The 56766-nt window shown below is 62.0% G+C and carries 49 protein-coding genes and 2 pseudogenes (2 of these 51 only partly in view); 30 read left to right on the top strand and 21 right to left on the bottom strand.

All coding sequences use genetic code 11. The annotated features are described in order from the left end of the window. On the bottom strand, positions 1-66 hold the 5' end (the start) of the coding sequence (locus tag RHIBR816_RS0106815) for a prepilin peptidase (protein ID WP_018235789.1). 450 nt of this gene lie to the left of the window's left edge; only the first 66 of its 516 coding nucleotides appear in the window; its start codon is at positions 64-66; its stop codon lies off the left edge, out of view. Between the two features lie 319 nt (positions 67-385). On the opposite strand from RHIBR816_RS0106815, the gene RHIBR816_RS0106810 reads away from it, so the two are divergent. The 14 genes from RHIBR816_RS0106810 (at position 386) to RHIBR816_RS0106745 (ending at position 13629) form a co-directional block, all read left to right on the top strand. Beyond that, positions 386-577 (top strand): Flp family type IVb pilin, encoded by a 192-nt coding sequence (locus RHIBR816_RS0106810; protein ID WP_018235788.1) that lies wholly within the window; start codon positions 386-388, stop codon positions 575-577. A gap of 95 nt (positions 578-672) precedes the next feature. Further along, the gene (cpaB, locus tag RHIBR816_RS0106805) at positions 673-1680 is read left to right on the top strand and encodes a Flp pilus assembly protein CpaB (protein ID WP_018235787.1); all 1008 of its coding nucleotides are present in this window, start codon (positions 673-675) and stop codon (positions 1678-1680) included. A gap of 64 nt (positions 1681-1744) precedes the next feature. Then, complete coding sequence (locus tag RHIBR816_RS0106800; RefSeq protein WP_026186720.1) at positions 1745-3235, top strand: type II and III secretion system protein family protein; 1491 nt, start codon at positions 1745-1747, stop codon at positions 3233-3235. Further along, the gene (locus RHIBR816_RS0106795; protein WP_198294133.1) at positions 3180-3524 is read left to right on the top strand and encodes a pilus assembly protein; all 345 of its coding nucleotides are present in this window, start codon (positions 3180-3182) and stop codon (positions 3522-3524) included. The genes RHIBR816_RS0106800 and RHIBR816_RS0106795 overlap by 56 nt, the downstream gene beginning before the upstream one ends. A gap of 281 nt (positions 3525-3805) precedes the next feature. Beyond that, complete coding sequence (locus RHIBR816_RS0106790; RefSeq protein WP_018235784.1) at positions 3806-5407, top strand: TadE/TadG family type IV pilus assembly protein; 1602 nt, start codon at positions 3806-3808, stop codon at positions 5405-5407. Continuing rightward, a complete protein-coding gene (locus RHIBR816_RS0106785) occupies positions 5404-5886 on the top strand; it encodes a TadE/TadG family type IV pilus assembly protein (RefSeq protein ID WP_026186717.1) in 483 nt (160 codons plus the stop codon). Before RHIBR816_RS0106790 ends, RHIBR816_RS0106785 begins: the two co-directional genes overlap by 4 nt. Beyond that, positions 5880-6503, top strand: a complete 624-nt coding sequence (locus RHIBR816_RS0106780; protein WP_018235782.1) for a TadE/TadG family type IV pilus assembly protein — start codon at positions 5880-5882, stop codon at positions 6501-6503. Before RHIBR816_RS0106785 ends, RHIBR816_RS0106780 begins: the two co-directional genes overlap by 7 nt. A gap of 27 nt (positions 6504-6530) precedes the next feature. Next, complete coding sequence (locus tag RHIBR816_RS0106775; protein ID WP_026186716.1) at positions 6531-7673, top strand: MinD/ParA family protein; 1143 nt, start codon at positions 6531-6533, stop codon at positions 7671-7673. Positions 7674-7732: 59 nt separating this feature from the next. Then, positions 7733-8263 carry a L,D-transpeptidase family protein gene (locus RHIBR816_RS0106770; RefSeq protein ID WP_018235780.1) on the top strand — a complete coding sequence of 177 codons (531 nt, stop codon included), beginning with the start codon at positions 7733-7735 and terminating at the stop codon, positions 8261-8263. A gap of 18 nt (positions 8264-8281) precedes the next feature. Continuing rightward, complete coding sequence (locus tag RHIBR816_RS0106765; RefSeq protein WP_018235779.1) at positions 8282-9733, top strand: CpaF family protein; 1452 nt, start codon at positions 8282-8284, stop codon at positions 9731-9733. Further along, complete coding sequence (locus RHIBR816_RS0106760) at positions 9730-10683, top strand: type II secretion system F family protein (protein ID WP_018235778.1); 954 nt, start codon at positions 9730-9732, stop codon at positions 10681-10683. Before RHIBR816_RS0106765 ends, RHIBR816_RS0106760 begins: the two co-directional genes overlap by 4 nt. 9 nt (positions 10684-10692) lie before the next feature. Further along, positions 10693-11634, top strand: a complete 942-nt coding sequence (locus RHIBR816_RS0106755) for a type II secretion system F family protein (protein ID WP_018235777.1) — start codon at positions 10693-10695, stop codon at positions 11632-11634. A 17-nt stretch (positions 11635-11651) separates the two neighbouring features. Then, positions 11652-12944, top strand: coding sequence for an ATPase AAA (locus RHIBR816_RS0106750; protein ID WP_018235776.1), 1293 nt, complete (start codon positions 11652-11654; stop codon positions 12942-12944). Positions 12945-13077: 133 nt separating this feature from the next. Beyond that, complete coding sequence (locus RHIBR816_RS0106745) at positions 13078-13629, top strand: hypothetical protein (protein ID WP_052522722.1); 552 nt, start codon at positions 13078-13080, stop codon at positions 13627-13629. A gap of 210 nt (positions 13630-13839) precedes the next feature. Here RHIBR816_RS0106745 and RHIBR816_RS0106740 read toward each other — a convergent pair whose 3' ends face one another. Beyond that, positions 13840-14322: a tetratricopeptide repeat protein gene (locus RHIBR816_RS0106740; protein ID WP_018235774.1), complete on the bottom strand. Its 483-nt coding sequence runs from the start codon at positions 14320-14322 to the stop codon at positions 13840-13842. Between the two features lie 731 nt (positions 14323-15053). Here RHIBR816_RS0106740 and RHIBR816_RS0106735 point away from each other — a divergent pair. Then, the gene (locus RHIBR816_RS0106735; protein WP_018235773.1) at positions 15054-15833 is read left to right on the top strand and encodes a response regulator transcription factor; all 780 of its coding nucleotides are present in this window, start codon (positions 15054-15056) and stop codon (positions 15831-15833) included. 266 nt (positions 15834-16099) lie between these two features. On the opposite strand, the pseudogene RHIBR816_RS0106730 reads toward RHIBR816_RS0106735, so the two are convergent. From RHIBR816_RS0106730 to RHIBR816_RS0106720, 4 genes and pseudogenes are all read right to left on the bottom strand, one after another. Further along, a pseudogene (locus RHIBR816_RS0106730) lies at positions 16100-16433 on the bottom strand (AhpC/TSA family protein); the annotation flags it as partial. A 316-nt stretch (positions 16434-16749) separates the two neighbouring features. Beyond that, on the bottom strand, positions 16750-17538 hold the full coding sequence (locus RHIBR816_RS33770) for a phosphotransferase family protein (protein ID WP_245262562.1): 789 nt from the start codon (positions 17536-17538) through the stop codon (positions 16750-16752). Beyond that, positions 17499-17750: a hypothetical protein gene (locus tag RHIBR816_RS38285; RefSeq protein WP_245262560.1), complete on the bottom strand. Its 252-nt coding sequence runs from the start codon at positions 17748-17750 to the stop codon at positions 17499-17501. The genes RHIBR816_RS33770 and RHIBR816_RS38285 overlap by 40 nt, the downstream gene beginning before the upstream one ends. A 139-nt stretch (positions 17751-17889) precedes the next feature. After that, positions 17890-18852, bottom strand: a complete 963-nt coding sequence (locus RHIBR816_RS0106720; protein WP_018235771.1) for a C-terminal binding protein — start codon at positions 18850-18852, stop codon at positions 17890-17892. A gap of 222 nt (positions 18853-19074) precedes the next feature. Here RHIBR816_RS0106720 and RHIBR816_RS0106715 point away from each other — a divergent pair, with 222 nt between their 5' ends. Continuing rightward, positions 19075-20082 (top strand): LacI family DNA-binding transcriptional regulator, encoded by a 1008-nt coding sequence (locus RHIBR816_RS0106715; protein WP_018235770.1) that lies wholly within the window; start codon positions 19075-19077, stop codon positions 20080-20082. A gap of 34 nt (positions 20083-20116) precedes the next feature. On the opposite strand, the gene ppc is transcribed toward RHIBR816_RS0106715, so the two are convergent. Both ppc and RHIBR816_RS0106705 read right to left on the bottom strand, forming a co-directional pair. After that, a complete protein-coding gene (gene ppc / locus RHIBR816_RS0106710) occupies positions 20117-22870 on the bottom strand; it encodes a phosphoenolpyruvate carboxylase (RefSeq protein ID WP_018235769.1) in 2754 nt (917 codons plus the stop codon). A gap of 223 nt (positions 22871-23093) precedes the next feature. Then, positions 23094-23309 (bottom strand): hypothetical protein, encoded by a 216-nt coding sequence (locus RHIBR816_RS0106705; protein WP_026186713.1) that lies wholly within the window; start codon positions 23307-23309, stop codon positions 23094-23096. Between the two features lie 452 nt (positions 23310-23761). Between RHIBR816_RS0106705 and RHIBR816_RS0106700 the strand changes: the two genes are divergently transcribed. Beyond that, a complete protein-coding gene (locus RHIBR816_RS0106700; protein ID WP_018235767.1) occupies positions 23762-23953 on the top strand; it encodes a DUF6494 family protein in 192 nt (63 codons plus the stop codon). A 93-nt stretch (positions 23954-24046) separates the two neighbouring features. Here RHIBR816_RS0106700 and RHIBR816_RS33765 read toward each other — a convergent pair whose 3' ends face one another. Next, on the bottom strand, positions 24047-24370 hold the full coding sequence (locus RHIBR816_RS33765; protein ID WP_245262558.1) for a LysR substrate-binding domain-containing protein: 324 nt from the start codon (positions 24368-24370) through the stop codon (positions 24047-24049). Between RHIBR816_RS33765 and RHIBR816_RS33760 the strand changes: the two genes are divergently transcribed. After that, a complete protein-coding gene (locus tag RHIBR816_RS33760) occupies positions 24297-24827 on the top strand; it encodes an ABC transporter substrate-binding protein (RefSeq protein WP_018235765.1) in 531 nt (176 codons plus the stop codon). The genes RHIBR816_RS33765 and RHIBR816_RS33760 overlap by 74 nt on opposite strands. Before the next feature lie 82 nt (positions 24828-24909). Continuing rightward, positions 24910-26021, top strand: a pseudogene (locus RHIBR816_RS33755) (alcohol dehydrogenase catalytic domain-containing protein). A gap of 50 nt (positions 26022-26071) precedes the next feature. Here the strand turns inward: RHIBR816_RS33755 and RHIBR816_RS0106680 are convergent. Continuing rightward, positions 26072-28069, bottom strand: coding sequence for a bifunctional diguanylate cyclase/phosphodiesterase (locus RHIBR816_RS0106680; RefSeq protein WP_026186712.1), 1998 nt, complete (start codon positions 28067-28069; stop codon positions 26072-26074). Positions 28070-28380: 311 nt separating this feature from the next. Between RHIBR816_RS0106680 and RHIBR816_RS0106675 the strand changes: the two genes are divergently transcribed. Further along, positions 28381-29424 (top strand): class I SAM-dependent methyltransferase, encoded by a 1044-nt coding sequence (locus RHIBR816_RS0106675; RefSeq protein WP_018235763.1) that lies wholly within the window; start codon positions 28381-28383, stop codon positions 29422-29424. Positions 29425-29635: 211 nt separating this feature from the next. Here RHIBR816_RS0106675 and RHIBR816_RS0106670 read toward each other — a convergent pair whose 3' ends face one another. The 5 genes from RHIBR816_RS0106670 to RHIBR816_RS0106650 form a co-directional block, all read right to left on the bottom strand. After that, complete coding sequence (locus RHIBR816_RS0106670) at positions 29636-30880, bottom strand: tetratricopeptide repeat protein (RefSeq protein ID WP_018235762.1); 1245 nt, start codon at positions 30878-30880, stop codon at positions 29636-29638. A 315-nt stretch (positions 30881-31195) separates the two neighbouring features. Then, positions 31196-32533, bottom strand: a complete 1338-nt coding sequence (locus RHIBR816_RS0106665; RefSeq protein ID WP_018235761.1) for an HlyD family type I secretion periplasmic adaptor subunit — start codon at positions 32531-32533, stop codon at positions 31196-31198. A 6-nt stretch (positions 32534-32539) separates the two neighbouring features. After that, positions 32540-34867 carry a type I secretion system permease/ATPase gene (locus RHIBR816_RS0106660; RefSeq protein ID WP_018235760.1) on the bottom strand — a complete coding sequence of 776 codons (2328 nt, stop codon included), beginning with the start codon at positions 34865-34867 and terminating at the stop codon, positions 32540-32542. Positions 34868-34887: 20 nt separating this feature from the next. Further along, positions 34888-36897, bottom strand: a complete 2010-nt coding sequence (locus tag RHIBR816_RS0106655) for a hypothetical protein (RefSeq protein ID WP_018235759.1) — start codon at positions 36895-36897, stop codon at positions 34888-34890. A 107-nt stretch (positions 36898-37004) separates the two neighbouring features. Next, on the bottom strand, positions 37005-38738 hold the full coding sequence (locus RHIBR816_RS0106650; protein ID WP_018235758.1) for a hypothetical protein: 1734 nt from the start codon (positions 38736-38738) through the stop codon (positions 37005-37007). A gap of 506 nt (positions 38739-39244) precedes the next feature. Between RHIBR816_RS0106650 and RHIBR816_RS0106640 the strand changes: the two genes are divergently transcribed. Both RHIBR816_RS0106640 and RHIBR816_RS0106635 read left to right on the top strand, forming a co-directional pair. Next, positions 39245-39769: a hypothetical protein gene (locus RHIBR816_RS0106640; protein ID WP_034816011.1), complete on the top strand. Its 525-nt coding sequence runs from the start codon at positions 39245-39247 to the stop codon at positions 39767-39769. Positions 39770-40945: 1176 nt separating this feature from the next. After that, a complete protein-coding gene (locus RHIBR816_RS0106635; protein WP_026186711.1) occupies positions 40946-41722 on the top strand; it encodes a response regulator transcription factor in 777 nt (258 codons plus the stop codon). Between the two features lie 71 nt (positions 41723-41793). Here the strand turns inward: RHIBR816_RS0106635 and hppD are convergent, their stop codons facing one another. Then, a complete protein-coding gene (gene hppD, locus RHIBR816_RS0106630; protein WP_018235754.1) occupies positions 41794-42912 on the bottom strand; it encodes a 4-hydroxyphenylpyruvate dioxygenase in 1119 nt (372 codons plus the stop codon). A gap of 131 nt (positions 42913-43043) precedes the next feature. Between hppD and RHIBR816_RS0106625 the strand changes: the two genes are divergently transcribed. After that, complete coding sequence (locus RHIBR816_RS0106625) at positions 43044-43535, top strand: Lrp/AsnC family transcriptional regulator (protein WP_018235753.1); 492 nt, start codon at positions 43044-43046, stop codon at positions 43533-43535. Positions 43536-43612: 77 nt separating this feature from the next. On the opposite strand, the gene RHIBR816_RS0106620 is transcribed toward RHIBR816_RS0106625, so the two are convergent. After that, entirely contained in the window at positions 43613-44074 is a 462-nt protein-coding gene (locus tag RHIBR816_RS0106620; protein WP_018235752.1) for a MarR family winged helix-turn-helix transcriptional regulator, read from the bottom strand. A gap of 82 nt (positions 44075-44156) precedes the next feature. Here RHIBR816_RS0106620 and hmgA point away from each other — a divergent pair, with 82 nt between their 5' ends. From hmgA to RHIBR816_RS0106590, 6 genes are all read left to right on the top strand, one after another. Further along, positions 44157-45524, top strand: a complete 1368-nt coding sequence (hmgA, locus tag RHIBR816_RS0106615) for a homogentisate 1,2-dioxygenase (protein ID WP_018235751.1) — start codon at positions 44157-44159, stop codon at positions 45522-45524. Continuing rightward, on the top strand, positions 45521-46390 hold the full coding sequence (locus RHIBR816_RS0106610) for an MBL fold metallo-hydrolase (protein WP_034815031.1): 870 nt from the start codon (positions 45521-45523) through the stop codon (positions 46388-46390). The genes hmgA and RHIBR816_RS0106610 overlap by 4 nt, the downstream gene beginning before the upstream one ends. Positions 46391-46402: 12 nt before the next feature. Then, entirely contained in the window at positions 46403-47419 is a 1017-nt protein-coding gene (locus RHIBR816_RS0106605) for a fumarylacetoacetate hydrolase family protein (protein WP_018235749.1), read from the top strand. 41 nt (positions 47420-47460) lie between these two features. Next, positions 47461-48102, top strand: coding sequence for a maleylacetoacetate isomerase (maiA, locus tag RHIBR816_RS0106600; protein WP_026186710.1), 642 nt, complete (start codon positions 47461-47463; stop codon positions 48100-48102). Between the two features lie 154 nt (positions 48103-48256). Continuing rightward, on the top strand, positions 48257-49141 hold the full coding sequence (gene purU / locus RHIBR816_RS0106595) for a formyltetrahydrofolate deformylase (protein ID WP_018235747.1): 885 nt from the start codon (positions 48257-48259) through the stop codon (positions 49139-49141). A gap of 104 nt (positions 49142-49245) precedes the next feature. Next, the gene (locus RHIBR816_RS0106590; protein WP_018235746.1) at positions 49246-50427 is read left to right on the top strand and encodes an acetyl-CoA C-acyltransferase; all 1182 of its coding nucleotides are present in this window, start codon (positions 49246-49248) and stop codon (positions 50425-50427) included. A 292-nt stretch (positions 50428-50719) separates the two neighbouring features. Here the strand turns inward: RHIBR816_RS0106590 and lpdA are convergent, their stop codons facing one another. The 4 genes from lpdA to RHIBR816_RS0106570 are packed head-to-tail and all read right to left on the bottom strand — an operon-like array spanning position 50720 to position 55651. After that, complete coding sequence (gene lpdA / locus RHIBR816_RS0106585; RefSeq protein ID WP_018235745.1) at positions 50720-52114, bottom strand: dihydrolipoyl dehydrogenase; 1395 nt, start codon at positions 52112-52114, stop codon at positions 50720-50722. Positions 52115-52121: 7 nt separating this feature from the next. Continuing rightward, complete coding sequence (locus RHIBR816_RS0106580) at positions 52122-53399, bottom strand: dihydrolipoamide acetyltransferase family protein (RefSeq protein ID WP_018235744.1); 1278 nt, start codon at positions 53397-53399, stop codon at positions 52122-52124. A gap of 4 nt (positions 53400-53403) precedes the next feature. Then, positions 53404-54417, bottom strand: coding sequence for an alpha-ketoacid dehydrogenase subunit beta (locus tag RHIBR816_RS0106575; protein WP_018235743.1), 1014 nt, complete (start codon positions 54415-54417; stop codon positions 53404-53406). Position 54418: 1 nt separating this feature from the next. Then, a complete protein-coding gene (locus RHIBR816_RS0106570) occupies positions 54419-55651 on the bottom strand; it encodes a 3-methyl-2-oxobutanoate dehydrogenase (2-methylpropanoyl-transferring) subunit alpha (RefSeq protein WP_018235742.1) in 1233 nt (410 codons plus the stop codon). A gap of 635 nt (positions 55652-56286) precedes the next feature. On the opposite strand from RHIBR816_RS0106570, the gene RHIBR816_RS0106565 reads away from it, so the two are divergent. Next, positions 56287-56766, top strand: the 5' portion of a protein-coding gene (locus RHIBR816_RS0106565) for an SDR family oxidoreductase (protein ID WP_018235741.1). It continues 258 nt past the right edge of the window; only the first 480 of its 738 coding nucleotides appear in the window; it begins with the start codon at positions 56287-56289; its stop codon lies beyond the right edge, outside the window.

The raw sequence follows: 56766 nt of genomic DNA, 5'->3' as shown, positions 1-56766 counted from the left end.
GCTCCAGGCGGCATAAAGTAAAAGTAATATTTTTGTCACAATTAAGATGTTGATTGCGGCAATCATCTTTATGGTACTCCATACGCAGCCAAAATTGATTATTTTTAAGAAATTACCGAAGGGTTTCTAATCCCTATGAGCTAATAACACCGAGTATATAATTCAGGCAACGTCAATTCGATATCACTTTTCACGCTTAAAATCCAGAGATATTCGTTTATTATCTTAACCATAAGCAACTTCCGCCGGAAACTGCTAAATATAATGATTGACGATCCGGAGATTAACGGTTTATTAATCAAACCAGTCGGAGAGATGGTCTCAACGGCGGCGCGGCCCGGGGAATTTTGCGGCACGCGGAGTATATTTTGAAAGGATTTTCTCGATGAAAGCTTTCGTAGCTAAGGTATCCGCTTTCGCGCGGGAAGAAGACGGGGTTGCGCTGACTGAATATCTTATTCTCCTGGCCCTGCTGGTCGGCGGCGTGATCACGGCAGTGACCACGGCAGGTGGCAACCTGAGTGCGGCTTGGACGAGCTGGGGTACTTGGTGGACGACTTCAGTATCGGCGCCGTAACGTTTTGTTTCAAACTCTGGAGGGGTTTTTTTAGCCCCTCCTGACAATTTTTATTTTTTTCCAGAGTATTTTCATTACGTGTGGAGTTGTGGGCGATGCGTTCTTCGACGGTCACCAGTCTTGCTGTCGCCGTTTTACTTGCTTCTGCGGCGGTATTCGGGACGCGCACTTATCTCGCGGAGCAGCAGGCCAGGCTTGCTGCCGCCAATTCCAAAAAGGCGCCCGAGAAGACGCTCGTGGTTGCCGCCAAGCCGATGCGCTTCGGCGATCGCGTTTTTCCGGAAAGCCTGAAAACGATCCCTTGGCCGACCGGCGAACAGCCGGAAGGTTCGTTTCAGACGATCGAGACTGTCATCGGTGACAAGGACGAGCCCCGCTATGCCATGGAGGCGATCGATCCCGGCGAGCCGGTGCTCTCTTCCAAGATTACCGGGACCGGCGAGCGCGCCACTTTGTCGGCAGCGCTCGACCAGGGCATGAAGGCCGTTTCCATTCGCGTCAACGACGTGCTGGGTGTTGCCGGTTTCGTAAGACCCGCAGATCGCGTTGATGTGCTACTGACCCGTGTTGTCCGGCGACAGAACAACAGTGAACAGACTTACGTCGACGTGCTGCTCCAGGGCGTAAAAGTGCTGGCGGTCGACCAGACCGCGGATGAGCGGAAGGACGAGCCGTCCGTCGTCAAGACCGTCACCTTCGAGGTGACGACCGACGAGGCGCAGCGCCTCACGCTTGGGGCGAGCATCGGCACGCTTTCATTGGCTTTGCGCAATATCGCCTCATCGAATGTCGAACAGACGCGGCCGATCACCGTTGCCGATCTTGGGGGTGGCCTGATCTCCGCAGACCTCAGCGCGGATCTCGCGAAGAATGAAGACGGGCGATTCGAGACGATCGAGAACCTGGTGCGCAAGGTCGGCGACGAGCTTGGAAACCGGATCGACTCCGTCGAAGACAAAATGAAACAACCTGTTAAAGAAAAACAGGTACAGATTGCAGAGCGAAAAGCAGAACCACTCTTGCCCGTAGAGCCAAAATGGGCCACGGTCGGCGTCTGGAACTCGACGAAGCGCGAAGAGCACCGAGTCGGCATGGTCCAGTGAAGCGAGGGGAGCGGCTTTGCCCGCAGGCGCTGTGGCTGAACGAGGAGCGGAGGCTGAAGCGGGAATGTCCAGGGGACTCATGAAGGGGGCGGCAAGAGCCGGAACCCTCGCGGCGGTAGCCGCAGCAATAATTGCCTATGGTGGCTGGGGGCCTGGTCTGGTGGGCCCCGCCGATGCGCAGGAAAAATTCATAAGCCTCACCGGCTCGGTCCAGCAGGTGACGCTGGCGCCAAACGACACGGTGACGGTCAGGACTGGCAAGCCCTTCGGCGACCTGGTCATCGGCAGCGCCGAGATGATCGACGTGGTGCCCCTTTCCGACCAGTCGCTGTTCATACGCGGCAAGCAGACGGGTGCTACTAATATCTCCGTCTATGACGACAATAAGGCGCTTGTCGGCGTTATCGATGTGCGTATTGCCGCCGATTTCACCGAAGTGGCATCGGCGATCCGCTCCACTGCGCCCTCGGCGCAGGTCCGGGTCTTCAATTCCAATGATCGCATTCGCCTGACGGGGACGGTTCGTGATGCGGTCGAGCTCCAGCGGGTGATTGAAATTGCTCAATCCTATTCCGCGGAACCGGTTCTGAACCAGCTGCGCGTCGCCGAATCACAACAGGTGATGCTCGAGGTCCGGGTGATCGAAGCCTCGCGCCAGACCGGCCGCGATCTTGGCATCGGCTGGTCCGGCCAGGGTAGGAACGGCATCGGCAAGGCGACGACCAGCCAGGGCATCGCGGTCAATGACGACGGCGCGCTTGTCCGAACGTTGGGAGACGCCGCGGGTGCGGCGACCGGTATGCAGCCCTTCGGCCAGCTGATTGCCAAGGTGCTCGAAATTTCCGGCGGCCAGATCGACATCGTCATCAACGCGCTCGAGCAAAAAGGCCTGGTGCGCCGGCTGGCACAGCCGAACCTGATCGCCATGAGCGGCGAAACCGCAAGCTTCCACGCCGGCGGCGAAGTCCCGATCCAATCGACTGTCGCCAACGGTGCGACGCTTGCGACCGAGACCGACTACCGGCCGTTCGGCGTGCGGCTCACCTTCTCGCCGGTGGTGCTCGATGGCGGGTTGATCAGTCTCAAGATCGAGCCCGAAGTCTCCGAAATCGACCCTTCGATCAGCGTCAACGGCAATCCCGGCTTCATCTCGCGCGCTGCGAGCACGACGGTCGCGCTGCGTGACGGCCAGAGCTTTGCGATGGCCGGCCTGCTGCAATCGGTCAATGCCAAGGACGTTCAGCAGTTGCCGTGGCTCGGGCAGGTTCCGGTGATCGGCGCACTGTTCCGCTCGACGAGCTTCCTGAAAAGGGAGTCGGACCTGGTCATCGTTGTCACCCCGCATATCGTGCGGCCGTCGAAGCCTGGCGAAGACCTCTATAGCCCGCTCGAACAGACGCGTTCGTCCAACGACGTCGAGCTTTTCGCGCTCGGCATTCTCGAGGTGGACAAGGACATGCTGCGGCGCTTCCGCAATGGCGAAGGCGTGAAAGGGCCCTATGGCCATCGTCTCGATCTGGATGTGGGAGGCGCAGTTGTCCTTTCCAAGAAGTAAACGCGTACTCATGGTCATTGCAGCCGCCGGCTTTCTCTCCAGCTGCGCCGATTATCTGAACCACCGCGACTCGATCACCTTCGGGCTCGGCAATGCGGTGGAGGCCAACAAGGGCATCCACACGCAAGATCCTTTCCCGCGGGCGGCGTACAACACGCAGATCTCCAGCGATGGCAAAGTCATCCACCGTGCCATCCGCACCTATCAAGGCGGGGCGCAGACAAGCGCGCCGCCGCCATCAGCGGTGATCCTGCCGGTGGCCACGCCGCCGAACGGGGCAACAAGGTAGACTGCGTAGTATTGAAGGAACGGCACTGAGCCGGAAGGGAATAAGAATAGAAATACCAAATTGACCGTAATACTGGGTCTTCGCCAGTCCCAAGTTTATAAAGACGATACGAAATTTAACGGATTTTATTAGCTGAGACGCGGGATGCGAGCGAATTGCCGCTCATGATTTTTCAAAGTCCCGTTCTCGTTTTTTAAGCATGTCGTTGCCCCGAAGGCTTTGATGCCTCGGCAACGAATCAGAGTCTCGGCGGAAACCGCCGTGATCCGAGGAGCATGCCAATGTTGTTGCGTAAGGCTATTAAACGCTTCCTGGATGACAATCGTGGCTATGTCATCGCCTTGACGCTGATTTCCATGCCACTCCTGCTCGGTTTTTCGCTGCTCATCATCGATGTCGGCCGCACCGGCAATCTTCACACCGACTTGCAGAATGCGGTGGATGCCATGGCCCTTGCCGGCGCCCGCGAGCTCGATGGACGCGACGATGCGATTACCCGCGCCGATGCCGCAATCGAGGCGCTCGCCAACAGTGCCGCCTTCGGCGGCGGCGGGACCGGCATGCAGCTCGGCTCGCACATCACCGTCACCTATGATGCGGGGAACGATGCCGGAAGCACGGTCACGGTCATCTACCTCAAGGAAATCCCGGCCGACGACGACAATCCGATCGAGAGTTCGATGATCACCGCGGATCCGAACGAGGCCTCTTATGCCTGGGTCATCGCGAAGGAACAGGCGATGACGACGATCTTCCCGATGCCGGTCGGTCTCAACCGCGATACGATCAATGTGTCCGCCGACGCCGTTGCGGTCTATCGCTCCAGCGCCTGCGACGTCACGCCGATTTACATCTGCAATCCGTTCGAGCCAGCCGGCAACACAAGCGCGACCGCCAACGAGGCGGCGGCGGAGGCACTGCATACCAACTTTGCCGCCGGTAATCTGTATGGCCGCCAGATCGAGCTTCACAGCACCTCCTCGTCGGCGCCGGGGCCGGGCAATTTCGGCTTCCTGGCGACCTATGGCAACGGCGCGAACGTGCTCGCTGAGGCGCTCGCCACCGGTTCGCCGGGCGTCTGCTACAAGCAGGACGCCTTGGAAACGAAGACCGGCGCGATGGCGGGACCGGTCGAGGCCGGGCTCAACACGCGTTTTGGGATGTATTCCGGGTCATTCGGTAGCGCACGCAGTGACGGACGTTACCGACCCGCCCGCAACGTGCGCTCTGCACAGAACCAGACGGGCGGGGCCAACAAGATATGCGGCGAATACAATCCTCTCATGAGCGGCAGCACCGTCGGCGACGTAACCAAGGCCGTGCCGCTCGGCTACGGCGCGTCGATGACCTCGCTGGCCGGCGGCAAGATCAGCAGCGGCAACGACTGGCAGTACAACAGCTACTGGAACGTTGCCCAAGGGAGCGGCGCTCCTTCCGTCAGCACGATCCTCAGCAACCATTCAAGCTATCCGTCACCGACCGGCTCTCCGTCACAGCCCTCGGCCTATGATGTCTACCGCTACGAGCTGAATAATTCCGCGATGATCAACCATGCCTCGGCCAGCGGAGAGACGGGCGCACCTCGGACCGGCGGTCAATGCTACACAGGCCCCGATCTTTCAAACTATACGAGCGGCGACTATGGCGACCGGCGCGAGATCTTTGCCGCCATCGTGAACTGCGGCTACGAAAATGCCGTTGGCCATCTGAACGGTCACAAGGAGACGGAGGCTGTCGCCTTCGCCCGCATGTTCCTGACCAAGCCGGCGATCAAGGCCGGCAGCGAGCGCTACCTTTCGCTCGAAATGATCGACATCACCGGCAAGGGCGGCCGCGGCACGCTCGACGAGTTCCTTCGCGAAGAAGCGGAGTTGGTCCGATGAACGCATTTAGAAAAATCCTTCGCCGTCGGTTGCGGTTCCATTTCTGGTTGAGCGAAGATGCGGCTGTTCTTACTGAGACCATCATCGTGGTGCCATTCGTCACCGTGTTTGCAGCGGGCATCCTGGAGTTCGGCAACCTCTTTTGGGAGCGGATGCAGATCGATGCCGGATTGCGCGACGCCGGACGCTATCTGGCCCGGTGCCGACCGACGTCGCCGACCTACACGTCGACCTGTTCGGAGGGGACGGCGAAACTGATCGCCTTCTATGGAACGCAGAGCCCGGCAGACGGCGCTGTCCTGCGCGTCCCCGGCTGGGGGCCCACCCTTGCCGACATCACCGTCAACGCAGTCGGTGCCGACGGAACGTTCACGATCGAAACCGCACACCTCTACGAGGCCTCTCCGCTGTTCGCCTGGCTCGGCATCGACGAAATCACCATAAGCGCCTCGCATGAAGAGAGGTACATGGGATGGTAATCTCTCGATTCCTCAGGCCTTTCCGGCAGGACGAAAGCGGCGTTGCCCTTACCGAGGCGCTGATCACTTTCCCGATCGTGATGCTGATGTTCGCAACCTTCATCGAATTCGGCTACGCGATGTCGCAATGGAACCAGACCGTCAAGGCGCTGCAATATGGTGCAAGGCTCGCGGCCGTCTCCGATCCGCTCACCAGTGACTTTGACGATGTCTTTCCGACAGAGGCCGACGACCCGCTCAACAACGGCGATGCAACGCCAAATGACGCGACGATTACTTCGACCTGCGGCCCGGATCTTGACAATTGCAGCGATGAGCTGAGCCGCATCGTGCTCGGCAGCGACGGCGCCTGCGGGACGGCGGGCGATCCGCGCCCGGGAATCTGCGACATCAACTGGCGTATCCAGCCGGAGAACCTGGTGGTCACCTATCAGCGCTCCGGACTTGGCTACTGGGGGCGACCCGAGGGTCCAGTGCTGACCATGCGGCTCGAAGTCCGCGATGTTACCCTCGAAATGCTCTTTCTGGGTCCCTTGCTCGGGCTCGATGAAATCGCGGTTCCGGCCCATCCGGTGACGATCACGACCGAAGACCTGCAAACATGCTCGACGTGCTAAACCCTTGATATAGCGTGGGGATGCGAAATGACAGCGCATATGAACTTCGTAGCGACCACAAAGATCCTCGTTCTCTCCGACGACGCGGCGGCCGCAAGCTTCATGCTCGACACCTTCGGCTCGCTTTCGCGCTACGACGTACGGCACATGGCGCTGAAGGCCCTCCGCGAAAAGGGCCGGATCGACCCGACGCAGTTCGACATGATCGTCCTCGATGTCGACAACGGCGATGTCCTGCAACGGCCGGAGCTTATCGCTTTCCGAACCAACAACCGCAACATCCCGCTCGTGGTCGTCTCCGAAGAGCTGCGCGACGACAGGCTGCGGCTTCTCTTCCGCCTGAACGGCAACGACTGGCTGAAAAAGCCCTTGGACCGCCGTGCGCTGATCGACATGATCTCCCTGCATGCGCCGACAGCGGGCGCAAGCGACAGCCGCGTCCATGCCGTCGTCTCGGCGGTCGGCGGGGCAGGGGCCAGCGTGATCGCCTCCTCGCTCGCCCATATTCTGGCGCAGCCGACGAAGAATTCCGCGCCGCGGGTCAATCTTTTCGACCTCGACTTTTCGTCCGGCTCGCTCGGGCAGTATCTCAACCTCGTCAATGACTACGACCTGGTGCCGGTCATTGCCAATCCGTCGCGGGTCGACGTCGAATTCGTCGATCTGGTGCGCAAGCGCCATTCGGGCGGCTTTTCCCTGCTGTCCTTCAAGCAGCCGTCCGTTCTCCTCTCGCCAAAGGGGGCTGAACTGGTGCTGCGCATGCTCGATGTCGTCGCCTTCGAGAGCGACCAGACCGTCCTGGACGTGCCCTACTACCAGACGCCATGGAAGGATGACGTGCTCGGATCGGTCAACAGTGTGACGATCGTTACGGAAATGACGATTCCGGCGCTTCACCAGGCAAAGGATCTGTTCCTCAATCTCACGCGGCTGCGCGGCAGTTCCGATTCCATTTTCGTCGTCATCAACAAGCACCGCAGCAGCCTGTTCAGCCTGGGGCTGCGCCGGCAACAGGCCGACAAGGTGTTCAAGGACACTCCGGCGCATCTCATCGACTATGACTGGGAGACGCTGAGCGAGGCACTCAACCGCGGTGTGCTGCCATTCGAGGTCAATGCCCGTTCCCATTTCTGCCGCGGTGTCGGCAAACTCGGAGCGCTCGTACGATGAAGGCGCGCCCAATGGAAAACAGGATGCCAGAGCGACCCGCCAGATGGCGGAGCTGGATGATGTGCGCAGTGCTCGTCCTTGGCCTGTCTGACCTTGCTGACGAAGCCGTGGCCAACCAACAGGTGCCGCGAACCCTTGGCCCGAGCACGGCAACCATTGTGGCCGCAGAGCAGAGCCATCCGCCGGGCACCATTGTCGTTCTCAGCGACAAGCGCACGCTCGATCTCGTTCTCTCCCGCGATCGTGCTCTCCGCTACCGGATCGGAGTCGGCCGCGACGGCTTCCGTTGGAGCGGCGTGGTGAAGGTCGGAAGAAAGGCCGAATGGCCCGACTGGCGACCGCCCGCCGAAATGAAAACGCGGGTGCCGGGACTTCCCGAACTCGTGCCCGCAGGGCCGTTCAACCCTATGGGGGCGCGAGGGATCTATCTCTACCGAGGCAATGCGGACACGCTTTACCGCATCCACGGCACGAACGAGCAGTCGACGGTCGGTGAATTTGCCTCCTCCGGCTGTTTCCGCATGAGCAACGCCGACGTCATCGATCTCTACAAGCGCGTGAAGGTCGGGGCCACGGTGGTCGTCAAGTAGGTGTAAGGAGTAGGGCTGATGGCGAACGGGTTCATAGGACGCTTTTACAAGCAGCCGCCGCAGGAGAGTGCAGGGCTCAGGCAGATCGCCGAGATTGCCGCCAATGGTGCATCCGCGGTCGCTGCCGTGCCGAAGGAAGCGGTTACCGAAGCGACCGCGGAAGAGCAGGGGCCGCTCGGCCTCGACATGGTGTCGGAAAGGGTCAACCTGCACCGCCACCTGTTGGACCAGATCAATCTTGGCATCCTTGACACACTCGACGAGGAAGAGATTGCCGCCGAGATCCGGCCGCTGGTCAAGGAATATATCCGCCGTAACAACTCGCCGTTGAATGCCAAGGAAATCAATGACCTCGTCCGCGACATCACCGACGAGATGCTCGGGCTTGGGCCGATCGAACCGCTGCTGGCCGACGAAACCGTCGCCGATATTCTGATCAACGGCCACAAAAGCGTCTATGTGGAGCGCCGCGGTCAGCTCGAGAGCACCGCGGTCCGCTTCAAGGACGAGGATCACCTGCTTCGGGTGATCAACAAGATCGTCTCTGCGGTCGGGCGACGGGTCGACGAGTCGACACCAATGGTCGACGCTCGCCTCAAGGACGGTTCGCGCGTCAACGTCGCAATCCGGCCAATCTCCGTCGACGGGCCGCTCGTTTCCATCCGTAAATTCACCCGCAAGCCGCTGACGCTCGAGCGCCTCGTCGAATACGGCGCCATGGCGGATCAGATGCGCATTCTGCTCAGCGCCGCGGTCAAGGGCAGGGTGTCGATGATCATCTCGGGCGGTACCGGCTCGGGCAAGACCACTCTGCTCAATGCGCTTTCCTCGCAGATTTCTGAGAAGGAACGGCTGATCACCATCGAGGATGCCGCGGAACTGCAGCTCCAGCAACCGCATGTCGGCCGCATGGAAACCAGGCCGCCGACACTCGACGGCCGCAACGAGATCCGCCAGCGCGAACTCCTGAAGAACGCGCTGCGCATGCGGCCCGACCGCATCATCGTCGGCGAAGTGCGTGGCGAGGAGGCCTTTGACATGCTGCAGGCGATGAATACCGGCCACGAAGGATCGATGACCACCATTCACGCCAATACGCCGCGCGATGCGGTGAGCCGCCTCGAGCAGATGGTCGGCATGGCCGGCATGCCGATGTCGCAGCTGAGCGTCCGCTCGCAGATCGCCTCGGCGATCACGATTATCGTCCAGGTACAGCGGCTGAGCGACGGCAGCCGCAAGGTCGTTTCGGTCTCCGAGATCACCGGCATGGAAGGCGAGGTCGTGCAGATGCAGGAGATCATGCGCTTCAAGAAGACCGGCACCGACGAAAATGGCCGCATTCAGGGTGAGTTCCGCGCCACCGGCCTACGACCGCGTTTCATCGAGGAATTCGCCGAAGTGGGAGTCATCATTTCCCCGACGATCTTCGAACCCGGTAAACCACTCCACACGGGACCCGGCAAGCCATGACCCTCATCCTCCTCTATGCCGCCGTATTCGTCGCCGCGCTGGTCGCTGCAGAAGCGCTGCTGCGCAGCTATTTCCGAAGCTCGGAGCGTCACAAGGCGGTGAACCATCGCCTGAGCCTCATCGAGGGGAGCGAGGACCATCGCGAGACCTACCATCAGATGCTGAAGGCACGCGGCGTCGACGCGGACTCTCGGTGGCAGCCCCTGACGCAGCGGCTACGGCGGTACTATGTGCAATCCGGCATCAAGTTCGATGCCAAGCGATTTGCCCTCTACGGCGCCGCCGCCGCCATGGCCATCTGGCTGGCACTTCAGTTTCTCCTGCCAAGCAACCTCGTCCGGATACCGCTCTTCCTTGCCATCTGCCTGCTAGTGCCGGCGGTTGTCGTCTGGCGGGTGCGCGCCAGGCGCATGCACAAATTCGCAGAAAAGCTGCCGGAGGCGCTCGACGTCGCCAACCGGAGTCTGGCGGCGGGACACCCGCTTCCAGCAGCGATCGCGCTCGTGGCACGTGAAATGCCGGACCCGGTCGGCACCGAATTCGGCCTTCTGTCGGACGAACTGACCTATGGCGTCACGCTCGACGACGCGCTCATGAACCTCAACGACCGCGTCGGCGTCGAAGACTTGAACCTCCTGGCCATATCGCTCAGCGTCCAGGCTGGGACCGGCGGCAACCTCGTCGAGATCCTGCAAAATCTCTCGAAAACGCTCCGCGACAGGTTCATGCTGAAGGCGAAGGTCAAGGCGATCTCCGCGGAGGGGCGCATCACCGCGATCTTCATGTCGATCTATCCGTTCCTGCTCTACGGCATGATCAAGGCGCTGTCGCCGACCTATTTCGATCCACTCTGGAACAGCGGCTACGGCACCACGATCGTTTCGGGGCTGCTCGTCGTAATGGCGATCGGCAACGTCATTCTCTATAAAATGGTCCACTTCGAGTATTGAGGCGCCGCTATGTGGAACGAGTACGGTATATACCTCATCGTCTTCTTCTCGGTCATGATCTTTTCTGCCGCCGCCTCGGAAGTCGTCTTCCGGCGGCGCGAGGTGGGTGTCCGGCTTTCGGAGGCCAAATCGCGGGTGACGGGCAATGATATCGTGGACGGCGCGATGGCGGATCTCAGCGAGGCCGAGAACCGCCTGATCCGCCGCTATTTCGAGATCACCCGACACGACACCAACGTGAATTCCACGCAGAACCGGCTCATTCGCGCCGGTTATTTCAGCGCCAATGCGGTCACCACCTTCCAGGCGATCCGCGCGATCGCCTGCATCGGCATGATGGTCCTGACGGTCTGGGCGTTCAACCGCTTCTTCCCCGAAACGACGCGGATGATGACCTTGCTTGTCGGCATGTTCGCCGCCGGCACGAGCTTTATTCTGGTGAACATCTACATCGATCGACGCGGTGATGCGAAGGAGCGCGAGTATCGCCGTCTCTTCCCGGATTTCATGGACATGCTGATCGTCTGCCTGGATGCGGGCATGAGCTTGGAGGCCGCGGCAAACCGCGTCGCTCGTGAATTCGTCAGCAAGAGAAAGGACTTCGGGCTGCATCTTTCGATCATGATGCTCGAGGTGCGCGGCGGCCGCCGGCTGCGCGAGGCACTGGCCAATCTTGCGACGCGACTGAGAATCGACGAGGCGCGCGCTCTTGCGGTGCTCTTCCGCCAGTCGGAAGAACTCGGAACCAGCGTCACGCAGACGCTCCGGGTCTACAGCAAGGAAATGCGTGACCTGCGCGTGGTCCGTGCGGAGGAAAAGGCCAATGCATTGCCGATCAAGATGCTGTTGCCGCTCGGAGCCTTCCTCTTCCCGGTAAGCCTTGTCATCGTCTTGGTGCCCGTCGTCATTCGCGTCATCAGTCTCATCGTCGGCCTGACGCCCGGCGGTTAAGGAAAAGCGGGGTTCCCATGCATTTGCTCAATCAGGTTCATGAAGATAGCGCTCCGGAACTCGACGCCCGCATGCCGCTGGCGCCCATGAGCGTGGAAGAAACGGGGCTCGAGTTCTCCTTTCTGCTGCGGCTCGCCGCAAAATGCGCGACCGAGCAGGACACGGTGACGCCATCGCACCTGGCGGAACGGATGAAACTGCCCAAGGCGGTGATCAATCTTCTGGTCAAGGAACTGGTGAAGCTCGCCTATATGGAGGCAAGGGGCTTGGCGGGAGAGGACGTGAGGTCCGACATCCGCTATGCGCTATCGACCAAGGGCATGGAATATGCCCATGCCGCGATCCGGCAATCCTCCTATGTCGGCCCGGCGCCAGTCTCGCTCGACGCCTTCTGCCGCCAGCTCGGCCTGCAGTCCATCCAACACGAGCGCGTGACGCAGGATGGCCTTGTCGCGAGCCTCGAAGGACTGGTGCTATCACCCTCGCTCGTCGAGAAACTGGGTCCCGCTATGAATTCGGGGCAATCCATTCTGCTTTACGGCCCGCCCGGTAACGGCAAGACCAGCATCGCCGAGCGCACCTCGCGCCTGTTCCGACAGACGATCTGGGTGCCCTATGCCATCGAGGTCGGCGGTTACGTCATCAGCTTCTACGACGAAGCGGTTCACCAGCCGGTGACCGGGATGCCCTATCCGAAGGCCGATCAGCGTTGGGTCGAATGCCGGCGACCGGTGATCAAGACCGGCGGCGAACTGACACTCGATCTGCTCGACCTGGCTTACAGCGAAGGCTCGACCGTGTACGAGGCCCCGCTGCATCTCAAGGCCTCCGGCGGCGTCTTCATCATCGATGACTTCGGGCGCCAGCAGGTGATGCCGCAGGCGCTCATCAACCGCTGGATCGTGCCGCTCGAGCGTGGCTATGATTTCTTGACCCTGCATACGGGGAAGAAGTTCAAGGTTCCCTTCGATGAACTCGTCGTCTTTTCGACCAATATTGCCCCGAGGGAACTTTCCGACGAGGCTGGGCTGCGGCGGCTAAAATACAAGATATTCGTCAACAATCCTTCGCGGGCAGAATATATCCAGATATTCGAGGCCTATGCGCGCGGCGTGGCGGTAGAGATGTTAGTGTCGGACCTGGAACTGTTCTACGATCGCAAATACGGTGGCGAATCACTGGGCTCCTGCTACCATCCCAAGTATCTTCTCGACTTCATCGGATCCTATTGCGTATTCAACGGATTGCAGAAGGTGGCGTCGCTGGAGATGCTCGAACGGGCCTGGGAAGGCGTCTTCACGGCGGACTAGCGGTTGGGCGGCGTAGAAGTCCCAAGACTATTGAGGCGCGGCGCTCGCCTCGGCTAAATCGGCCCCCGTCGTCTCGGGGATTGGTAGTTCAGGGCCACGGCCCGGCTTGCGGCGGAGTGAGGTGATGGTTGGCATGACGAATATCGAGGTCGAACCCGACGCGCGGCGCGAACAAAAGGCGGATGAGCCTGTTCGAAAACGGGCTGCGCCATTCATTGCTCTGGCACTGGTGTTTCTGCCGCTGAACGCTGGTATCTTGCTCTACACCGCCAAGAACGCAGCCGACGTCCGAGAAAGCCGCGAAGTATTGGCAGGAGTCAAGCGCTCGATCGACGGGTTAAAGCTGCAACTCGAAAAACAGAGCCGCAACATCGCCAGGGTCGCAGGGGCCGATGAACTGGCGATCGTTCGCCAGCGGGTCGAGAACCTGCAGAAGGCGGTCTTGGAGCTGGATGACGGGATGCGCTCCGGTCTGCCGAGTTCCGGCGGTTCTGTTATCCTGAGCGCTCCGGGCAAGGGGGCGACGCAGCGTCTCGAGCCCTCGCTGACGACCGCTGCCACGGAACTGGAGTCTCAGGACAGCAGCCTGCCCGCTACCGGGACGGAGGGCGTCGTATCGAACTTGCCGCGCTACGAAAGGTCGATTTCGCCGGAGGGCAAGTTGATCCTGCGGAAGGTGCGATAGCGGAAGCTATGCGAGAACCCGCCAACTGCAACGGCGGCGGCATGGGTCGGAAACTTGCGATAGAACTTAACCAGTTCTTAACTTGTAGCCGGTTCAAGAATTAATCGACAAAGGCAGGCAGAAACGCAAAACCCTACAGCGCCGCGCGTCTGATGAGACGCGCGGCGCTGTAGGGTTTAACGAAACATGCGGTAGGCAGTCTGCCGGCTATTACCGCTGCGCGTATTTGACGCTGTTCTTCATCAACTCGAGATTCCGTGCGGTCGTCTCATTCGCCGGGTCGAGCTCGTATGCCTTGAGGAAGTACTGGCGTGCGCGCGGCAAGTCGCCGCGCAGAAGATGGGAATAGCCGATGTTGTTGTAATAAACCGGACTGTTGCCGATCATCTTGGAGAGTTGCTGATAGGCCCGATCCGACGTGTCGAACCGTCCGATCATGTCAGACGAGGCGGCGAAGCCGAGCCAAGCAGCAGGGTCCTTCGGAAAGACGGCAACCGCACGTTTGTAGATCGCGTAGGACTTTCCGTAATTCTTTTCCTTGAACTGCAACCTGCCGGTCGTGATCAGTTCGTCGTTCTTGTAGAAGGCGACGGCCGAGTCGTCCTCGAGAGTTTTGGCACTATCGCCAAATGCGGCGACGTCGTCGAAAGCAGCCGATTGGCATCCGCTCAGGACGAGCGCGGCCAACAGCAATGGCGAAAGGCGACCAAGTCGTGACTGAGTTTGATATGTCAATATTCATCCCCTAAACACTGGGCCAATCTAGAATCACGTTCGCTCACGCTCACGTAAAATCTTACGCGATAGAAGCTAACAAACAAAGAATTCGCGCCAGGAGTCGCCATAAAGAGACACATGCCTCCGGGCGCGATTGCGCTGCCTGAGGGAAGCTTGCGTCCAGCCAGTTCCTTGCCGCCGGCCAAGCCGAGCGGGAATCCCCAGAGAAGGAGCGAGTTGAAGAGACAAGCGAGCTTTCGACTTTAAGCTTCAGAAGCGAAACTTAGGCGCTCTGATTTAGAGAGCGGCAGACGCGGCGCGCGGCTGCCCAATTGAACCTTCGGGATTTCTGGACCGCAATTACCGTGAGGCGAGCGTTGACGCAGCATTCTGACCGAATTCAGCGCTCGGGCTTGTTTGGCTTGCCCACCAAAGAAGCATCGATCATTAGGGCCATACTCTGGTTGACGGCGATCTGAGCTAGTCCATCGTGAGTAGAAATGAACGGCGCGATAACTATCGGAACTTAGCGATAATGACAATGGCGCTCGTTAATAGTATCGATAAAACACAATTAGCGCGAAGTATTGATAGATCGAGAACGTACCATTTTTAATAATTGAATTTATTTCAACTACAATTTTCATGAATTCAACTAGTATCGACACAATAATCCGCAAGACCTAGGGAGTGCCAAGGAGGGCAAAATGGACCGCACTAGCTCGACCCTGAGCAATACTGAAGAGCGCAATAAGGTGTTGCCGAAGAAAAGCAAGGTCGTCATTCTCGCGAAGACCGATCTGTTGTCCGAGTGTCTGACGCAGGCGATCAGCATGCGTTTTCAAGATCAAGACGTCGTAAGCCTTTCCGATCCCGAGGATCTTCTGAACAGCAATCTTATCGGCGTAAGCCTGATCATGCTCTATCGTCTGCCGGCGGCAGTATTTCCATCAATCATGAGGATGATTCACGAGCTCCATCCAAATGCCGCGATCGGCCTGATGGTGCAGAATGCGGAAGAGCTCGACTCGTCGATCGCGGAACTTGTCGACGAAGGGTTGCTTCAAGGCGTGCTGCCCCTGAATCTCAATCTCGACGTATGCCTTAGCGCCATCGATCTCTTGATGAAGGGCGGCGAGCATTTTCCCGTCGCCTTGCTTCGGTGCCTGGCACTGAGAGGGCTCGCAGGGGGCGGCGTTGTCGCGCAAAGACAGGCGACTTCGGAAGATACTAATATGGAACGCGAGACCGACATTGCCCAAAGCCTCCTGAGCACGCGCGAGATCCAGATTCTCGATCTCGTATGCACGGGCACGCGGAACAAGATCATCGCCGATCGTCTCGGGCTTGCCGAAAACACAGTCAAGGTGCATGTCCGCAACATCTACCAGAAGATGAAAGTGAGCAATCGGACGGAGGCGGCGTCGCGCTACCTCGAAGCGACGCTGGTTTCGCCTCGCTCCGCACCAATCGCGCGGACGCCCTGACCGAAGTGTCGACTTGATGCCGTGGCGCCGCGACGACAGCACTGCGCGTCTTATCAGTCGATCGTGAACAACAGGCGGACTTAAACCGGCGAATTCCCACGGCCCTGCAGCAGCACAGGAAGCGCCTGAGCGTGAACCAGTTGATGGGGGCGAGAGAGTCTAGCCGGCGGCAGCCTGCCGGTTCCGATGAAGCCGCTCCTCCGAGATGATGGCAAGCCCGCCGCTCTGTGGCGCCAGCGGTTTTGCAGCGAGTTCTTTGGCAGCTATTAATGTGCAACCTTGGAAGCTGCTAACATCAATTCCTCAGGGTTGGGCGCATTGAACGTTTGGAGCCCGCTCTCCAGGACTTCGGTGAAACTCCAGCGTACGATGCTTTCCCGGTCGAGTAGGAACTGACCGACAAGCTGCTCCTGGTCGAAGGTCATCATCTGTTGATCGGCTTCCGTGATTTCATACCCTTCCTTCCTGTCGAGAAACTCGTCCATTTGGCAGCTCGCCCGGAAGGTCGATCAAGATCGACATGACCGCAACGGGCCGGTCTGCGCCCCTAGCGCGGCCAGGTCCGGATGGCTGCGTCCGGTCCGACAGCGGTCGTGAGCGCGGCGATGCAACGGCGGGGCGAAACAGAAATTCTCGCCGTAAAGCCACCCTGAAGTTTGGAAAATTACAAGCCTCCGTGGCTGCAGGCCCCCGCAACCAAATCTACGCCCATTGAAAAAGCGTCTTCCGGGGCGCTTTTGGCGTTTCGGCCCGTCGCGCAAACAATCCCCGCGCCGGCACAAGCAGATCCCCCGAACTTGTCATCGCCCGCCGGCTCCCGCGCGCCGATCGAACGGGCCGTGCATTGCCCGAGCCCATCCGCGGGCGCAAGCGGCCTTTGCGCGCCTGAAAAGACGCGCGGCGCTGTCGGTACAGGCTACCGCCAGCCGGTTCGAAACCAAGCGTCGGCCACCGTCGCGAGCCTCTCCACCGGTCTGAGGATCAGCGGCAGGGCACAGCGACGGACGGCATCGCGCTGGTCATCGCGGGTGACGTATTCGACCGGCGACTTGCCGTCAATCCGGGCCAGGAGCAAGCCCGGCAGCAGAGCGGCGGCGCGCGCTTCGATGGCGGCGCTCGCCTCCCACGTGACCGCATCGAGATAGGCTTCGGCGAGAGCGTCGAAGGCAGCGCGCAACCCGGCGGACTTCTCCGGCACGGCGAGGCGCTTGAGCAGCAGATGGTTGAGGCAAAAGGCCAGGTCGAAGGCCGGATCGCCGAACCAGGCGCATTCGGCATCGAGGAAGACCGGCCCCTCGGTGCCCACCAGAAGATTCTTCGGGCTGACGTCGCCGTGAACGAGTGCCAGTCTCGTCGTCGCCGTCCGCTCGACCAGCGCGCGCAATTGCGGGGCGACGTCCGGATGCGCGCGGGCAGCGGCAAGCAGATAGGGCTCCAGCCGCAGCGCGTGGAAATTGTCGCCGGAGTCGAACTGGCCGGGGAGATCCGGATCCTCAGTGCTTGCCGCATGAATTCGCGCCGTCGTCCGTCCGACGGCGGCGGCCGTCTCGCGCGCGACGCGACCGCTGAGGAGCTGCGCCTTCCAAAGCGGATGGTCCTCGGTCGAAAGGAAGGACATCGCGAAGAGTCCCGATTCCTGGTCGTGTGCCAGGGGCGTGGGAACATTCACGGGGAAATGGCTTGCGACAAAGCTGATCCGCCCCATTCGAAGGAACTGCGCGAAACCGGCGCCTGCCAGTCGGCCGCGACCTTCAGCTTCGGCAGCGCGCGCTTGATGCAAAGCGTCCGCCCCGGCAGCTCGACCCGGTAAATGTCGGACGACACGCCGCCCGTCAATGGCCGGTAGGAGGCGGCTTCGTTTACCGAGCGCAGCCCATGCCTGATCAGGAACGCGTCGAATAGCTGGATGTCGGTCATGGCTGCCTTTGTGCGTCTGGACAGTTAGTGTATGTCGCCCAAAAGTGTGCAGCGGTTTTGGGACATCGACATGCGCAAAAACAAAGACCTAAAGCGCGTCGCATGAATATGATTGAATGCGACGCGCTTTAGGCGGCCGTCAGGCCGCGGGCCGGTTTCGGGGCTGTTCCGGCGGTTGACCGGAAAGCACGCGGACGACCTCTTCGGCGGCGCGACGGCGCAGCTCTATCAGGGAAGCGTCCGAGGAGAAGGCGACATGCGGCGTGATCATTGCGCCGGGGTGGGCAAGGAGGCGTGCAGGAATCTCCGGTTCCGCCTCCAGGACATCGAGCCCCACGCCGCCGAGCTGGCCGCTTTCCAGCGCGTCGATCACCGCTTCGGTGTCGACGACGCCACCCCGGCTGACATTGATGAGAAGACTGCCGCGGCGCATTCTGGAAAGTGCGTCGGCTCCAATAAGGTGATGCGTGTCGGGCGTCAGCGGCGCATGCACGACGACGATATCGCTGATGGCCAGAAGTTCGTCCAACGGCAGCATGCGGACACCGGCCGCTGCATCCGGCGCATAGGGATCGTGAGCGACAATGCTGCAACCAAAAGCAGCCATCTTGGCCGCCGTGGCACGACCGATGCGGCCGAATCCGATGATGCCGCAGGTGAGCTCGGAAATCCGCCGAAGCCGTGCGCTCGCCGGCTCCCAGTGGCCGCCGCGCACCTGACGGTCGAAATGGACGAGGCCGCGCGTCCACGCCAGGGCAAAACCGACGGCGTGGTCGGAGACCTCGGCGACGCAATAGTCGGGAACATTCGTCACCCAAATGCCGCGCGCCGTGGCGGCATCGACGGCAATGTTGTCGAGCCCGACACCCAGCCGGGCGACGATCCGGAGATCCGGCGCGGCCGCAATCGCGGCGGCGGAGACTTGCGCCCAGCACGTCAGGATCGCTGCGGGCTGGTGGTCTCGCACGAGTGCCTCGATCTGTTCGGCCGGGGCGGGATTGGCCGGCCCGCTGACGAGCCGGCAGCCGGCCGCCTCGATCACCGACCGCTCTATGCCGTCATCCGGCCAGGCGTAATCCGTGAGCAATACGGTATGCGTCATGTTCCCCCTCCCTCGACGGAGCACCCACAATCTTTATGCTAACGTTAGCGCTGAGCGTAAACCCGGTCAAGTGGAATGCGAAGGCTGGGGAAAGGGCTGGTTCTTCACATCTGAATACACGTTGAAAGCAATGTTAACGCAGCTTATGCGCGTGGAAAGGCGTTGAAGCGCCGGCATTTCATGCTATCGTTTGCCGCATGAGTCCAACTGCTGCGGGTTTTTATGGTAACGATCAAAGATCTGGCCGCCGTCCTCAAAGTGTCGCCCTCGACGGTCGGTCGCGCGCTCGCCGGCGACAGGCGCATCAGCGACGAAATGAAACTGAAGGTGCAGCACGCGGCCGAAGAGGCAGGCTATGTCGCCAATCGGGCGGCGCGGATGATGCGCGGGGTTTCAAGCAATCTCGTCGGCCTGATCGTCCCCGACATCCGCAACAGCTTCTATTCGACCATCGCGCATGCGCTTTCTCGCTGCCTGCTTTCGGCGAACTACCAACTGACCCTGTGCGAAACCGATGACGACAGGACGCTGGAGCTGCGGCATATTCGCGAACTAACCAGCGTGAATGTCGCCGGGATCATACTCGTCCCCAGCGCCAAGCCGCTTCCCGAGGCAGCGCGGCTCCTGAAAATGACGCCGCATATCCAGCTCCTGCGAAAGCAGGCATCGCTCGGCGAGCAATGGTTCGGGATTGATGACACCAAAGCGATCTTCGAGGCTGCGAGGCACGTGCTCGAGCTGGGCCATCGCCGTGTCGCCTATATCGGCGGCACGGGCGAGCTTCCGACCGGCATGGCGCGCATCCAGGGATTTCGCGACGCCGTGGCGGCCAGCGGCGCGGAGGTGGAACAGATGGAGGAACTCGGAGCGCCATCGTCGACGGAATTCGGGCGCGAGGCGGTTCGTCGCCTGCTCGAAAGGAAAAGGCCGCCGACGGCACTCGTCGTAGGTGCGGTGCAGAACACGCTCGGCGCAATCGATGAACTCAACCGCCTCGGCATACAGGTGCCCTCGCAGCTCTCCATCGTCGGCTTCGGCGACGAGCTCGGCTATCGCTGGTGGGGTCCGGGACTAACGACAGTGCGGCTGCCCGTGTCGGAACTGGCGACGGCGTGCGGACTGTGGTTCCTGCATCAGCTGCAGAACAAGAGCCAGATCGGCCTACCCTACAGCTCGATCTCTCCGCCCGACCTGATCGTCCGGAACAGCGCCGGCCCGCCGCCGGCCTGATTCAAGCGAAAAGACGCACGGCGCTTAAGGCTGCTCAGCCGCTGTTGCGCAGGCCGGCGGCAATTCCGTTTATCGTCAGGTGGAGCGCCTGTTGCACTTCGGGGCTGCTGTCTCCGCTTCGATGCCGCCGCAGCAGGGCGACCTGCAAGTGGTTCAGCGGATCGAGGTAAGGAAAGCGGTTGAGGATCGACCGGCGCAGCGATGGATTTCGCTCGAGTAGTTCCTTCTGGCCGGTGATCTGCAGCACCTGATCGACGGTCTCGCGCCATTCGTTCCGGACGCGCGAGAAGATCGAATCTCGCAATGCCCCGTCTTCGACCAGGCCGGCATAACGCTCGGCGATGGCGATATCGCTCTTGGCGAGCACCATGTCCATGTTGGACAGCAAGGTGCGGAAGAAGGGCCATTCGGCATGCATTTCGCGCAGCAACTGCAGTCCGGATGCGGGGGCGCGCGCCAGCCACGCCTTCACGGCCGAGCCGAAGCCATACCAGCCGGGCAGCATCAATCGGCACTGGGCCCAGCCGAAGACCCAGGGAATCGCGCGCAGGTCTTCGATCCGCCGCGAAGCCGTTCGCGACGCGGGCCGGCTGCCGATGTTGAGCTTGGCGATCTCGCCGATCACCGTGGACTCCCAGAAGAATTGTTCGAACCCTTCCGTCTCGTAGACGAGCGCTCGATAGGCAGCCATGGCCAGCGCCGACAGGTCTTCCATCACCTGGAGATAGGCGCTCTTGGGAGGCGCTGAACGATCGCTGAGGAGCGATGCCTCCAATGTGGCCGAAACCAGCAGTTCCAGGTTGCGCCGTCCGAGTTCGGGACTGGAGTATTTCGCCGAGATGACTTCGCCCTGCTCGGTGACGCGGATTGCGCCGTCGACGGCGCCGGCGGGTTGCGCCAAAATGGCGTCGAAGCTCGGCCCGCCGCCTCGCCCCACGGAACCGCCACGGCCGTGGAAGAGACGCAACGCAATGCCGCGTTTGCGGAAGAGTTCGATGAAGCCGGTCTCGGCCTTGTACAGCTCCCAGCCGGAGGTCAGATAGCCGCCGTCCTTGTTGCTGTCCGAATAGCCGAGCATCACCTCCTGCACCTGACCGCGTGCCGCCAGGTACCCCGCATATTCGGGCAGGGCGAACAGCACGTCCATCACATCGCGGGATGCGCGCAGATCGGCAATCGTTTCGAACAGCGGAACGATGTTCACGGCGGCGATGCCTTCGGCCGGGCGGTAGAGACCCACCTCCCGCAGGAGCAGCGCGACTTCAAGGACGTCGGAAGGCGCGCCGGCCTTGGAGATGACATAGTTCGGAATGGCCGCCGGGCCGAAACGTTGATGGGCTTGCGCAGCAGCCTGCAGCACCTCGAGTTCACCTGCGGTCTCTTGCGAATAGGCGGCGAACGGTGTTGTGAGGAGGCGCGCCGTTCGCATCTCCTCGCTGAGCAAGGCTATCCTGTCATCCTCGGACAGGCTCCGGTAGCGCGTCCCCGGGCGCGTGCGTTCAAATATCTCGTCCACCACCCGCTCGTGCACGTCGGAATTCTGGTGAAGGTCGATGCCGGCAAGATGGAAGCCGAACACGGCCGCGGCGCGTCTGAGGTTGCGCAGGCGCCCCCGTGCCAGGAGATCGGCGCCGTTTTCGACCAGGGAGTCGGTGATGGCGCCCAGGTCGTCGATAAACGCCTGCGCCCCTCCATAGGCGGGCGCGTCGCCGACCGGCGCCCTGGCGTTCGCCTCATGACCGAGCTCGAGCGCCGTCGCCGCAAGGCGCGCATACACACCCGCGATCGCACGCCGGTAGGGTTCGTTGCGCCGATGCGGTGACCTGTCCGGTGAGCGCTCGGCGAGCGCTGCCAGCTCAGGGCAGACAGCGACGTAGCGATCGTCAAGCGAGAGTTCGGCGCCGAGCTGATGCAACTCGGCCAGATAGTGGGTCAGGGCTCTCTGGCTTTGAAGCCGCAACGCTTGGCGAAGCGTGGCTGCATTGACATAGGGGTTGCCGTCGCGGTCGCCGCCGATCCAGCTTCCCATCCGCAGGAAGGACGGCAGCTCCGCAGTCCCGGCTCCGGCATCCTGCGCCGTCAGCCGGTCTTCGATCGCGGCATAGAGGCGCGGAATTTCCTGGAACAACGTGCTGTCATAGTAAGACAGGCCGTTAGCGACCTCATCCACCACCTGCAGGCGCTGACCGCGCAAACTGTGGGTCTGCCACAAGGTCGCTATCGCCCGGCGCAGTTCGGCGTCGTGAGCGCTGCGTTCGTCGGGTGTGAGCTGGTCGCGATCCAGGCGCGCGAGGATGTGAGAGATCCCGTTTTCGAGATCGATGATGCTCTTGCGGCGCACTTCCGTCGGATGTGCGGTAAAGACCGGCGAGATCAGCGCCCGATCGATCAAGGCGCAAAGGGCTGCCCGCCCGATGCCGGCTTCGTCGATCAAGGAGAGCGTTCGCTCTATCGACCCTTCGCGCGGCGGGGCGAGCCGGATGGCATGGATACGCGCTCGCCGGATGTGGTGCATGTCCTCGGCAATGTCCGCGAGCTGCGAGAACTGGCTGAAGGCCCGGATGACGCGGCTGGAGATTTCGGGGGAGAACGCTTCGCAAATGCTCCTCAGCTCGTCCCCTGCAGCGGTATCGCCGTGGCGGTGGAAGCGCGCGGAAAGCTGGCGAACTTGCTCGACGGTCTCGAATACCGTTTTGCCTTCCAGCATGCCGATGGTCTCGCCAAGAAGCCGTCCAAGCACTCGGATCTCGCTCAACAGCGGCTCGTCCTTCGAACTATCACGTGTCATCGTCGGGCGCCTTCATCAGATCGGCCAATTCGAACAGTTGGGCGCGGTCTCGCGGGGAGGCTTCGCGCCAAGAGCGCAGTTATCTTTGCGCTAACGTTAGCATAACGTTGCATGCCACTAACATACTGTCAAGGAAATGCCACTAATCTCGCTTTTCATGGATCGGCATGAAGCCGCGCTCGCATCGCAATCCGCTGGCAACATCTGTCGAACTAGCCGTGCGCTACCAATTGCCAGGATCGGCCGTGTGATCAACGCTGGCAAATTCATCTGCCTTTTCCCTGTCGAGCGTTAGATTGGTTGCGGTCCTTATCTCGTCGGTGACCGAATAGTGCAGCGGTGCTGGTCCTTTGGTCAGTGCCTGATACATGAGCAAGGCGGCCTCCTCTGCAGTGTCGGCTTCGAACTCTTCCATGACGATGACTGTAAACTTGTGCATGGCCGTGACCTCGTCTGTGCTGGTTTCGAGCCCCATTCTACAGCGCCGCGCGTCTTTTCAGACGCTAAAACCGATGAGGCGGAAAAGGCTCTGTCGTGTGTTTCTCGGATGGTCCGACAGCGCGGTGTTCAGGCAAGCTTCCTGCGCGGTTGGCATTCCTCGCTTACCTCCGCAATTTCAAGGCCGGTCGGTTTGCGCGCAGCGCCGCGATGTAACCCAGGGTACAATTTCATGATGGAGAATGCTCTATCCTCACCATTATCGAAGCGCAGTACCCTCCCACCGCGCGAGATGTCTGCCGGTCGCACTCCTCCTCCTGCACCGGTCAGGTCAAAGACCCCGATGCCTCCTCCAGGCTCGGGGTCTATTTGTGTGGCACCGCGCGTCACGTCCTGCTTCCGTAACCACTTGCCTTCCCTTACAATCCCTTCCGGACACAGAGGAGTTCCGCCATGAGCGAAGACGCCTTCAACATGTCGATCCGCAAGTTCCTGAAGGAAGTCGGCGTAACCTCGCAGCGCAAGCTTGAGGAGACGGTGCGCGAAGGGCAGGCCGGCGGCAAGAAGCTGAAGGTCCGTATGACGCTGACGGCGGAAGGCACAGGTCTCAACCACGTCGTGGACGGCGAGATTGACCTTCCATAGGCCGGCATGGCGATCGAGCGGCTTCGTCGGCAGCCGGCTGACGCTCGACATTCCAGCCGCCCAACCGCTATTTCAATCCTCTGGCCTTTCCGCTCATTGAGAACCACTTGTCGAGATCTCCGCGGCGAGCCATGTGCGGAATGCCTCGAGCGGTGGGTAGTTCGCCCGTGCCTTCGGCCAGACCAGCCAGTAGGAGCCGGAGCCTGAGACCGATCGCTGCAGGAGGGGCTGAAGACGGCCCTCGCTGAGTTCGACATCGGCGAGATAATCCGGAAGGAGCGCGACCCCAAGCCCGGAAATCGCCGCCTGCGTCATCGTCGCGAACTGATCGAACAGCATTCCCGTGACGCTGGGCGAATCCGTACCTTGCGCGGCAAACCATGTCGTCCACGCATTCGGCCGCGTCTCCAGCTGCAAGAGCGGCAGGCCCGCCAAGTCGCCTACATCACTTACGACCCTGACCTGGTTCGAGGAACACGAACCCCTCCTGGCCAATGCCGGTGCGGCCGAATTCGTGCCCGCCTACAATGAGCGCGCGAAGGCCGCGGGCTTCCCCTATCCGCACGCCGAATATCAAGCCGCGGCCGAGTATGCGGCCTGGCAGATCCTGGCGGCCGCCGCCGCGGGTGCGGGCAAGCTCGACGAAGCAGCCATGGCCGAATGGCTTCGGGCGAACACGGTCCAGACTGTGCTGGGACTGCGCGATTTCGAAGGCAAGTTCAATGCCGGAAAAGCGTCCACGAAATTGAAGCAGGTGCAGGACAATCAGTGGGTGACGGTGTTCCCCGCCGATCTCCGCCCGCCGGGGCGGCGTTCGACGCTCCCTGAAGGCCGACCGGCCGCCGGGCTGAGCGGCGGCGCGAAGCTCCACTGATACCGAGAAAACCAAGTGAACATGGGACGGGCCGAGACAGCCCGCCTGATCCCGAGCGGAGGCGAACACAATGGAAAAGACGATGATTGCTGCGCGGCTGCATGCTCTGCATCAGCCGATGTCGCTGGACAGGATACCGGTGCCGAAGCCAAGGGCGACGGACGTGCTGGTCGAAGTGAGGGCCTGCGGCATCGTGCCGAACATGGCCAATGTAATCAACAACTGGCCGACGTGGTTCCCGCACCAGCCGATACCGAAATTTCCGGCCATCTTCGGGCTCGATCCGGCCGGCGTCGTGGCAGAGGTGGGCGAGGCGGTCATCAACGTCAAACCCGGTGACCGGGTCTATGTCAGCCCGTTGCGCTCCTGCGGATCGTGCAAAGCCTGCCGGTCGGGAAACCGGAGCCAGTGCCGGTACTACACCCTGAACGGCTATTTCAGCACCAGCCCGGACGGCCAGCGGATCTTCTATCTCTACCCTTATGGCGGCTTCAGCCAATACATGACAGCGCCGGAATATGCGCTGGTCAGCCTCCCCAACAATCTGAGCTTCCTGCAGGCCGGGCGGTTCGGCTATCTCGGCACCTCCTACGGCGCCTTGAAGAACGCCAAGGCCGGTCCGGGACAGGTCGCGCTGATTGACGGCATCACCGGTACCCTGGGCGTCGCCGCCACCGTGCTGGGTCTGGCGATGGGCCTGTCGCGCATCCTTGGAACCGGGCGAAACGACGAACTATTGCAAAGGGTCAAGGCGCTTGCGCCGGACCGCATCGAGATCATGTCGCTCGCGGATCGGTCGTCGGGCGAATGGGCAAGGTCGCTGACGGGCGGAGAGAGCGTCGATTTCGTCATCAGCGCGCTCGGCGCCAAGGCGCCGGCGGCCACGATGGTGGACTCCATGAGGCGTGCGGCGGGGGGGGGGGCCGCGTCGTCAATGTGGGCGGTGTCGCCGAAGACCTGCCGATCGATGTCAAGTGGCTGATGGACGAGCAGGTCCAACTTATCGGTTCGAACTGGTTTACGGCCGCTCAAGGGCAGGAAATGGCGGAGATGGTCCGCACGGGAGCGCTCGACCTATCCTACCTCGAGCACAAGATCTTCCCGCTCGAAAACGTCAATGAGGCGATTTCCGGCCTGACCGATCGAGACGGCGGCTTCAGCAACTACGTCGTCGTACCGCCGTCGCTGTCCTAAGGCGCGCCGTCTTCGAGCGGCGCTGTAGCGGGAGAATGCGGCAGCAAATGTCAGCGCGGTTTTGTCAGGGCCGTGGAGCGGATGTTCGGCACTGGTGACAACCGGAGCGCCTGCGCCGGTGCCGGGCGCCCGACATGGAATCCCTGAACCTGATCGATCCGGAATTGCCGCATCAGTGCCAATTGCTCCTCGGTCTCCACGCCCTCCACAAGGATCTTGTGGCCGCGATTTCGCACGAGTCCGATGATATCCTGCAGCATCGCCTTTCCCCTCGGATTGTCGCAATCGTGCAGGAAGGAGCGATCGATCTTCACCGTATCGAAATCGATCAGGCGCAGCCACGACAGGCCCGCGAAGCCCGTTCCGAAGTCGTCGAGCCAGATCCTGACGCCGAGCGTCTTGAGATCGCTGATGCAGCGAAGGATATCGGAATGCATCTCCATCTCCAGCCCCTCGGTGATTTCGAGAGCCAGCCTGCTGCCGGCGACGCCGGTTTCGCCGAGAATCGCCGCGACAGAGGCGGCGAAGCCCGGCGATTTCAACTGGATCGGTGAGACGTTCACGCTGACGACCGGGACATGCTCGTCCGCCAGCAGTTCGCGGCACACCCTCCTGATCGCCCAACGCCCGAGGTCGAGGATGGCGCCGGTGCGTTCCGCGATGGGGATGAAGAGGCTCGGAGGAACCGAGGTGCCATCCAGCATCCTCAGGCGCATGAGTGCCTCGACGGCGTCGACGCGGCCGGATGCGACGTTTCGGATCGGCTGATAGACGAGCGAGACGAGGTCCTGGTCGATGGCGATCTTCAGCAGGGCGGCGATGTTTTCGCTCTCATCGCTGCTGTGGGGGTCGTTCGGGTCGAAGAGCCGGGTGCAGTTGCGACCGTTCGCCTTTGCGCCATAGAGCGCCCGGTCCGCCTCGTGGATCAGCCTCTCGAGCTTCGAGCCTGTCTGATTTCTGCTGAAGGCGGCACCGACGCTGACGGTGACGATCGACACGCCGTCGCGTCGCTGCTCGTGCTCCAGGGCAAGATTTTCCACGCTGCAACGGATCGCCTCGGCGAGACCGGCCGCCTGTTCGCTGGTCTCCAGGCGGGCGAGCACGATGAACTCTTCGCCGCCATAGCGCCCGATCGAGCCGCTATACCGCTCGATCGAATCCTTGAGCGCGCTGGCGACGAGAACGAGGCAGCGGTCACCCTCCTGGTGTCCGTAAAAGTCGTTGTATTTCTTGAAGAAGTCGACGTCGATGAGGAACGCCGCGAAACTCGTCCCCTTCTTCTGCCAGTCGCTCCAATAATCCCTTAGCTTCTGGTCGACGGCGCGGCGGTTGTCGAGACCGGTGAGGGAGTCGGTGTTCGACAGCCGCAGCAGCGCCCTGCCGCGCTCGGAAGCCTCCTTCTGCTGAATGCGCGCTTCGAATGCGTTGAGAAAAACTTTGAAGCGCTCCCGGTTGAGCTTCCAGTTCACGTAGGACGTGAAAACGAAGCAGGAGATGTTGAAGGTGCCGAATGCGAGCCGATAGGAGACGTCCGCCGGAGAGAAGGACAGCACGGCCGCAAAGAAAATCATGAGGATGGTGACGGATGCGAACAGCGAAATGCGAAACTGAAAGCTGAAGAACAGGTTGACGCTCATCATGAAGATGGCGCCGAACACCATGTAGTAGGAGATGCTCTCGGTGTCCGCGGTCATCATCGCCGGATAGAGCCAGCCGGCATAGGCGAGCACGAGCGCCGCGGCAGCGGCGGCATCGATGGCATTCGCCCCGACGTTTATTCGGACCTGCGTTTCGATCACCATCAGCGCGACGATGGCGATCGTGAACCGCGCGGCGATCGTATAGTGCGCAACGTCCGGAACCAGCAGAATATCGGTTATCGAAAACAGCAGATAAACCGCGACCGCGGTCCAGAAGCCGTGTCGCGTCGCCTGCTTTCGGGCGCCTTCGCCTTCGTTCTCATAGAGTGCACGAAGCTCAGTCGAGGCCGGTCTCGGCGGCTCGCTGTGGAGGTCGATCTCAACTACGTCGGCCAGCGTGTGCTTCATGCACCGATCCATTGCGTTTGCGTCTTCTTGTAGAGCCCGAAGTCTCTCTGTCGAAGAGTACCGCGGGGATGTCCTGAGCTGCCGCTTGCTTGGGAAAGTTACTGAGTAGCATGCAGCATTGTTCGGCACATTAGTTCAGGTCCATTAAGTTTTGCTGAATTGGGTATGGGTCAAAGACACACCTAATAGTGTAGCGAAATAAGTCAGTCGGTCGGGTTGTTAACCATATTATTCGAAAGTTTGAAATTGGATTTGGCGCACGCCGTGTTCCTGCGCATAATGTTAACGATCTATTAACGAACGAGTCTCGCGTGACCCAAATTCAGATTGCCCTCGACGGCGAAAGCCTGATTACCCCCACAGCCATTACAACCGAACTTTCAACAGCCAAGACCGATCTCCATGATGAGCACCTGGCAACAGGCGAAGCCGAAGTCGCGCTCGCGCTGATGATTGCCCAGCAGCAAATCGAGCAACGCCGCGCTCCGTCGATAATCATCCACCAGCTGATCGGTGCGCTTCATGAAGTGCGCCGCAAATTCGAACCCAGCGTCTGGCAGGCGCTGATCCCGATCGTGCAGAACCATCCGGTGTCGGATTACTTCCATGAGGATCCGTTCACGCGTTGGTCCTTCGAAAAACCGCGCGGCTATTCCGGCGACGCGCAGTTGATCGACTTCATCTACGGTCATCCGAGCGTTGCCGAGGAAATCGCCACGGCCTCTCCGCTCGGGCGCACCCTCTACGACTACACGAAGAATGCGCCGTCGTCGGTCGCCGTCAGGGAACGACGCGACCTCCTGACCCGGCATGTCGACGCGATTGCGGCCGAACGGGGGCCCGAGACGGAAATCCTGACGATCGCCGCAGGACATCTGCGCGAGGCTGATAGCTCCGTGGCGTTGCGGGAGCGGCGCATAAAGCGCTGGGTTGCCTTGGACCAGGACCCGCTGAGCGTGGGCTCGATGGTGCGCGACTTCAGCGGAACCTGCGTCGAGGCGATCGACGGTTCGGTTCGCGGTCTTCTGACCAGATCCCAGGAACTCGGCCAGTTCGACTTCATCTACGCTGCCGGCCTCTACGACTACCTTGCGGACAAGGTGGCGGTGAAGCTCACACAGCGATGCCTGGAGATGTTGAAGCCCAACGGGGTCTTTCTCTTCGCGAATTTCGCGCGCGACATCAGCGATGACGGCTACATGGAGACATTGATGAACTGGGCGCTGCTGTTGCGCTCGGAAGCGGATATGTGGGGGATCATCAATGCCAGCGTCGACCGTAATGCGGTCAACGCCCGACTGGAATTCGGCGAAAACCGAAACATTGTCTACGGCATCCTGCAGAAACGTTCGTAAGCAGCGCGAAAGCCGTCCCCGGACTGAGCCTTTGCCATTCCTCGGTCGTTGAGAGTTCGGGGCATTTCGGAACGGAAATGCCCCGATCCTGTGTCCCTGCCTCGCCTGCACCTCAAAATGGGTGGTGGTCGCTGCACTTCCACAGTGCGAGAAGCTCTCCACCCCGGGTCGCCGTCCATGGGATGGAGAGGCTGCTTCCGGCTCGACTGTATCAGTGCTTCAGTTTCGATCCCTTGCCGTCGAATTGGGACGGTCTCGCATGCAAGTGGGCGGAGACGCCTCCCGGCAAGGAGGGCTTGAGGAGTGCGGCCGGCGGCAGGAGCCGGACGGCGATTGCAGGGGCAGATGGGGCATCGCCGGACCGCCGGCCCGCGTGGGCAAACGGTTTCTGAGTTGCGCGCCTGGCCGCCCTGTGCCCTTGGACCTCCGCCCGCAATTTGAGGCGCAATAGCGCCTCCTGAGCCCTCAGCTTGCAACGGAGATGCTCCGAATCATCGGAGATGATCTCTTCGAAGCTCAGGAACGTGGCGATCGCGGCGTCCCTCTGACCTGCGCCGAGCAAACAGGCGGCCAATTTGTAGCGGACGAGGCCGAGATGCGGGTGGCGGGCAAGCAGGTTCGCGAAGGTCTTGCTCGCCTCGCTGTAGAAGCCTTGGGCCAGTTGGGCGTCGCCGAGCCGGTGCTGGATCTTGGGCGCCTCCCGCAAGGCCGACAGCAGGCCGCGATAGAGATGTTCCGCTTCCGCATGGTCGCCCCTGTCGGTGCAGAGTTGGGCCAGGCCGAAGCGGGCGTATATATGCTTGGGGTCAGCATGGATCACTTGCCGATAGCCCGTCTCCGCAGCGTCCAGTTTACCCCGGCTATGCAGGTCCATGGCGCGCTCGAAGACGAAGTCGATGCTGCGGTGATTCAGGCAGTCGTGCAGATTGCGCCCGGTCCGCGTCTTGACGATGAGGCAGCGGGCGGACAGTTGCGGGCCGAATCCTCTCTCACGGCCGCTGGCATCCTCGCGAATGAACTGTTCGTCGGCGAAGGCGTGGAGCAACCGCTCGGTCCGGACGGAGGCAAGATCAAGACAATCGAACCGCATGCTCGCCCAGTTCTCGCGACGGATGACGCTGGCCGAGGCATCCACCGCCTCGCCCTCGAGACCCGGCGTGCAAAGCAGACCGGTGCGGCCGGAGCCGTGATTGCCGATCATCAGGATTTCATCGCAGAAAAGGCCGCTGTTCTTGTCGCGGTAGGTTGCCACGCGAAGCGGAAGAAAAGCGCAGTACTGCGCCTCGTCGGATTGTTTCAAGGCCAGAATGAACCACCTCTGCTGCCGAGGCAGGTATTGGTGCAGCCAATCCCAGGAAAGAGAAGGGTGGGAGTCGGGGTCGTTCTGATAGAGCTCGTCCCAGATCTTCCGAATACTCTCAAAATCCTCAATACGCTCAATAATTTGAGTAAACATGGCGCCTCGCTTTGAAATAAATGAATGAAATAAACTTCAATTATGCATCAGAAAATAGAGAGAGAAAGCTAGCAATAGGAAAGGCAATTATAGCAATTTCGAGTTATTTCGCAATAAGTAAGCACGCAAGGGGTGTGGTCGGGTGACGAACCCGTTCTCGCCCGACGCCAAGGGCGCGGGCCGAGAGACGAGTCGTCTTGTTGAGTGTCGGCAATCTTCGGTGACGGCCGCGCCCGGCGCCTCAAGCAGCCGGGTGCGTGAAGCCGTACGGCATCGTTTGCGTCGGATGGCGGCCGTCCGGAACTTCGGCTTGCTTCATCGCTCCATGAAGGCGCGCGCCATGCTGTCCCGGATCGGCTTCGTCAGGTAGTCGAAGAAGGTCCGCTCGGCCGTCTGAATGAGAATCTCGGCCGGCATGCCGGGCGTTGGCACGAAGCCGGAGACCCTCGAGACTTCGCTCATCGGCAGGCTCACTCTGGCGAGATAGACTTCCTGCGTGCCGTTGGTCGCCGGGTCCGGCATGGAGTCGGCGGAAACATAGTAGACCTCGCCGTTCAGGACCGGCGTGGTGCGCTGATTGAGGGCGGTAAGCCTCACGGTCGCCTTCTGGCCAATCTTGACGCTGTCGATCTGGGTGCGCAGCACCTGCGCTTCAATGATCAGCGGCACGTCCGAAGGCAGGATTTCCATGATGGGTTTGCCGGTTTCGATCACGCCGCCGGCCGTATGATAGTAAAGCCTGACGACCGTCCCGCTGACCGGAGCGTTGATCGTGGCGCGGCGCAGCACGCTGGCCGCCCCGGTCAGCTGCTCGCGGACGGAGTCGAGCTCGGCCTCCACCTTCTGGAGTTCTTCGAGCGCGGCCTCGCGGTAGGTTTCCTCCGTCTGGCGGATCTGCTGTTCCTGTTTCAGGATTTGCGAGCCGGTTTCCGAAATCTCGGCGGTCAGTCTGCCGGTCTGCCCCTCGGCGTCGGCGATCGCCCGCTGGATGCTCTTGATTTCCGTCTTGCGGATCAGGTCCTTTTCGAGGAGCGACTTCTTGCCGACATACTCTTCATGAAGAAGGGAACGCTGCTGGCGGACAGCCTCGAGTTGCTCCTGGTAGCCTTCCGCCCGGAAGCGGAAGCCCTCGATATTCTGTTTGTACAGTCCTATTTCGCTGTCCAGCTTGCTTCGCCAGGCCCGGAAACTGAGTTCCTGGCTTTGAATGATCGGCTTGACTTCCGGATCCTGCAGATGGGGGCTGAGAATTTCCGGCAGGGCGATCCTGTCGAGACCCCCGACCTGGGCCATGAGGCGGGCGATAATCGCCTCGAGCCTCGCCCGGCGCAGGAACAGCTGGCGTTGGTTGGCAAGTGCTGCAGTCTCGTCCAGCCGCATCAGCGGCTGGTCGGCGACGACATCGTCTCCCTCGCTCACCAGGATATCCTTGATGATCCCGCCTTCGAGATGCTGGATGATCTTGTTCTGACCGGTCGCGACGAAACTGCCCTGGGCGATGACGGCCGCCGCCAGCGGCGCCGTGAAGGACCAGAAGCCGAAGCCGCCGAGCGTGATCGCCATCAGCGCAACTCCGAAGATGGTCTGTTTCCAGATCGACCGCGGAACCTCCGAGTACCATTCGAGATCGTAAACTTTGACTGTGTCTGTCATGGTCGCCTACGTAAGCTGGTTGTGGTCGAGCGGGTTGCCTTCGAGGTTCATACCGCGCGACGAGAGGGCCTTCAGGACGTCCTGGCGCATGCCGAAAAGCGCCACGGTGCCGTTCACCAGAAGCAGAACCTTATCCACGCTGTTGAGGAGGGCGGGCCGCTGGGTAATGGTAATGACGGTGATTTTCTGTTTCTTCGCATGGGCCAGGGCCCGCGTCAGTGCGGCCTCGCCGGCCGTGTCGAGATTGGAGTTCGGCTCGTCGAGCACCACCATGCGCGGATTGCCGAAGAAGGCCCGGGCGAGTGCGACGCGCTGCTTCTGCCCGCCGGAGAGCGGTGAACCGTCGGCCGCCACGAAAGTCTCGTAGCCGTGCGGCAGCAGGGCAATCATGTCGTGGACGTCGGCCAGCTTGGCGGCGGCATAGATGTCGGCGTCCGTGGCGTCCTCCTGCATCCGAGCGATGTTGGCCTTGATCGTTCCGGGAAAGAGCTGGACGTCCTGCGGCAGGTAGCCGATGCTTTCGCCGAACTGGCGCTGATCCCAGTTCCTCAAGTCCATGAGGTCGAGCCGGACGTTTCCGGATGTCGGCAGGATCGACCCGACGAGCATCTTGCCGAGCGTCGTCTTGCCGGCGCCGGAACTGCCGATCACGGCCAGCGAGTCGCCCGGGTTGAGCGAGAAGGTCAGGCCGTTGAGGACGACGCGTTTGGTGCCGTTCGGGACGAACAGCAGTCGTTCGACGTCGAGACGGCCTTCAGGACGCGGCAGCTTCAGCCGCTCGAAGTTCAGCGGCGAGTTCTGGAGCAGCGAAGCGATGCGCCCATAGGCGGCGCGCGACTGAATGACCTGATGCCAGCCTTCGATCGCTCCTTCGATCGGTCCCAGCGCGCGGCCGGCGACAATCGATGCGGCGATCACCATGCCGCCGGTCAATTCGCCGTCTAGCGCGAGGTGGGCGCCCCAGCCGAGCATCATGACCTGGGTGAGCAGCCGAACGGCCTTGGAGAGCGAGGCAAGCGCAATGTTGCGGTCCTGCGCCAGCACTTGCGCCCGGAGAGACCCTGCCATGTCCTTGCCCCAGATGCGGACCGCTTCCGGGATCATCGCGAGCGCATTGATGATCTGCGAATTTCGCGACATGGAGTCGAGATGGAGGTTCGCCTTGCCCTGATAGGTGTTGGCCTCGCCAAACGGCGCCGCCGTCGCCTTCTGGTTCAATATGGTGACGCAGAGCAGAAGCAGAGACGAGGCGATGACGATCGAGCCGAGATGCGGGTGGATCAGGAAAACCGCCAGGACGAAGAACGGCGCAATCGGGGCGTCGAGGAAGGACAGCAGCGTGCTCGACACGAGGAAGGAGCGAAGCTGCTGCAGATCCCCGAGCGTCTGATATTCCCGCCCATTGCCATGGAGCGAGGCTCGGGCAGCGGCGCTCAGGATCGGAGCGCCGAGTTGAGCGGCAACCTCCACCGCCGTCCGCATCAGGATCATGCGGCGAATGCCGTCGAAAATGGCCTGCAGAATGACCGCGCCGACGATCAGCGCAGTGAGCATGACCAGCGTGTCGACCGAGCGGCTGGTCAGCACCCGATCGGAAATCTGAAACAGATAGACCGGTATCGCGAGCACCAGCACATTGGTGGCGAGCGTGAACAGCATCACGACCATCAGGTTCTGCTTGATCGCCCGCAGGCCGGCCTTGAGACTGGCGGAAAAATCGACCGGTCCGAGACGTTTGTGGAAGACGCCTCCGCCGCCGCCTCCGCCGCCATGGCCACCCCCGCCTCCGCCGCCTGACGAGCCCCCCTTGTCGGGGGATCTGGGCTCGGCCTTGATGGGGCCGCGGTCGCCGTCGATCACCACCATCCCCGGTATCGACGTCTTGTCCTTGACTTCGGCCTTGGTCTCGACGCTCGGCTTTTCAAAGCGCGGTTCGGGGTTGCGGGCCTCCTGGACCGGCGGGCAATGGCCGGCATCGGCGCTACGCGTTTCCGGGCTGTTCGCGTTGTCGGCCTTCAGCGGAGGCGTCGTCGGTTGTTGCACGACCTCGACCGTCGCCGCCGCGCTCCGTTCGGATGCGGGCGGGATCGTCGTGTCGGAACGATTGGACTCCTGGCTGGTTCTTGCGGCCGCCGCGCCGCGAAGTCGGTCAATCACCTCGTCGAGCTCCTTAACAGTGCGATCCAGAACAGTTTCCCTACGGTCGATTCTGCGAAGCAATTGCTGCCGGGCAGCCTCCGCATTCGGCGTCTGCGGCGAGGGCTCCGCCTCGTCCGAGGCCTCGCCGCCGTCTGCCGCGAATTGCTCCCAGGATTGATCGCGGTCGTCGGTCATCATCTCCTCCCGCGGTCCGGTCAGGCCAGCATGTTATGCATGGGATCGGCGTTCGCCGTATCGAGTGGAGGCGGGGCGTGATCCGGCGGCTGGGGGCCGGTGTCGGGGGCCAGCATGTCCTCCCCGAGGAAGGCCACGGCCTCGTTGACGAGTGCGTCAGGATTCTGACCGCCGAGGTAGGGTTCGGTCTTGATCAGGTCGGCCTGGATCAGGATCTCGTCGGAATAGGCTGTGCCGCCCGTGTAGATGATCTGGCCGGCATCGACATCGACGATCCCGGCATAGTTAACCAAGTTGTTCGAACCCGTGGAGATCGTCCAGTCGGCGTCCGAATCGGCCGTGAACTTGCTCTTTGCGAGCGCGACCTGGTCGCTGTCACCGAGAATATTGGTTTGCTTGACATAATTAAGGTTGATGAGGTCGCCTGAAATATACAGCACCCTCAAGCCGTTCATCCCCGCGAACGCGCCATCCTGCAGCACGTCGTCCGGGAGCGATTTTTTCCCGCCTGCGAGGTCGCCGAAAGCGTCGAGATAGGACTTCGGCATCGGGTTGACCGTGGCTGCGCCACCGGCCTCCACGATGGTCGCTTCATTCCATAGCAGGTTTCCGTCGGTCGAGGCCGAGCCCTTGCCGGTCGTGCCGAAACCCTCGACGGCGCCGAGCAGGTCGTTGTCGAGCAGGATGTTCATCTGCTGGATGACATTGGCGTCGTAGACGCTGCCGCCGATGAAGATGAGATCGTAGTATTGTCCGAGCTCCGCGAGCGAGACGTTGTTGATCGCGGTATTGTCGCCGGTGATGATCGACGTCATCGCGCCAGCGGCCGCCAGAATGGCCGTGTCTTCGTCGCTCATGAACGTGAATTGCTCGAACCAGTTCATGATCAAGAGGTCGCCCTTGATCTCGGTGATCGCCCAAGCCTTGGGAAAGTCGCCGGTTCCGGCATGCTCTGCATTGCCGGGCTCGGGGTCGAGATGCTTGAACATCGCGATGTTGAAGGCCTCGGTGGGTTTCCCCGGATCGAGGTTCCAACCATTGAGGGCGGGGCTTACGAGATCGTTGTCGCAGAGGACATTGATCTGCACAACCGCATTGAGCTCGACATGGTCGCCGGCGACGGCGAGCACATGCGACTGCAGCCAGTTGCTCGTCAGCTCGACGGAATTGATCAGTGTGTTGCCGCCCGCTTCCAGTTCGACCGATGCCTTGATCGCGACCTGGCCCTGGCCCGCGGTAAAGTTGCCGCTGGCCTCGGTGGACGTCGCGGGCTTCTCCTCCGTCGATTCCTCCGGCGGCGGCAGATAGTCGTTGAGATCCGGAGCTTCCTCTACGAGCTCCCCGTTGACGAAGATGCCTTCGAGAACCTCGGCCTTCGCGACAACGGTGTCTTCCTGTCCGTCCTGTTCGGCGGTGAAGGCATCAAGCTTCTGCACGGCAGTGCTGATGAAGGCGGCAATCTCCTCCGGGGAGCCGGGAACCTCCTCGCCGCCAAGCGGGGAAATCCGCTGCGCCGTCTCGATGAGGTCGTTCAGGAGCGCGCTGTTGTCCACCCGCAGGGAGAACTCCAGGCCGTGATCGCCAAGGTTGACGGAATCGTTGTCGGAAAGTCGGATCTGTTGTGTTGCGTAGACCGCCGTGGATCCGGGCGGATCGATCTCAAATTCGGGTGCGCTCGCGGACGACGAATTCGAGCTGTAGCGGGCGAAAACGTGGGGATTGTCGATGTCGCTGGCCGGGCTCGAAACCGGTATTTCCGGGGGACGCAGGCCGGGATGCAGGCCGGGGGTCGGCTCTGTCCCAACCGGCTCGGCCGGGCGGTAGGGAATACGAGGGTCGAAATCCTTGAGCTCGTAGGATGCCTTTACCGTGACCGGCACGGAAGGGAGCTCTGGTGTTTCCTCCTGCGCTTTCTGGTGCGCCTTGAATTCTTCATAGGCGTCGCGCAGGCGAATTTCTTCAAGAGCGATTGCGAACAGCCCGATGAAGTGGGCGATGGCCTCGGTCGTCTTGTCGAAATACAGGGTCATTGTCAGCCCCCTTTTTTATTTCGGTGCTGTTGGACTGCGCGGGGGTAAACCCGCGCAGTCCAGTTCAATGCCCGATTGCGAAATGCGAACCGGTAGGCGCCGCACCGTCAAGCGGCGTCGTCGTCTTCGCCGATGGCCGTCGAGCTGTAATTGCCGCCGACGACCGTCATGTCGATGGTGTTGCCCTGCAGATTGGCGCCAAGCACGATCTGCTGGTTGAAGGCGTTGGTGTCGATCACGGCATCGGCCGTTGCCGAGGAGATTCCTTCAAGGAAACTATCGTCGCCATTGTAGGAACCCCAGGTCCCGCCCGAGCCACCTGCGCCGCCTGCACCGGTCGTTGCGATGCCGCCTGCACCGCCTGCGCCGCCTGCGCCGCCCGTGGCTGCACCGCCTGCACCGCCGCCAGCCAAGGCATCGCCAGCCCATGCACCAGTGAGGGCAAAGCCGCCATCACCAGCGCCGCCGGTTGCCGCACCGCCGGTCCCGGTTCCGCCCGTGGCGCCGCCGGAGGTTCCGCCGTTCGCGTTGGCACCGCCGCCACCGCCGCCACCGCCGCCGTAACCAGCGCCGGCACCGATACCCGAGCCAATGCCAAGGCCTGCGCCAAGTGCACCGCCGCCGTCACCGGCATCGTCCGAGCTGCCGCCGTTGGCATTGCCGGTCCGACCGACAGCAACGCTGTTGCCGCCATCGTTGTCGCCGCCGTCGCCGCCGAAGTTCAGGATCGGGATCGAGAAGTCGTCGACATCTGCGCCGTCACCGCCGTCGCCAGCATCCTCAGCTTCCGCTTCGTCGCTCTCGACGTCACCCGAGTCGCCGCCGTCGCCGGCTTCGCTATCGCCACCTTCGCCGCCAGCTGCCGCGCCGACGCCAAGACCGAGGCCGAGGCCGAGGCCGAGGCCGAGACCGGCACCGCCGGCACCACCGGCACCGCCCGTTGCACCACCGCCATTGGCGTCACCGCTGCTGCCACCGGTTCCGACACCGACGCTTGCTGCGAGGCCGCCTTCGCCGTCGCCGCCATCTGCGTCGCCGTCATTGTCGGCGTCGCCGCCGATCGCCTTGCCACCGGCCGCGAAGCCGCCAACCGCGAAGCCGCCGTCGCCGCCGTCGCCGCCGTCGGCATCGGCATCGCCGCCGCCCTCGCCGCCGTCACCGCTGGCCGTGATGCCATCGCCTGCCGTGGCGTAACCGCCGTGGGCATTGCCGCTCTGCTCCAGGTTGCCGTCGACCGAGACGCCCTCGAGGTGGTCGTCATCCGACATGATGGCGGACTGGCTGAAGACGTTTCCGACGTCGTTGCCCTCGCCGTTGAGCGAGCCGTTCAAGATGTCCTTGAAGCTGACGCTGGCCATGCCGTCGATGGTCGAATGGTCGATGTCGACGAAATCGTCATCGCTGGGCTGCCAACCTTCGAGGTCGAGATCCACGTCGACGTCGACGTCCACGTCCGTCTTGCTCTCCACGTCGACCTTGGTCTCGTTCTTATTGAGGTTGGCGTTGAGGTTGGCGTTGCCGTTCAGGTTGCCGTTACCGTTACCGTTCAGGTTGCCGTTACCGTTCAGGTTGCCATTACCGTTCAGGTTGCCATTGCCATTGCCATTGTGGTTGCCATTGTAGGATTCACTGTACTGCGACTGGCCCTGCCCCTGGTCCTGTCCTTGGCCCTGCCCCTGGTCCTGCCCTTGGCCCTGCCCCTGGTCCTGTCCTTGGTCCTGTCCCTGACCCTGCTTCTGCAGTTCCAGCTGTGCCTGAAGCTCGGCCTGAGCCTGGTCCTGCGTCTGATCCTGTGATTGGTCTTCCCAGGGCCACAGGAAAGTCTTGTCGTTGCTAGCCATAATGGTCTTCCTCAGATTGAGGCCGCGCCAGCCAAGCCGCTTTTTTCTCTCACGCAGCTAAGGGGTGTGCGGTCCAGTGTTGAAATGTACAAAGCTATCTCAGTGAAAATTTTGATCGCCGGGCGGCCAAGCGCGACCGGAGATCGAATGTTCAAAATATGGTGGTAGATGCCCTCCTTCATGCTGGAGCAGCTTGTCGGGCCTCTCGAAGGGCAGCTGCGCATCCGGCGCAGTGGCGGTCCCCTGGCTCGAGCCTCCCTGCTCGTCATTTTGCCCGGGCAGTCTGTTGCCAAGTCTCAGGAAATGTAAGCTGTCAGTTCGAGCTAGCCCCGTAGGGTAGTCGTGACGGGTGGCGGTCAGCCACTGGTTGATGCGTGGCAGAAAGAATTTTCGCGAAGAGGCAATTCTTAAGAATGGATTTGCAGCTCTACTCCCTTAGGGCTACTTGCAGCCGGCAAGGTTAGGGCCCAAACCTATTTACCCGGAAGACATAAATGGAAGCGGATATGAGCGATCCCGACGGAGACGTTCGGCAACGGCAACCAGCTATGAAGAGATTTCACGAGATTCTTCTTTTAATCGGGCAGCTGAACTACACGTGGACCAACACGGAAAGTCTGCTCATCTACCTGATTGCGGGCCTTGCGAATGTGGACAAGGAAACCGCGGTCATTATCTTCCTGACGCTGAACACGACTCGCGCCCGTATCGAGCTCGTCGAGCGCCTCGCCAAGATGGCCAAGACGCCATCCGATCGCAGGCAGGAGATCCTGGCGGCGACACAGCAGCTGGGACGGCAGGCGAAGCTCAGGAACAAATACAGCCATTGCATCTATTCCTTCGACGAGACCGGAGACCAGGCAAGCACCCAGCTGATGGCCATCTTCGACAGCAAGGATACGATCAAGTATGGCAAGATCGAGCAGATCGACGATGCGGAATTGGCAAGGATCAGCGAGGCGATCGATCAGATCATGAAGATCAACAAGGGAATCTGGGGCATCGTCGAGCGGTATTCCTTCCCGCGCTGACGGCCGGCGGGCGCGCCCTGCTGGATACTTTCCTTGCGAGCCGATTCACGGATGCGCGGGACCGCAGGTCCGGGGCATTCCTGGCAATGTCTGGTGAGAGACTTGAGGAGAGGGAGCCAGCACCGAAACCCTTTCATCTCTTTTAGGATTCTTATGGCGCTGGCTCATCTTCAACCAGATGAACGTGATACAGCTCATCTGCGGGTTTCGATATTTTCTATTTCTTTTTCAGTATAATTGGGAGACAGGGGTTTATCCTGTCATAAATTCTTACGTCAAAAAATGATATGTCATACGATTAGTCATGATAATGTAATATAAATACTTCCGAATCTACGCAGGACACTATCCGGAGACGCCAAAACACCGTGCGACCATTGCAGTGTGATCCGGAATGTGGGGAAGCGATAGATACCAATTATGGTTAGTCTCGGCAGCCGCTTGACGGATCGGCTTCATCTGCGGCGCCGGTGCTGCTGGGGCAAAGAGGTTGCCGTGGCGGATCGGGCGCCGGCGAAAAGAGATCGGTGCCTGGCCGCGTCCGCGATCCCACTCGTCATGCGCGTTAACACAATGTTAACATTGTGAATCCGTTACGGCCGCAGCGACCCTCCGTATTGCCCCGGTGTCAGATCCGGCCAGCGTGGATTCTTTCGGTATCAAGTCAGGCACAAAGCTGCTGCGGGAGCTGGAGCGGGGTGCGCGGGCGCTGGCACGAGGGTCGGAAATAGACTGCGTGCCAGGGGCGATAGCCCTTTGTTGGTATCGCTGGCGGCAGCGGCGGGCTAGAACGTGCGGGGTCGCGATCTACATCCTAGGCTTGAATGTCGTCGCGACCCCGCCGTTTCCGCCCCAGCTCTTGGTCCGCCGATTACCCCTGAAAAGCAAAGGGTGCTCGAACCCGGCGGAAAGTGCACGGCTGCTTCCCGGCTTGTCCAAGGCTTTGGATGGATAGGCCCAAAATTGGTTCGTTTTCGGACGATCTAGACGGCTTCACCCCGTCAATCTAACCCGTTTGGGCTGTTTCATATCCCCCATATTTACGATACATTAGTCATTACGAATTTTTCCGCCGTGGAGAGTTCGTTTTTTATTCGAATAAATTTTTAAACACAGGCGTTCTTCAAGAGGGGTCTTACGCCCATAAGAATTCAGGGGACGCCCAAGGAGGGATAAATGTATCGTGAGAGCTCTACCCTGAGCAATTTTGAAGATAACAACAAGGTTTTAGCAGAGAAAAGTAAGATCGTAATGCTCGCCAAGGCGGACCTGCTTGCTGAATGCCTGACGCAAGCAATCGGCACCCGCTTCCAAGGGCATGAGGTGGTGAGCCTATCGGAAGCCGATAGTCTGCTCGATGGAAATCTCGTCGACGTTGCACTGGTCATGCTCTACCGCATGCCGGCAAGCACTTTCCCATCGATCATCAGAATGATTCATGAATTCCACCCCAAGGCCTCGATCGGCGTCGTGGTGGAGAACGCCGACGAGCTCGACACGTCGATCGCCGGCTTCGTCGATGAAGGCCTGATCCATGGCGTGCTGCCCTTGAACCTGCATCTCGATGTCTGCCTGACCGCCATCGACCTGCTGATGAAGGGCGGCGAGCATTTCCCCGCAGCGTTGCTTCGGCGTTTGGCGCCGCGGGGGTTTGGGGGAAACAGCTCTGCCGTGCAACGGCCGCCGGTCGTCGAGGCCATCGAGGCCGAACGGAGGGGCGAGAGCGGCAGGAGTGTGCTGACGACCCGTGAGATCCAGATTCTCGATCTGATCTGCATGGGTACGCAGAACAAGATCATCGCCGACCGGCTCGGGCTTTCGGAAAACACCGTCAAGGTGCATGTCCGCAACATCTACAAGAAGATGAACGTGCGCAACCGCACCGAAGCGGCGTCGCGTTATTTCCGGCATGAAGGCGATCTGAGCCCGCCGCGGGGCCGCTGGTCCAACTGATATGACGGAAACGACATTCGTGCCGCGCGCCCGGCCCGACGCGCGGCACTTCACCTGAACGCGCGTCGGCCTCACTCGGCTGCTGCCGGCGGGGTGTCGAGCGCGCCGCGCCGGATCTGGTCGGCCTCGATCGACTCGAACAGCGCCCGGAAATTGCCCTCGCCGAAGCCTTCGTCTCCCTTGCGCTGGATGAATTCGAAGAAAATCGGCCCGATGACGGTCTTCGAGAAGATCTGCAGCAGGATCTTCGTCATGCCGCCGTTCAGCACGCCCTCGCCATCGATCAGGATACCGTGCTTCTTCATCCGCTCGATCGGCTCCTCGTGGCCGTGGACGCGCTCGTGCGACATCTCGTAGTAGGTGTCCGGAGGTCCGGGCATGAACTTCAGACCGTTTTCCGCCAGCCGGTCGGTCGCGTCGTAGATCGCCTCTGTGCCGACGGCGATGTGCTGGATGCCCTCGCCCTTGTATTTCTTCAGATACTCCTCGATCTGGCTTGTATCGTCCTTCGACTCGTTCAGGGGGATGCGGATCTTGCCGCAGGGGGAGGTGATCGCCCGGCTCAACAGCCCGGTGATGCGGCCATCAATGTCGAAGAAATGGATCTGTTTGAAGTTAAACAGCTCGCGATAGAAGGCCCACCACTTGTCCATGTTGCCGCGATAGACGTTGTGGGTCAGGTGGTCGAGATAGTAGAAGCCGACGCCGGCGGGCCTCGGATTGCGTTCGCCCAGCCATTCGAACTCGGCGTCGTAGGCGGATCCTTTGGCGCCGTAGGTCTCGACGAAATAGAGAAGTGAGCCGCCGATGCCGACGATCGCCGGCACGACGAGGCTCTTGTCATTGCCGGTATAGGGTTCGGCGCCCTTGGCGACGGCGTGCTCGAAGGCATGCTTCGCGTCGACGACGCGCCAGGCCATCGACGGGGCGCAAGGGCCGTGCTTGTCGACGAAGCGCATCGCATGCGAGCCGGGTTCGGCATTCAGGATGTAGTTGATGTCGCCTTGCCGCCAAACTGTGATGTTCTTCGTCCGGTGTCTGGCAACCGGCGTGTAGCCCATGCGACCGAAGAGTTCCTGAAGCTTCTCCGGCTCCGGATGGGCGAACTCGACGAACTCGAAGCCGTCCGTGCCGGCGGGATTGTCTGCCGAGATGGTTGCGGGCGGGGCATCATGCGGGAACGGACCCATCGAAAATCTCCTCTCGTTCCTCCGAACTTTGTTGGAGTATGGCGCAGATCCGATGCATGATGCTTGTATTCTTGCGCGAATCGGCGCAGATCGTGCATGAATTGTGCAAAATACGATGCCGGGGTGCATGAATGAATCAGCTTGACGGATTCGACCTCAAAATTCTCGACGAACTGCAGCGCGACGGGCATCTGACCAACAACGAACTCTCCGAGCGGATCGCACTCTCACCGTCGCAGTGTTCGCGGCGTCGATCGCGGCTCGAGGCGGAAGGCTTCATCACCGGCTATCAGGCGCAGATCGACCGGCAAAAGCTCGGACTCGATCTGATGGTGGTGATTTCGGTGACGCTCGCCACCCATAACCGAGACAACGCCAAGCGTTTTGCCAAGCTGATCTCGGGGCTGCCCGAGGTGCTGGAGGCCTATGCGCTCACCGGCGAGATGGACTACCATCTGCGCGTCGTGACGCCCGACCTCGCCGGCCTTTCGCGCTTCGTCAACGACGTGCTGCTGCCGCATGACAGCGTCCAGCATGTGAAGACCTCGATCGTCCTGGAGACGCTGAAGAGTTTCGAGGGCCTGCCGATTCCCGAACGCATGAAGCCTTCATCGTTTCATTGAAACGGTGAAATGATCTAACTCTTTGAAATTACGCAATTCCGGGCGGAAAACCGTTACACACTTTTCCTGGAATTGCTCTAGCTGTCGCCGGGGCGCCTGGTGTTCTTCATCGCCCGTTCCACGGCCGACAAACCCTTGGAAAGCGCCGCCATCTCTGGCGCCCCGAGCATCGACAGCAATTCGGCCTGATAGGTGCTCGCCAGCGCCGTCAGTTCCTTGTACGCCTGCTGGCCGGCGGGCGTCAGCGCCAAGTGCTCGAACCGGCGGTCGCGGCCATCCTCCTCGCGCTTCAGCCAGCGCCGCTGCTCGAGGCCGAAGACGGCGCGGCTCACCTTCGTCTTGTGCATCGATGAATGGGCGCCGATCTCGGTCGCCGTCATGCTGCGGTCCGAGCTGCCGAGGGCGGCCAATGTTCGCCACTCGGGCCGGGTCAGCGCGAAACGCGCCTTGTATTGCGCGGCAAAGCGCAGCGATACGAATTCCGCCGCCCGGTTGAGCCGGTAGGGGAGGAAGGCCTCGAGTTCGAACACCTCGGTCAAGCAATCCCTCCGCCGTTGATAGTTACAAAATCAATAGTTACGATTGTAACTAATATGCGGTACTGAAGAGGAGATGCAAACCATGTTGGACAAGGCGGAAAAGCGCCGCGGCGGAGCGACCGGCGAGGAACAGGCGCTCGCCTACATGCCGGGTTTCGGCAACGACTTCGAGACCGAAAGCCTGCCCGGCGCCCTGCCGCAGGGGCAGAACAGCCCGCAGAGATGCAATTACGGTCTCTATGCCGAACAGCTCTCCGGCTCGCCCTTCACGGCGCCGCGCGGCACCAACGAGCGCTCATGGCTCTACCGCATACGGCCGAGTGTGCGACATACCGGCCGCTTCACGAAGATCGATTACCCCCACTGGAAGACGGCGCCGCATGCCGCTGAGCACTCGCTGGCGCTTGGGCAAGTGCGCTGGAACCCCCTGCCGACGCCGACCGAGGCGCTGAACTTCCTTGAAGGTATCCGCACGATGACGACGGCGGGCGACGTGCTGACGCAGGTCGGCATGGCGGCACATGCCTATGCCTTCAATTCCGACATGGAGGACGACTATTTCTTCAACGCCGATGGCGAGCTGATGATCGTGCCGGAAACGGGAGCGATCCGCGTCTTCACCGAACTCGGCAAGATGGACGTGGCGCCGTCGGAGATCTGCATTGTGCCGCGCGGCACGATGTTCAAGGTCACCCGGCTCGGCGAGGAAGAGGTCTGGCGCGGCTATATGTGCGAGAACTACGGCGCCAAGTTCACGCTGCCGGATCGCGGTCCGATCGGCGCCAATTGCCTGGCCAATCCGCGCGACTTCAAGACGCCGGTCGCCGCCTTCGAGGACAAGGAGGCGCCGTGCCGGGTGCAGGTGAAGTGGTGCGGCTCGTTCCATGTCGTCGATATCGGCCATTCGCCGCTCGACGTCGTCGCCTGGCACGGCAACTACGCGCCCTACAAATACGACCTCAAGACCTTCTCGCCGGTTGGCGCGATCCTGTTCGACCATCCGGATCCGTCGATCTTCACGGTGCTGACTGCGCCCTCGGGGGAGGAGGGCACGGCGAACATCGATTTCGTCATCTTCCCGCCGCGCTGGCTGGTCGCCGAGCACACCTTCCGCCCGCCCTGGTACCACCGCAACATCATGAGCGAATTCATGGGACTGATCCAAGGCCGCTATGACGCCAAGGAAGAAGGTTTCGTGCCGGGCGGCATGAGCCTGCACAACATGATGCTGGCGCATGGGCCGGATGCATCCGGCTTCGAAAAGGCGACGAACGGCGAGTTGAAACCGGTGAAGCTCGACAATACCATGGCCTTCATGTTCGAGACCCGTTTCCCACAGCAACTGACCCGTTTCGCCGCCGAACTGGAGACGCTGCAGGACAATTACGTCGACTGCTGGACCGACCTCAAGAAGCGCTTCAACGGGACGCCGGAGGGCGATTGGTCTTGAGTGCGCGCCTTGTCTTGCTTGGCAGCAAGGGCGGCCCGGCGATCCGGCCAGGCGGTCCCTGGCCGACATCGTCGCTGCTCGAGATCGCCGGCCGCACGATCGTGGTCGACTGCGGGCTCGGGGTCACCCGTGGGCTGACCGATGCCGGCGTGTCGCTCAAGGCGCTGGACCTGATCGTCGTCACCCATCTGCATTCGGACCACGTCCTGGAACTCGGGCCGCTTATCCATACCGCCTGGACAGCGGGGCTCGCGCATCCCGTGCGCGTCTTCGGACCCGCCGGCACGCAGGCCTGTTGGCAGGGCTTCCTTCAGTCGATGGCCTTCGACATCGACATTCGCATCGTCGACGAGGGCAGGCCGGATCTGCGTAGGCTCGTCGAGGTCGTCGAATACTCAGACGGTGACGTTTTTTCGGAGGATGGCCTCACCGTATCGGCGCTGCGTGTCGACCACCCGCCGGTCACCGACTGTTTCGCACTGCGCTTCGATCATGCGGAAGGCACCGTCGTGTTTTCCTCCGACACGGCCTATTTCCCGCCGCTTGCCGATCTTGCGCGCGGCGCCGACATTCTCGTCCACGAAGCGATGCTCGCTGCAGGGGTCGACCGTCTGGTGGCGCGCACCGGCAACGGCGCGCGGCTGAAGGAACATCTGCTTGCAAGCCACACATTCGCCGAACAGGCGGGCGCGATCGCAGAGGCGGCCGGCGTCGGCCGGCTCGTATTGCATCATCTCATTCCAGCCGACGACCCGGAGATCTCACAAGCCGACTGGGTCGCGGCGGCGCGTAAAAGCTGGCAGGGCGCCTTGACGATCGCTTCCGACGGCCTTGTTGTGGAGTTTGCGGACGATTCGTCCGTGTAGAGGGAGGACTGCATGAAACTGGCGACACTCAAGGACTCCACACGCGACGGCAAGCTCGTGGTGGTCTCGAAAGACCTGACCCGGTGCTCCGAGGTGGGGCACATCGCCCGCACGCTGCAGGCGGCGCTCGACGATTGGGCCCATGCGGGCCCCCGGCTGGCGCGCGTCGCCGAGGGAATGGAGACCGGATCCCAGCCGACGATGCGTTTCCATGAGCACGATGCGGCGTCGCCGCTGCCGCGGGCTTTCCACTGGGCCGATGGTTCGGCCTATGTCAATCACGTCGAACTGGTCCGTAAGGCCCGCAATGCGGAGATGCCGGAGAGTTTCTGGACCGACCCGCTGATCTATCAGGGCGGCTCCGACAGTTTCCTCGGGCCGCGCGACGCGATCGTCATGGCCGACGAGACCTGGGGCATCGACATGGAGGGCGAGGTCGCCGTCGTCGTCGATGACGTGCCGATGAGCGCGACGCTCGAGGAGGCGCGGCAGGCGATCCGCCTCGTCATGCTCGTCAATGATGTTTCGCTGCGCGGTCTCATCCCCGGCGAACTCGCCAAGGGTTTCGGCTTCTACCAATCGAAGCCGTCCTCCGCCTTCTCGCCGGTGGCGGTGACGCCCGACGAGCTCGGCGACGCCTGGGACGGGGGCAGGCTGCATTTGCCGCTTCGCGTCGATCTTAACGGCAAGCCGTTCGGCCGGGCCAATGCCGGCATCGACATGACCTTCGATTTCCCGCAGCTGATTGCGCACGCCGCGCGCACCCGGGCGCTTTCGGCAGGCACGATCATCGGCTCCGGAACCGTTTCCAACAAGCTCGACGGCGGACCGGGCAAGCCGGTCGCGGAAGGCGGCGTCGGCTACTCCTGCCTTGCCGAACTGCGGATGATCGAAACGATCGAAAGCGGTTCGCCTTCGACGCCTTTCCTGAAATTCGGCGACGTGGTCAGGATCGAAATGAAGGATAGGGCCGGCCATTCGATCTTCGGCGCCATCGAACAGAAGGTGGAAAGATACGAGCGCAGTTGAGGCCCGTAGTGCCATTCATGGAAGTCGGAACGGAGGCAGGAATGGCAAACGAAACCGTCCTCTACGACTATTGGCGCTCGTCGGCGAGCTATCGGGTCCGGATCGCCCTCAACCTCGTCGGTGAAAGCTACCGTTCCGCCCCGGTCGACTTGCTCGCCCAGGCGCATCGTGCGCCTGAGCATCTCGCCCGCAACGCGCAGGGGCTCGTTCCCGTTCTCGATATCGATGGCGAGCGTCTCACCCAGTCGCTCGCCATCGTCGAGTATCTCGCCGAAACGAGAAAGGGCAGTGGATTTCTTCCGGAGGACGTGATCGGACGCCAGCGCGTGCGGGCGCTGTCCTATGCCATCGCCATGGAAATCCATCCCGTCTGCAATCTCGGCATCGTCGCCCATGTGGTGGCGGGTGCCGAGGATGGAGAGGCGGCGCGGCGCGCCTGGATGCGGAAATTCATCGGCGAGGGCCTTGCCGCCTTCGAGCGATTGCTCGATCACCCCTCCACCGGAAGCTTTTGCCACGGCGAGAGTCCAAGCATGGCGGATATCTGCCTCGTGCCGCAGGTCTACAATGCGCGCCGCTGGGAGGTCGATCTTTCCCTTTGCCCCCGGATCGTCGCCATCGACACCCGTTGCGCCGAAGTCGATGCCTTCGCAAGAGCGCATCCCGACCGATCGAAGCCTTAACTTCCCTCGGATGCTTTTCAGAACGGCTGCCCGTGGTCCGTTCGGTCCATCGGATGTCGCGAATGGATCGGCGGGTCGGAAAGCGTCACGGTAGTTTTCGCGTGACTGCCCGTATAAGGGGGCGCGGAAACACCTCAAGAACGAGAGATCATCGATGAAAAGCTATGTGCTGACCGTCACCTGCAAATCCACCCGCGGCATCGTCGCTGCCGTCACCGGCTATCTCGCGGAGAAGGGTTGCTACATCAGCGACAGCTCGCAATTCGACGACCTCGAGACGGGCCTGTTCTTCATGCGCCTCACCTTCATCAGCCAGGAAGGTGCGAAGCTCGAGGAACTGCGCGAAGGCTTTGCTCCTGTCATCAAGCAGTTCGGCATGGCGATGGAGATCCGCGATTCCGAAGAGCGGATGAAGGTGCTCTTGATGGTGTCGCGCTTCGGCCATTGCCTGAACGACCTGCTCTACCGCTGGAAGATCGGCGCGCTGCCGATCGACATCGTCGGCGTCGTCTCCAACCACTTCGACTACCAGAAGGTGGTCGTCAACCACGACATCCCCTTCCACTGCATCAAGGTGACCAAGGAGAACAAGCCGAAGGCGGAGGCGCAGCTGCTGGAGTTCGTCGAGCAGACCGGCGCCGAGCTGATCGTGCTCGCCCGCTACATGCAGGTCCTGTCGGATGCGCTTTGCAAGAAGATGTCGGGGAAAATCATCAACATCCACCACTCGTTCCTGCCGTCCTTCAAGGGCGCCAACCCCTACAAGCAGGCCTATGAGCGCGGCGTCAAGCTGATCGGCGCGACCGCGCACTACGTCACCGCCGATCTCGACGAGGGTCCGATCATCGAGCAGGACATCGCCCGCATCACCCATGCCCAGTCGGCCGAGGACTATGTCTCGATCGGCCGCGACGTCGAAAGCCAGGTGCTGGCCCGGGCGGTCCATGCCCATATCCACCACCGTACCTTCATCAACGGCAACCGCGTCGTGGTGTTCCCGCCGAGCCCGGGTTCCTACGCTTCCGAGCGCATGGGCTGACGCGTCCGCACCAGCCGGCGGCCTGCCAATAGGCATGGTGCCGCCGGCGTTGCCTCGCAGCGTGCGGTGGCTATAGTCGTCTCAAAGCTTTTGGGAGGACTAAGATGAGCAATCGTGATCCGGTGGTAATCGTTTCGGCGACGCGCACGCCGATGGGCGCCTTCCAGGGCGGTCTCAAGGATCTGACGGCGCCGGAACTCGGCGCCATCGCGCTGAAGGCGGCACTCGATCGCGCCGGCCTCGGCGCGGTCGACGAAGTGCTGATGGGCAATGTGCTGCCCGCCGGCCTCGGGCAGAACCCGGCCAGGCAGGCGGCGCTCGGTGCCGGCCTCGGACAGGAAACGCCGTCGACGACGGTCTCCAAGGTCTGCGGCTCGGGCATGAAGGCGCTGATGCTCGGCCATGATGCGCTTGTCTCCGGCAGCGCGTCGCTCGTTGCCGTTGGCGGCATGGAGTCGATGACCAATGCGCCTTACCTCCTGCCGAAGGCGCGCGGCGGCTTCCGGCTCGGCCACGGCGAGGTCAAGGACCACATGTTCCTCGACGGGTTGGAGGACGCCTATTCCGGCCGCCTGATGGGCACCTATGCCGAAGACACCGCCCAGCACTATCAGTTTTCCCGCTCCGACCAGGACGCTTTCGCGCTGCGTTCGCTCGAACGGGCCCTGAAGGCGGCGGATGACAACTCTTTCGCCGATGAGATCGTTGCGATCACCGAGGGCGGCAAACGCGGAACTGCCAATCTCGACCGCGACGAGCAGCCGCTGAAGGCCGATCCGGCGAAAATTCCGAAGCTGAAGCCCGCCTTCCGCGACGGCGGCAGCGTCACGGCCGCCAATTCCTCATCGATCTCCGATGGCGCCGCGGCGCTGATCGTGATGCGCGCCAGCGAGGCTGAGAAGCGCGGATTGACGCCGCTTGCGATCGTCGCCGGCCATTCCGGCCATGCGCAGGAACCCGCCTGGTTCACAACGGCGCCGATCGGCGCCATCGACAAGCTCCTGGACAAGCTCGGCTGGGAAAAATCGAGCGTCGGCCTCTACGAGATCAACGAGGCATTCGCCATCGTCGCCATGGCGGCGATCCGCGACCTCGGTCTTTCCGACGACATCGTCAACATCCATGGCGGTGCTTGTGCCCTCGGCCACCCGATCGGCGCCTCCGGCGCCCGCATCGTTGTCACGCTGCTCCATGCAATGCGCGCGAACGGCGTCAAGCGCGGCATCGCCTCGCTCTGCATCGGCGGCGGCGAGGCAACGGCGGTGGGACTGGAGCTGCTGCAGTAGCGCAGTCCCCTCCCCAACCCCTCCCCACAGGTGGGAGGGGCTCACCGGGCCGCACCGTCCCGCGCAACTCAGGGTCTGACAAAGTAGCGACGGCGGAGGTCATGCGCCAAGGGAGCCGCTAGATCATTTCATCGTTTCATTGAAACGGTGAAATGATCCAACTCTTTGAAATTACGCAATTCCGGGCGGAAAACCGTTACACACTTTTCCTGGAATTGCTCTAAGGAAGCCCCTCCCGCCTGTGGGGAGGGGTTGGGGAGGGGGCTTTTCCGAGGTGTCAGCCCCGCCCGCCTCAAATATGCAACGCGTGCCCCAACCCCTTGAAGGCCGCCTCCTGAAACGCCTCCGACTGCGTCGGATGCGCATGGATCGTTCCGGCGATATCCTCCAGGCGCGCGCCCATTTCTATCGCCAGCGCGAAGGCGGAGGAAAGCTCCGAGACGGCATGCCCGACAGCGTGGATGCCGAGGACGAGGTGGTTGTCGGCGCGCGCGACGATGCGGACGAAACCATCCTCGGAAAGCGTCGTCATGGCGCGGCCGTTCGCCTGGAAGGGGAATTGGCCGATCTTGATTTCGATGCTAGCCGCGCGTGCTTCCTCCGGCGAGAGACCGGCGCTGACGATTTCCGGATCGGTAAAGCAAACTGCCGGAATGCAGCGCTTGTCCCAGCTCCGCTTCTGGCCCGCGACGATTTCCGCGACCATTTCGCCCTGCGCCATGGCTCGGTGCGCGAGCATCGGCTCGCCGGTGACGTCACCGATCGCATAGATGCCCCGCATCGAGGTTCGGCACTGGTCGTCGATGCGGATGAACTTGCCGGAGCGGTCGAGATCGATCTCCTCCAATCCCCAGCCTTCGACGACGGGCCTGCGACCGACCGTCACGAGGACCTTTTCGGCCGGCACCTCGAAGGCGCGGCCGGCCTCTTCGGCAAGCAAGCCGCGCCGGTCTGCCGACAGGCGCTTGGCGGCGGTGCGGGTGAATACCTCGATCCCAAGTTCGCCGAGCCGCTTCATCACCGGCTTCGAGAGATCGGCGTCGTATTGCGGCAGGATGCGGTCCATGGCTTCCAGCACCGTCACCTTCGAGCCGAGCTTGGCGAAGGCCGCGCCGAGTTCGAGACCGATATAGCCGCCGCCGATGACGGCGAGCGTCTGCGGAACCTCTTTCAATGCCAGCGCCCCGGTCGAGGAGATGACGTTGTCGCCGAACGGCAGGTCGGGAAGTTCGACGGGGGCCGAGCCGGTGGCGATGACGATCGCCTCGGCGCGGATACGCTGGACGCCGGTTTCCGTTTCTACGTCCACCGTCTTGCCATCGACGAAGCGGGCCTCACCGACAACGGCCTTGACACCGGCCTTCTTGAGGAGGCCCGAGACGCCGCCGGTCAGGCGGCCGACGATCCCGTCCTTCCAGGCGACGGTTCGCTTGAGGTCGATAGCCGGTGCCTCGAGCGACAGGCCGAGCGGGCTCCTGCCGGAGGCGGCAACGCGAAGCTTGTGAAACTCCTCGGCCGCATGGATCAGGGCCTTGGAAGGAATGCAGCCGACATTGAGGCAGGTACCGCCGGCCTTTGCCTTCTCGACGATCACGGTGTTGACGCCCAGCTGTCCCGCCCGGATCGCGCAGACATAGCCGCCGGGGCCGGCACCGAGCACCAGGAGCTTGCAGGAAATTTCCTTCATGGTCGCGTCACCCTTCAACGAAAATCAGTGCCGGCGTTTCGAGCAGCGTCTTCAGGCGCTGCACGAAGGTGGCGGCATCCCAGCCGTCGATGACGCGGTGGTCGAAGCTCGACGACAGATTCATGATCTTGCGCGGCACGAACTGCGACCCGTCCCATACGGGGCGCACCGCAATCTTGTTGACGCCGACGATCGCCACCTCCGGATGGTTGATCACCGGCGTCGAGGCGATGCCGCCGAGCGCACCGAGCGAAGAGATGGTGATCGTCGAGCCGATCAGTTCGTCGCGGGTCGCGGTGCCGGTCCGGGCCGCTTCGGCCAGGCGGTTCAATTCCGCCGCACAATCCCAGATGCCGCGGGCCTCGGCGTGGCGCACGACCGGCACGGTGAGGCCGGCGGGCGTCTGGGTGGCGATGCCGATATGGACGGCCGCGTGGCGGTGGACGATGCCGGCGTGATCGTCGAAGATGGCATTGACGCCCGGCTGGTCGGCGACCGTCCTGACCAGCGCGCGCATCAGGAAGGGCAGGATCGTCAGCTTCGGCTGATCCGGCTTGCGGTCGCGGTTCATCGTCGCGCGCAGCTCCTCGAGCGCCGTCACGTCCACCTCCTCCACATAGGTGATGTGGGGGATGCGCGACGTGGAGAGCGACATCTTCTCAGCGATCCGCCGCCTCAGTCCGGCTATCTTGATCTCCTCGACCGTCGTCTTACGGGTGAGGCCGACCTGGGCCGGCATGGGCTCGGCGCCGCGGCCGATGAAGAGGTCGAGGTCCTCGTGGGTGATGCGGCCGGCGGGGCCTGTGCCAATCACTTGCCGGAGGTCGACGCCGCTCTCCCGGGCGCGCAGCCTTATGGCCGGCGAAGCCAGCGGCTTCCTTGCTGCCTCCGCCTCGCGTGGCGCCGGTGCTGGCCGGGGTGCGGCCTTCTCAGGTTCGGCCGGCGCCTTGGCCGCCGGCGGGGTGGAGACGGCGACAGGTTCTTCCCGCACAGTTTCGGCGAGTGCCTCCGGAACGCTGTCCGCGGGTGGTTCGCCATCTTCGCCGGCGGTCTCGATCCTGACCAGCGGCGCCTTCACCGCGACCGTATCGCCGATCTCGGCGCCGAGCCAGAGCACCTTGCCGGTGACCGGCGAAGGGATCTCGACCGTCGCCTTGTCGGTCATGACGGCGGCCAGCACCATGTCCTCGCGGACCGGATCGCCCGGCTTGACGTGCCATTCGACGAGCTCGGCCTCGGCGACGCCTTCACCGACATCCGGCATCTTGATGATGAATTCGCCCATTGCCTCAGGCCTCCATCGCTTCGGTCAGCGCCCGCCCGACGCGCGCCGGGCCCGGGAAATAATCCCACTCCTGGGCATGCGGGTAGGGTGTGTCCCAGCCGGTCACCCGGACGACTGGGGCCTCGAGGTGGTAGAAGCAGTGCTCCTGAACGAGAGCGACGAGTTCACCCCCGAAGCCCGAGGTCAGCGTCGCCTCGTGCACGACGACGCAGCGTCCGGTCTTGGTGACCGACTGCACGATCGTCTCGAGATCGAGCGGCAGCAGGCTGCGCAGATCGATGACTTCCGCATCGATGCCGGTTTCCTCCACAGCTGCCAGCGCCACATGCACCATCGTCCCATAGGCGATCACGGTGACCGCCGAACCCTTGCGGCGGATTTCCGCCTTGCCGATCGGGATCGAATAGTGACCCTCCGGCACGTCGCCGAGCGCATGCTTCGACCACGGGGTCACCGGGCGCTCGTGATGGCCGTCGAAGGGGCCGTTGTAGAGCCGCTTCGGCTCCAGGAACATCACCGGGTCCGGATCCTCGATCGCCGAGATCAGCAGGCCTTTGGCATCATAAGGGTTCGACGGCACGATGACCTTCAGGCCACAGACATGGGTGAAGAGCGCTTCAGGGCTCTGGCTGTGGGTCTGGCCGCCGAAGATGCCGCCGCCGGTCGGCATGCGCACCACGATCGGACAGGTGAAGTCGCCGTTCGAGCGATAGCGGATACGCGCCGCCTCCTGGGTGAGCTGGTCATAGGCCGGGTACATGTAGTCGGCGAACTGGATTTCGACGCAGGGCTTCAGGCCGTAGGCCGCCATGCCGATGGCGGTGCCGACGATGCCGGATTCGCTGATCGGCGCATCGAAGCAGCGGGTCTTGCCGTACTTCGCCTGGAGCCCTTGGGTGCAGCGGAAGACGCCGCCGAAATAGCCGACGTCCTCGCCGAAGACGACGACGTCCTCGTCGCGCCCCATCGAGACGTCCATGGCGCTGCGCACCGCTTCGATCATTGTCATTCTGGCCATGTCAGTACCCTGCCTTCTGCCGCTGGCGGCGGATATGCGGCGGCATCTCGGCATAGACGCCCTCGAAAATGTCGCGCACCGACGGCCTGCCGCCGGCGTGCAGCGTGCCGTGGCTTTCGGCTTCCTTCTGCGCCTGGATCACCTGATCCATGATCTCGGCCTCGGCCTGGGCATGGCGCTCTTCCGACCAGGCGCCGCGCACGATCAGGTGCTTCTTCAGCCGCAGCACCGGGTCGCCGAGCGGCCAGGCTTCCGATTCCGTCTTCGGCCGGTAGGCGCTCGGATCGTCCGAGGTCGAATGGGCGCCGACCCGGTAGGTCACGTATTCGATCAGCGTCGGACCGAGATTGCGCCGCGCCCGTTCCGCGGCCCAGCGGGCCACGGCATAGACGGCGAGGTAGTCGTTGCCGTCGACGCGCAGTGCCGGAATGCCAAAGCCCAGGCCGCGCGCCGCAAAGGTGCCGGAGCCGCCTCGGGCGATGCCCTGAAAGGTCGAGATCGCCCACTGATTGTTGACGATGTTGAGAATGACCGGTGCCTTGTAGGTGGAGGCGAAGACCAGCGACGAGTGGAAATCCGACTCGGCCGTCGAGCCGTCGCCGATCCAGCCGGCGGCGATCCGGGTGTCGTTCTTGATGGCCGAGGCCATCGCCCAGCCGACCGCCTGGACATATTGGGTGGCGAGGTTGCCGGAGATCGTGAAGAAGCCGTGCTCCTTCGAGGTATACATGACCGGCAATTGGCGGCCGTGGCAGGGATCGTTCTCGTTCGAGAAGATCTGGTTCATCATCTCGACCATCGGATAGTCGTCGGCGATCAGGAGCCCCGCCTGGCGATAGGTCGGGAAATTCATGTCGCCCTTGCGAAGCGCTCTTCTGAAGGCGCAGCTCACAGCCTCCTCGCCGAGATGCTGCATGTAGAAGGAGGTCTTGCCCTGGCGCTGCGCCATCAGCATGCGGGCGTCGAAGGCGCGCAGCATCATCATGTGGCGAAGACCCGTCAGGAGTTCCTCGTCCGAGAGCAGGCCGGCCCAGGGGCCGACAGCCTCGCCCTCGCGGTTGAGCACCCGGATGATGGAGTAGGCGAGATCGCGGATCGTTTCCGGCTCCACGTCGACCTCGGGCCGCGGCACGGAACCTGCCTTCGGAATCTTGACTGTGGAGAAATCGGGCTGATCGCCCGGCCGGACGGCCGGTTCGGGGATATGCAGACTCAATCGGCTGAATTCATCCATGCGGATTCCGGCCTCCCTTCCGGATTGCGCGTCGCGCATTGGTCAACCGTTGAGCGAAAAGCCCCGCAGCCGTGCGACGTCGATGACGACGGACAACGGCCCGCAGGCGCTGCTCCGCCCCGGGCCGACCGGCCGTCTACAACCCTCGTTCTCCCAAAGGGTTATGCCTACAGACTGCCACGACTCCGGGGTTTGATGAAGGCCTTTCGGCAGCGATCCGGGTGTCCGGGCGAAGAAAGACAGATTCGTGCCGGCGCCCGCTCGGGGCCGATCGCGGAGCCGTGACGGTGCCCCGGCGGCGCGTAATTTTCTTTCGTGACCGGCTTGGGGCAACGGACCTGAAATCGCGCTCAGACGGGCGGCGCGATCTCGATCGGCATGCCGTTTCTCGCAGAAGGGCAGGCGGCGGTCTTCCATCGCTGCATTTTCGGCGGCCGGGATCAAGCCAGTAAGAGATCTCTCCGGCCCGTCATGCACAGCTCCATCCTCGCCGGCGCGTTCTGTCTTTTTCCGATAAAAATACGAATTGCCCGCTTGACAGGCCGGCAGGCTTCGATGTCTGTTGAAAGCAAGGTGCGGGGCCGCAGAGCAGGCGTACGCTGACACAAATCCTACCGATATCGACGAGGCGGACAATGAGCGGACTTCTTGCAGGCAAGCGTGCGGTGATCACGGCCGCAGCACAGGGTATCGGCCGCGCGGCGGCCGAGGCGTTCCGGCGGGAAGGGGCGTCGGTGATCGCGACCGATATCAACGAGGACAAGCTCGCCGAGCTCGCGACCACCGGCGTCGACGTGGCGAAGCTCGACGTGCTGAGCGAAGCGGCGATCGCCGATTTTGCCGCGCACACCGGTGCGATCGACGTCCTCTTCAACTGCGCCGGCTTCGTCCATGCCGGCACGATCCTCGAGGCGAGCGAGAAGGACTATGATTTCGCCTTCGACCTCAATGTCAAATCGATGTTCCGGATGATCCGCGCCTTCCTGCCGGGCATGCTTGAAAAGGGCGGCGGCTCGATCATCAACATGTCGTCGGTCGCCGGCGTGCCGATGGGCGTGCCGAACCGCTTCGCCTATTCCGCCAGCAAGGCGGCGGTGATCGGCCTCACCAAGTCC

It is taken from the genome of Ensifer sp. BR816, from assembly GCF_000378985.1.
Classification (GTDB): domain Bacteria; phylum Pseudomonadota; class Alphaproteobacteria; order Rhizobiales; family Rhizobiaceae; genus Sinorhizobium.
The sequence above is the reverse complement of the archived record's forward strand: the minus strand, read 5'-3'. Positions and strand labels throughout refer to the sequence as shown.

Excerpts from the sequence above, each read along its gene's own strand:
- RHIBR816_RS0106625 (WP_018235753.1), top strand. The coding sequence starts at position 43,044 with ATGAATCAGCTTGACGGATTCGACCTCAAAATTCTCGACGAACTGCAG.
- RHIBR816_RS0106665 (WP_018235761.1), bottom strand. The coding sequence starts at position 32,533 with ATGACAGACACAGTCAAAGTTTACGATCTCGAATGGTACTCGGAGGTT.
- RHIBR816_RS0106605 (WP_018235749.1), top strand. The coding sequence starts at position 46,403 with ATGAAACTGGCGACACTCAAGGACTCCACACGCGACGGCAAGCTCGTG.
- RHIBR816_RS0106750 (WP_018235776.1), top strand. The coding sequence starts at position 11,652 with ATGCATTTGCTCAATCAGGTTCATGAAGATAGCGCTCCGGAACTCGAC.
- RHIBR816_RS0106650 (WP_018235758.1), bottom strand. The coding sequence starts at position 38,738 with ATGGCTAGCAACGACAAGACTTTCCTGTGGCCCTGGGAAGACCAATCA.
- lpdA (WP_018235745.1), bottom strand. The coding sequence starts at position 52,114 with ATGAAGGAAATTTCCTGCAAGCTCCTGGTGCTCGGTGCCGGCCCCGGC.
- RHIBR816_RS0106780 (WP_018235782.1), top strand. The coding sequence starts at position 5,880 with ATGGTAATCTCTCGATTCCTCAGGCCTTTCCGGCAGGACGAAAGCGGC.
- RHIBR816_RS0106765 (WP_018235779.1), top strand. The coding sequence starts at position 8,282 with ATGGCGAACGGGTTCATAGGACGCTTTTACAAGCAGCCGCCGCAGGAG.
- RHIBR816_RS0106810 (WP_018235788.1), top strand. The coding sequence starts at position 386 with ATGAAAGCTTTCGTAGCTAAGGTATCCGCTTTCGCGCGGGAAGAAGAC.
- RHIBR816_RS0106775 (WP_026186716.1), top strand. The coding sequence starts at position 6,531 with ATGACAGCGCATATGAACTTCGTAGCGACCACAAAGATCCTCGTTCTC.
- hppD (WP_018235754.1), bottom strand. The coding sequence starts at position 42,912 with ATGGGTCCGTTCCCGCATGATGCCCCGCCCGCAACCATCTCGGCAGAC.
- RHIBR816_RS0106785 (WP_026186717.1), top strand. The coding sequence starts at position 5,404 with ATGAACGCATTTAGAAAAATCCTTCGCCGTCGGTTGCGGTTCCATTTC.
- RHIBR816_RS0106700 (WP_018235767.1), top strand. The coding sequence starts at position 23,762 with ATGAGCGAAGACGCCTTCAACATGTCGATCCGCAAGTTCCTGAAGGAA.
- RHIBR816_RS0106590 (WP_018235746.1), top strand. The coding sequence starts at position 49,246 with ATGAGCAATCGTGATCCGGTGGTAATCGTTTCGGCGACGCGCACGCCG.
- RHIBR816_RS0106715 (WP_018235770.1), top strand. The coding sequence starts at position 19,075 with ATGGTAACGATCAAAGATCTGGCCGCCGTCCTCAAAGTGTCGCCCTCG.
- purU (WP_018235747.1), top strand. The coding sequence starts at position 48,257 with ATGAAAAGCTATGTGCTGACCGTCACCTGCAAATCCACCCGCGGCATC.
- RHIBR816_RS0106635 (WP_026186711.1), top strand. The coding sequence starts at position 40,946 with ATGTATCGTGAGAGCTCTACCCTGAGCAATTTTGAAGATAACAACAAG.
- RHIBR816_RS0106705 (WP_026186713.1), bottom strand. The coding sequence starts at position 23,309 with ATGCACAAGTTTACAGTCATCGTCATGGAAGAGTTCGAAGCCGACACT.
- RHIBR816_RS0106790 (WP_018235784.1), top strand. The coding sequence starts at position 3,806 with ATGTTGTTGCGTAAGGCTATTAAACGCTTCCTGGATGACAATCGTGGC.
- RHIBR816_RS0106755 (WP_018235777.1), top strand. The coding sequence starts at position 10,693 with ATGTGGAACGAGTACGGTATATACCTCATCGTCTTCTTCTCGGTCATG.
- RHIBR816_RS33770 (WP_245262562.1), bottom strand. The coding sequence starts at position 17,538 with ATGGGGCGGATCAGCTTTGTCGCAAGCCATTTCCCCGTGAATGTTCCC.
- RHIBR816_RS0106570 (WP_018235742.1), bottom strand. The coding sequence starts at position 55,651 with ATGGATGAATTCAGCCGATTGAGTCTGCATATCCCCGAACCGGCCGTC.
- RHIBR816_RS0106640 (WP_034816011.1), top strand. The coding sequence starts at position 39,245 with ATGAGCGATCCCGACGGAGACGTTCGGCAACGGCAACCAGCTATGAAG.
- ppc (WP_018235769.1), bottom strand. The coding sequence starts at position 22,870 with ATGACACGTGATAGTTCGAAGGACGAGCCGCTGTTGAGCGAGATCCGA.
- RHIBR816_RS38285 (WP_245262560.1), bottom strand. The coding sequence starts at position 17,750 with ATGACCGACATCCAGCTATTCGACGCGTTCCTGATCAGGCATGGGCTG.
- RHIBR816_RS0106745 (WP_052522722.1), top strand. The coding sequence starts at position 13,078 with ATGACGAATATCGAGGTCGAACCCGACGCGCGGCGCGAACAAAAGGCG.
- RHIBR816_RS0106795 (WP_198294133.1), top strand. The coding sequence starts at position 3,180 with ATGGCCATCGTCTCGATCTGGATGTGGGAGGCGCAGTTGTCCTTTCCA.
- RHIBR816_RS0106575 (WP_018235743.1), bottom strand. The coding sequence starts at position 54,417 with ATGGCCAGAATGACAATGATCGAAGCGGTGCGCAGCGCCATGGACGTC.
- RHIBR816_RS0106670 (WP_018235762.1), bottom strand. The coding sequence starts at position 30,880 with ATGTTTACTCAAATTATTGAGCGTATTGAGGATTTTGAGAGTATTCGG.
- RHIBR816_RS0106735 (WP_018235773.1), top strand. The coding sequence starts at position 15,054 with ATGGACCGCACTAGCTCGACCCTGAGCAATACTGAAGAGCGCAATAAG.
- RHIBR816_RS0106655 (WP_018235759.1), bottom strand. The coding sequence starts at position 36,897 with ATGACCCTGTATTTCGACAAGACGACCGAGGCCATCGCCCACTTCATC.
- RHIBR816_RS0106760 (WP_018235778.1), top strand. The coding sequence starts at position 9,730 with ATGACCCTCATCCTCCTCTATGCCGCCGTATTCGTCGCCGCGCTGGTC.
- RHIBR816_RS0106580 (WP_018235744.1), bottom strand. The coding sequence starts at position 53,399 with ATGGGCGAATTCATCATCAAGATGCCGGATGTCGGTGAAGGCGTCGCC.
- RHIBR816_RS0106770 (WP_018235780.1), top strand. The coding sequence starts at position 7,733 with ATGTGCGCAGTGCTCGTCCTTGGCCTGTCTGACCTTGCTGACGAAGCC.
- RHIBR816_RS0106660 (WP_018235760.1), bottom strand. The coding sequence starts at position 34,867 with ATGACCGACGACCGCGATCAATCCTGGGAGCAATTCGCGGCAGACGGC.
- hmgA (WP_018235751.1), top strand. The coding sequence starts at position 44,157 with ATGTTGGACAAGGCGGAAAAGCGCCGCGGCGGAGCGACCGGCGAGGAA.
- RHIBR816_RS0106800 (WP_026186720.1), top strand. The coding sequence starts at position 1,745 with ATGTCCAGGGGACTCATGAAGGGGGCGGCAAGAGCCGGAACCCTCGCG.
- cpaB (WP_018235787.1), top strand. The coding sequence starts at position 673 with ATGCGTTCTTCGACGGTCACCAGTCTTGCTGTCGCCGTTTTACTTGCT.
- RHIBR816_RS0106680 (WP_026186712.1), bottom strand. The coding sequence starts at position 28,069 with ATGAAGCACACGCTGGCCGACGTAGTTGAGATCGACCTCCACAGCGAG.
- maiA (WP_026186710.1), top strand. The coding sequence starts at position 47,461 with ATGGCAAACGAAACCGTCCTCTACGACTATTGGCGCTCGTCGGCGAGC.
- RHIBR816_RS0106720 (WP_018235771.1), bottom strand. The coding sequence starts at position 18,852 with ATGACGCATACCGTATTGCTCACGGATTACGCCTGGCCGGATGACGGC.